Genomic DNA, 57,671 nt, shown 5'->3' on the forward strand with positions numbered 1-57,671 from the left:
GTGGTTTTGCTTCTTTTTATTATCGGCCTTGAGCTCTCACCTAAACGTTTATGGGTGATGCGCAAGGCAGTGTTCGGGGTCGGGATGGCTCAGGTGCTGCTGACCGGGCTGGTGATCGGTACTGTCGCCCTACTGATCTTTGGCCAATCCCTCAACACTGCGGTAGTGCTGGGCCTGGGTCTGGCGCTCTCTTCCACAGCGTTTGGCCTGCAAAGCCTGGCTGAGCGCAAGGAACTGAACAGCCCCCACGGGCGACTGGCTTTCGCGATTCTCTTGTTCCAGGATATTGCTGCGATTCCCTTGATCGCGATGGTGCCGTTGCTGGCGGGTGCCGATCACAATCTCAGCGCCAGCGACGGTTTGACCCATGGCCTGGAAGTGCTCGGCGTCATCGCGATTGTCGTGGTCGGTGGACGTTATCTGTTGCGCCCGGTATTTCGCATCGTTGCCAAGACAAAAATCCAGGAAGTGTCCACCGCGACGGCGTTGCTGGTGGTGATTGGCACGGCCTGGCTGATGGATCTTGTGGGCGTGTCCATGGCCCTCGGCGCCTTCCTCGCTGGCTTGCTGCTGGCCGACTCCGAATACCGTCACGAACTCGAATCCCAGATCGAGCCTTTCAAGGGCCTGCTGCTGGGCCTTTTTTTCATGAGCGTCGGCATGGGTGCCAATCTCGGTCTGCTCCTGAGTGAGCCGCTGGTCGTCCTGGCACTGACGCTGCTGCTGATTTTTATCAAGTTGCCGTTGTTGTTCATTGTCGGCCGACTGGCGGGTGGGCTGGGCAAGGAAAGTGCCCTGCGCCTGGGCATCGTGCTGGCGGCGGGCGGTGAGTTCGCCTTCGTAGTGTTCAAGATCGGCAGCCAGCAAGGGCTGTTCGATGCCCGGCTCTACGACACGCTGGTGCTGACCATCACGCTGTCCATGGCATTGACGCCGCTGTTGCTGCTGGCAATTGCCCACGTGTTCAAGCCCAAACCCGTGAACGTTGAAATACCGGACGAATATCGCGACATCAACACGGACGCGCCGCGGGTGGTCATTGCCGGTATGGGTCGCATGGGGCAGATCGTGGCGCGGATTCTGCGGGCACAAAACATTCCGTTTGTTGCCTTGGATACCGCCGTGGAGTCCATCGAATTTTCCCGCAGCTTCGGCAATGTACCGGTGTTTTACGGTGATCCACTGCGCCCGGAAATCCTGCGTGCCGCCAAGGTCGAGCAGGCTGAATTTTTCATCATTGCCACCGATGACCCGGACATCAACATCAAAACCGCCGAGCTGGTGCGCAAGCTCTACCCGAACATGAAAATCATCGCCCGCGCCCGTAACCGACAACACGTCCACCGCCTGATCGACGTCGGTGCGCAGGCGGTGCGTGAGACGTTCTATTCAAGCCTGGAAATGAGCCGCAAGACCCTGATTGGGCTGGGCTTGAGCCAGACTCAGGCAGATGCCCGCATAGAACGCTTCAAACGCCACGACGAACAGGTGCTGGCGGCCCAGCATCTGGTCTATGACGACGCGGCCAAAGTCCTGCAGACGGCGCGGGAAGCGAGGAAAGAGCTGGCGCAACTGTTCGAAGCTGACCGGATCGAGGAGGAAGCGGTCAAGGATTGAGGTGGAATGCGCTCCGATGCGGGAGCATTCGATGCGGGTCCTGCAAAGGAATGCAGTCCTGTGGGAGCAAGCTTGCTTGCGAAAGCGGCGGTTCAGCTTTAGAGATGTGGTGCCTACCCCTGCCTCTTCCCGAGCAAGCTCGCTCCCACTGAGCACCGCTGCCCTACAGAAACCGCCTTCCGGCAGACGCGCACCAAACCTCACGCATATGGCCCATCCCAATACCGGCCGTGCATCCCGAGTTTTTTCTTGAGACGGGTCGGCAAGCGGTGCTCTTGCTTACTGAGCTTGTAAGCCAGCAGTTTCGCTGCGTTGCGGATAAATGACAGGGGCCAGAGCAGCATGCGGCGGCGGCCGAGGAATTCCAGCTCGGACTTCACGTAACGCATGCCCTCCCCGGCAATCCCGCCGAACGTTGCATAAATCCAGGCCTCCCGAGACTGAAAAACACCAATATCGAAGTAGCGGCGAAATTCTTCGGCGATGGTGTAATTGTGCGAATGGCGGCAGATAGCCGAACCTTCGTAAGCCACTTTCCAGCCGTCCAGAAGCATTTTGGCCGTGACGTACATGTCCTCAGACAAAATCACATGAGGCGGGAAGCCTCCCACAGCCAGCAACGCTTCGCGGCGATAGGCCGCAAAGGAATTGGACATGAAAGGCGTCTTGATGCCCAAGGCTGGGGCATCTTCAAGGGTTTTGATCTGCGAGACCGGCGGGTAATTGAACAGCCGTGCATGCTGAGCAAGCAGGCTGGCGTTCTTGTGCGGTAATTGGCGCCCGCACACTGCACCGATCTGCGGGTCTGCGAACGGCAGCAGAATATTGGCAATGGCCTGGATGTCCTCGACATAAGCGTCCTGTGTCATGAAGACATAGACGTCATAGTCAGGGTTGAAGTCCACCATCATTTGCCGGGTGCCGCCGTGGTTGAAATCCTTGCTGTCGATACGCGTCACGTTCTCGCAGCGGGAGCGGGCAAGCTCCAGTGTGCCGTCGGTTGAACTGGAATCAACGATCAGCGTGTCAAAGGCTGCGGTCTGGGTCGCCAGGGAATCCAGCAACCGCTTTAAATCCTTGCACCCGTTGTAGGTCGGGATAACACAGGCCACTCTCAAGTCCGCCATAACAAAACTCCAGGGCCAAAACCGGATGCCCAATCTGTCAGCGCGTTTGAGGGTAGCCTATGCCTGCGCTTACTACCATGTGAGGGTCAGCCCAGCACCTCACTCAAAGGAATGAAATTCACCCACCCACCTTCCGCTACCGTGCTGTCCTCCCGAACCTCGATCAACCCATCAGCCCAGGCAGCACTGCGCAACACCCCGGAGCTCTGGTTCTTGTAAAACACCGCCCGCCCCTGCTCCAGACGCCCGCGCAAATACTCGCGGCGGCTCCCCGGTCTGGTCCAGGCAAAGCCCGCCGGGACCGGGAACTGCAGCGGTGTAACATCGCTCACGCCTTGGCGGCGGAGCAGATAAGGCCTAGCCAACAACGCAAAGGTCACCAGCGTCGAGGCCGGGTTACCCGGCAGCCCGATCACTGGAACGCCTCGAAAATGGCCAAACGTCAGCGGTTTGCCGGGCTTGATCGCCAGCTTCCACAGCGCCAGTTCACCCTCTTCGCGCAGCGCATGCCCGAGAAAATCGGCTTCCCCCACGGAAACACCGCCGGTGGACAGAATCAGGTCCACATCGTTGAGCGACCCCAGCGCAGTACGGGTTTTCTCCAGGTCGTCGGGCAGAATTCCGGCATCTACGACCGCGCATTCCAGGCGTTTGAGCCAGCTGCACAGCAGCACTCGATTGCTGTTGTAGATTTGCCCTGGGCCCAGAGGCTGGCCAGGCTCGATGAGTTCATCGCCCGTGGACAGCACGGCAACCCGCACTCGCCTGACCACTTCAAGAGAAGCCAGCCCAAGCGACGCAGCCAAGCCCAGTTCGATGGGACCTAGACGGGTGCCCGCAGCCAGCACCTTGTCACCGATCCGGGTTTCCTGGCCTTGGGGACGAATATTCTGGCCGGGCTCCAGGGCTTCGACGAAACCTACTCGTTCGTCAGCAAATACCCGGGCGTTTTCCTGCATCTCAACGCAGTCGGCGCCTTCCGGTACCGGGGCACCGGTGAAGATGCGCGCACAAGTGCCCGGCGCCAGTGGCTCTGGAGCCTGACCGGCAAAAACCCGCTGGCTGACGCGGAGCGGTTCACCGGTCCAGTCAGCCAGACGCAACGCATAACCGTCCATAGCGCTGTTGGGCCAGGGAGGCAGATCAAGGGTCGCGACCATATCCTGCGCCAGTACCCGCCCTTGAGCGTCGGCAAGCTGCACGCTCTCACACTCGTTGATGGGCGCAGCCTCGGCCATTTCCAGCAAACGTGCCAGCGCCTCTTCGACGGGCATCAAGGGCTTGTGCATGGGCGTTTTATCCACGGGTCGCGCAGGGCTCGGCCTGCTTGAGATGAGGTACGAAATTGCACGGACGGAAGCGCGAATCCAGTTGTTGAGCCAGGATGCCATCCCAGCCAGTGCGCACCGCATTGGTAGAACCCGGCAGACAGCAAACCAGGGTGCCATTGGCTAACCCGGCAAGCGCTCGGGACTGAATGGTTGAAGTGCCGATATCCGGTACTGAAATCTGCCGGAATAATTCACCGAAACCATCGACCTGCTTGTCCAGCAGGCAGGCGACGGCTTCGGGTGTGCTGTCGCGCCCAGTGAAACCAGTGCCGCCGGTGATCAGCACCACTTGCACTTCATCATCGGCAATCCAGCCAGCGACCTTCGCGCGGATTTTATACAGGTCATCCTTAAGCAGAACGCGCTCGATCAGGCTGTGGCCAGCCTCGGTCAGGCGGTCAACAAACATCTGGCCAGAAGTATCGGTTTCCCGCGTGCGGGTATCGCTGACGGTCAGAACAGCAATATTCAAGGGTACAAAGGGGGTGTCAGCCTTGGCTTTCATTGGCTCAATCCAGTTGTAGGGGAATCAGGCCGGTGTTATATCACAGCACTCCTTTTTCCTGCTTTGGTTGAGTCTCACATGCCTGCTTCTAGCCCCTTTGCTCCGTGCTCGATCCTGCTGCTGGCCGGTGGTCAGGGGCAACGTATGGGTGGCCGGGACAAGGGCCTGATCGACTGGCGAGGAGAACCGCTGATTCAGCATCTGCATCGTTTGACCCGGCCACTGACCGACGACCTGATCATCTCCTGCAATCGCAATCTGGAGCAGTACGCCGTTTTTGCGGACCAGTTGGTTCAGGACGGCAATGACGACTTTCACGGCCCCTTTGCCGGGATTCGTGCCGCGCTACCGTTGGCACGACATCCCTACTTGGTGGTTCTGCCCTGTGATGTACCATTGATCGATCTTTCACTGCTCGATGAGCTGCGCACAACCTCCCGACAATACCCTCGGCAACCCGTCATGGTCCGCAGCGGCGAACACTGGCAACCGTTGTTGTGCGTAATCCCGACCTGCCACGCAGCCGCGTTCGAGGCGGCGTGGCAGAACGGTGAGCGTAGCCCGCGAAGGATTATGCAACAACTCGGCGCGGTCGCCGTAAACTGCGCTGCTGACGATCCTCGCCTGGCCAATCTCAACACCCCGCAATTACTGACCCAGATCACCGGCTGAACGCTTGCCGGTCATAACGACTACCCTTTCATGGAACTTGCACACAGCCTGTACGTCTGAACGTCAGTTAACCAAGAATCCATCTGGAGACACAGTAATGAAACAACGGACCCTTCCCGCTGCATTTTTGCTCGCACTGGGCCTCGCCTCCCTCGCTGGCTGCGCTTCGCCAACTGTGATCACCCTGACCGATGGCCGGGAAATCCAGGCCGTAGACACGCCTAAATATGACGAAGATTCAGGTTTCTACGAGTTTGAGCAACTCGACGGCAAGCAAACTCGTGTCAATAAAGATCAGGTACGTACCGTCAAGGATCTCTGATCTTCCATGACGCAGTAGACGTAGACGTAAAAAAACCCGCTGATGGCGGGTTTTTTTTGGCTGTTTTATAACTGGAGCTACCAGTCGAGCTTGATCTCGCTGTCAAACTGCCGGGATTCTCCGGTCACAGGATCAATGAAACGCAAGCTCTGGGCCAGTAACTTCAGCGGATTGGCATAGTCATCCACTGCGTCCTTGATCACTTCGGGATAGAAAGGATCATTGCAGATGGCAGCGCCTAATGCGGCCATGTGGACACGCAACTGATGTTTTTTGCCTGTCACCGGGCTCAACCCGTAGCGCCACAGATCACCGTTACGCTCGCACACTTCAATCGCCGTTTCGGTATTGCTCATCCCCTCGCCTTCTTGCATGCGGAAAAATGGCTCGCCGTCCACCAGCCGGCTTTTGTGTACACGGGGGAAACTCACGCCCGGCAAAGCAGCAGCAATGGCTTCATAACGCTTGTCGATTTTTCGGGTCGGAAACAAGGACTGGTAAGCAGAACGCGTCTGTCGATTGGCCGAAAAAAGCACCAGACCGGCAGTGTGGCGATCAATGCGATGCAATGGCACAAGATCGGGGTTGTCCAGACGGCGAATCAAACGCCTGAGCAGCGTCTGCTCGACGTACTCACCGGCGGGCGTCACCGGCAGGAAGTGCGGCTTATCCGCGACCACCAGATGCTCGTCGGCATACAGAATGGATTCCAGTACTGGGATCGGCGTTTCGTTGGGCACTTCTCTGAAGTAGTGGATCCGCAGCCCTTCCTTGTAAGCCAGACTCGCATCGATAGGCGACCCAGCGCCATCGAGCACTCGCCCCCGCGAGATGCGATCCAACCATTGCTCGCGGCTGACTGCGCTGAAATGCGTGCATAGACAGTCCAGCACTGTCGCCCAGCTTCCGGGAGGCAAATACAAGGTGCTGGCCTGAAGGCTGGCGGCGGAGAAAACAGACTCGGACATGCGCGAACTCTTGGGTGACGAGCGCGGCATTATCACCCAGGAATTCCTCAGAGACTAATCAGCTGACTGCCCTAAATGACGCCACAAGCCATACGGTCACCGCCGCCGCCCAAAGGCTTGGGCATGTCCGAATGATTGTCGCCACCGGCGTGCACCATCAAGGCATGACCTTTGACGTCTTTGAGTGTCTTCAAACGCGGGGCCAGCACTGGGTAAGTCGCCATACCATCAGCCGTAACGTAGATCGCTGGGAGATCACCCAGATGACCCTCCGCGTACGGGCCTAAATGCTTGCCGTTTTTCTTCGGATCCCAGTGACCACCGGCTGCCTGAGCTGCAACCTTCACACCGTCTTTGGTGGCGGTTTCACAACTGGCGTTCTCGTGAACATGAAAGCCATGAACACCGGCAGGCAAAGATTTCAGACTCGGAGTAAACAATAGGCCATAGGCGGTTTCGGTAATGATTACTTCGCCAATCGGCTGAGGGGCTTCGGTCGTGCTTACAAGGTTGATAGGCACCGAAAGCGTGTCGGCAACAGCGCTGTTAAGGGAGAAAGCACCGATCAGACCAATCCAGAGATAAGATTTCATCATTCGTCCATTTGCTGAGAAATTTGCAAGACAGGCCAGATACGACCTGTCAGATGAAGGTTCGTACCTCATGTTCTACTCCTCAAGGCGGACAAAGTTCCTTCGAATAGTGCTTCCGTGTTTTGCAGATGTTATGAGCGGCGCAGTATCTGTGGGACCGGCTTTAGCCGGGAAGGCATTATTTCAGAAGACGCATTGCTGCGGTCATACCAGCCAATTCCCGGCAAAAGCCGGTCCCAGTGGTTGCATACTTCATCTCAACACCTGAGAAACGCCACCACCTGATCCTGATCAAACGGCCAATCCAGCTCCGCCCCGGTATCAGTGCGGCGCAGCACCGGGATCCGCAGGCCATATTCCTCGACCATCCCTTCGCTTTCGCCGATGTCCACAAGCTCAACCAGCAATCCATGCGCGACCAATGGCAATAATTCAGCTTCGGCAATCTCACACAGATGGCAACCCAAGGTGCCGAACAACTGGCATTCAGGCGACATAACAATAACCTCGGAAGTAAGAACAGCCTTCAGTTTAGGCGCGGCCGAACCGCGTCGTCGATTGGGATTCAATCCATTGTTTGGGGCAAGACGCGCCATTCCGGTTGCTTGAAGGCCTTGTCCGCTCCGGATATTTTCACGGAAATGCGGTCCAGAATCGATTCCGCCGTGTACTTGGTAGTAGTGGTACTGATCGCAATGAACAGCAGCCCGGCCACCACCGCCGCAGACGGAATCCTGCCTGGACGTATATTTTCCAGACCGAAAAGAAACACGCATGCCCCGAGTGACCCCAGCAAAGCACCGGCGATGGCCTCAGGCAAGGGATGAATGTAAGGCGCGACGCAATAGACACTGAATGCCCACCCCACCGCCAAACCCAGCAATGCGGCGGGCCAGCGCAGGGCTGAATGCAATTGTCGTGCAAGCAGGCTCAGCCCTACGGTCAACACCAGGCAGGTGTTCATGGCATGCCCACTGAGCACGTAAATCCCCAGGCTTTCCAAGGCAACGCCCCAGCCTTTGAACAGGATTTTGCTGGCGACCACTAGCGAATAGACCACGAACAAAGTAGCTATCCACAGCAGCGCCGAACGACGCGAACGCGTCATCCACAACCAGCCGGTAATCACCAGCGCCGCCGGTAGCATCACGGTAATTCCGCCGTAAGGCGTCAGCGTCATGGCAAGTTGAAGATCCAAGCGTTCTCCCATCAGCGACTTCATTGGCGAGCCTCAGTGCGCTCGCTCCATGCTCGTTGATTTTTTATGAAAATATCGCCGGGCAAATGCGGTTGCCCGGTCAAGTACAGGCTTTTCAAAACAGCGATAACCCACCCAGCCGTAGCACAGCACGGCGGCCATCATCAGCACGGTGAAGAAAATATTGTCCAGCAAAGTGTCATGACTGGCACCGAACCACTGCCAGACTCGGCCGATGACACCCAAAACCAGGAGATGTGAAAGATATAAGGTGTAGGACATGTCACCGGTAAGCACCAGCGCTTTGGCCATCGCCACATGTTTACGACGCTCCAGCAAAGCCAGGGCAAACACTATCACTCCGAACACCGCGCCTACTGCCAGCATTCGCGCAAGCCCATGGCCTTCGAACAGTCGCGCCATGGCGATCAGCGGGATCCCGCCCAACAATGCTACCGCCAGCAGCCCCCACACGACCGAAGTGGGAATCCGCGCACTGTGACGGGAATAGAACAGCAGGGCCAGCGCCACGCCAGCGATAAACTCCAACGCATAGGGATGGAGGATGATTTGCAAAGCTGGAGGATAGACCTGCCAATCCTGAAATGCATTGAATAGCAGCAGAATTATTGCCCACCCCATCAGCATCCAGGGCAAAAGCTGCTCTTTGAAAAACAGCAGGCCGCTGAAGACCAGATAGAACCATAGCTCGAACACCAAAGACCAGGCCACCATGACCAGTAGCACCTGGTCGCTGGGCAACAGTAAAAAAGACATCCAGAGGTTCGAGGACCCGTGCGAGCTATTGACCATCCCCGGCTGAACCAGAAACACGCCCAGAGTAATAAAAAAATACAACCAATAGGTGGGATAAATTCGCGAGACGCGGTTGAACACAAACCGCTTCGCCTCGGTAACACTCTGGAAACGCCCACGGCTGACAATCACCATCACAAAGCCACTGATGATGAAAAACAGATCAACCCCCAACTGGAAGAAATCCAGCCAGGACGGCAGCAGCAGATCGCCCGCGGAAAACTTCAGTTCAACCGACGTCATATGAAACAGCACGACGCCCAGTACTGCCACACCCCTTAGCCCTTGAAGGGAATACAGCCGCTCCATGTCAATCTCCATCCCATGACTGAACGCTATCAGACGATAGCGACAGCACTGCCATGAATAGCCAGGGCACATTAGAGCAGCCTGGATTTTGCCTACAGCATAGCCAAGTCGCCGGCTGAGGAAAGCTCATGTTCAGCTTTGAATGTCAGCCAGGAGAATTCAGGGTGAGCGATGACTCCCGGCGCGACAGCGCCGGCAAAATCATGGAAACTCCAGACGTCACCCGGCAGGCAGGCTCCTGATCGGCGCATCGCGCACAGCAGTGCACCAACAGACCGCAGAGCGCTCTACCTGCTGTCGGGGATTGAGAAGGTGCAATCCAAATGAACCTTCGGCAATCCATCAGACTCGAAAGCCACATACGCACATAATGGAGAGAAACATGGCCCGCCAAACAGCACAGAATGCCCAGGAAATATTGATGGCTGACTTCCAGGTCCTGGTTGCCGACACGGAGAAACTGCTGGCTCATACAGCATCTCTGGCAGGTGAACAGGCCGACGAATTGCGCGGCCAGATTAACGAAAGCCTTTTGCGCGCACGGGAAACCCTGAAGCTCACCGAAGAATCCCTTCGTGAACGTGGCAAGCTTGCAGTGGTTGCTACTGAAGATTATGTCCAAACCAATCCATGGCAGTCGGTTGGCATCGCCGCAGGCGTTGGCTTTCTGATTGGCTTGCTGGCTACAAGGCGCTAAAGACTATGGCTCTGGGAACGGAATCCGGTCCAGCTACGGACCAGACCTCATCACCGCGTCGTCTAGGCGCCGCGTTTCTTGGCTTGCTGCATAGCCATGTCGAGTTATTCGGCATTGAGCTGCAAGAACAGAAAGCCCGCACCTTGAGCCTGCTGTTGTTCGCGGGCCTGGCGCTGGTATTCGCCTTGCTCTTGTTGACCGGCTTGTCGGCATTGCTACTGATCGTTCTGTGGGACAGCTATCGCCTTGCCGGAATAATCGGCTTGTGCGTGTTCTATACGCTGGCTGCGCTGTTTTGCGCCATGCGATTAAAAGCCGCCATATTCGACGAATCGTCGCCTTTCAACGCGACCCTCGAAGAGTTGGCCAACGACCGTGAGCGATTGATGCCATGAGCCTGCCTGAATCCCACCAGAAGCACTCGCGCCGTGAGTTGCGCAAAGCGTTGATCCGTCTGCGAATGGAAATGCATCGCCAGGAAATCCGTCAGGAATCAGCGAATATGATGCAACCTCTGCGCCGCGTACGCGGCATGACTCAGGATTGGCAAGGAACTTTGGGCATCAAGCACGCCCCGCTCTGGGGTATGGGTGCCGTCACTCTACTGGGTTTCCTCAGTGGCAAAGGTGCCAAAGGTGCCCGTGCTGGCGGCTTCACCCGGATGGTGAAACTTGGGGTCAGCCTCTTGCCTATCATCAGGCTGGCGTTACAGGGCCCTGCCAAGAAACGCTGATGGCCTTTGGCTGCATTCTTGCAAGCCGCATCCCTACTGTAACAACGCGCCGACTGCTTCAGGTTTTCCTGTAGCAGTCGATATGCGTGTGCACGACGTTTGTGTTTGGGCATTTTTCTTACTGACGATTTTCTCTGAGGAGGCCATGTGATCGATGGGCAACCACTTGCCTGCTTTCAGCCATTCATCGATACCGCTACGGGCCGTATTGCGGGTGTTGAAGCACTGGGCCGCCTGCGTCAGGACAACGGACGTCTGCAATCGGTAGGCCCGTTGTTCGCCGACCCGAAAATGCCTGCCGCTGCGCTGCGCCGCCTGGACCGCAGTATTCGAGATGATGCTTTGAGCCGTTTGCACGAGGCCCCTGACGACTGGTTTCTAAGCCTGAACATTTCGCCGCGCTGGATCACTCGGCTACGACCGGGTCAGCCATTGCCCAGCCTCAAACAACTGCAGAAAAACGGTGTAGACCCCACCCGTATTGTTTTCGAGATTACCGAATTGGGCGGCAACAGCGAGCGCCTGGCCGAAGTAGTCGAACGCTATCGCGATGCGGGTGCGCGAATCGCCATCGATGACTTTGGTGCCGGATACTCGCAGCTGGATCGGGTTCTGGCGCTGCAGCCTGACATCCTGAAGCTGGACATGCGCTTGTTCCAGGCTGCTGCAAAAGGCGGCCCGAGCAGCGACATTGTCAGAGCCTTGGCGCAAATGGCGGAAAAAACCGGCTGCTGGATCATTGCCGAGGGAGTAGAAACCGAAGCCGAGCTGCACTTCGCCCTCGAGTGTGGCTCCCGCTACGTTCAAGGCTTTCTGTTTGCCCAGGGTGAGCGAGACTTCTTCGCAGCCGACGCCTTCGTGAACCAGTTTGCCCGACTGCGTGATCACTATGTTCAGCAAAAGCTCGCAGAGCGGGCCAGGGTAATGGATCTGCGTCAGCAATTGGCGGCCCTGATGACGATCCTCCAACCCTGGGACAAAAACCATAACTCGATCGATGAACTACCGAAACTGAACGACTACCCTTGGTTGCTGCGCTTTTACCAATGCGACCGGCACGGTACCCAGCTCACTCCCAACCTGGAGTGGCGCAACGGAGCCTGGCATTCAGACGCTACCTATCTTGGGCATAACTGGTCCTGGCGACCGTATTTCTATCATCTGCTGGCCGAAGGCTGGCATGAACGCCGTCTGATCCTGTCCAACACCTATCGCGATGCAACCAGTAACCAGTACTGCCTGACGGCAGGCCAGTTTTTCGACAATGATCAGCGCCTGCTCTTGATCGACGTGGACGCCGCAGGGCTGTAACCCTTGCGGGCTGGCGGCCGAACCGGGAAGCTAGGCGCACTTTACCGATGGAGTGACCGCCTTGGATTGGCAAACCCTGCTTAACCGCGAACGACTTGGCAAAACCCTGCACAGCCCGGAAGAACTGGGCCGCAGCCCGTTCCATAAAGATCACGACCGGATTATTTTCTCCGGCGCATTTCGCCGCCTGGGTCGCAAGACGCAGGTTCATCCGGTGTCGAGCAACGACCATATCCATACTCGCTTGACCCACTCGCTGGAAGTCAGTTGCGTGGGTCGCTCGCTCGGCATGCGCGTCGGCGAAACCCTGCGCGGCGCCCTCCCCGACTGGTGCGACCCAAGCGACCTGGGCATGGTCGTGCAGTCTGCCTGTCTCGCCCACGACATCGGTAACCCCCCCTTCGGCCACTCCGGTGAAGACGCCATCCGCAACTGGTTCAAACAGGCGGCGGGACGCGGCTGGCTGGACGCAATGAGTGAAGTCGAGCGCAATGACTTCCTCAACTTCGAGGGTAACGCCCAGGGTTTTCGGGTCCTGACTCAGCTGGAATACCACCAGTTTGACGGCGGCACACGGCTGACCTACGCCACGCTGGGCACTTACCTCAAATACCCCTGGACGGCCCGCCACGCAGATTCGCTGGGCTACAAGAAGCACAAATTCGGCTGCTACCAGAGCGAACTGCCCATTCTCGAGCAGATCGCCCACAAACTTGGCCTGCCACAACTCGAGGAGCAGCGCTGGGCGCGTCATCCGCTGGTTTATCTGATGGAGGCAGCGGATGACATCTGTTACGCACTCATCGACCTTGAGGACGGTCTGGAGATGGAGCTGCTGGAATACGCGGAGGTGGAAGCCTTGCTGCTTGGATTGGTGGGCGATGATCTGCCGGACACTTATCGGCAATTGGGACCTGATGATTCGCGCCGACGCAAACTGGCTATCTTGCGCGGCAAAGCCATCGAACACCTCACCAATGCCGCGGCACGCGCGTTTGTCGAACAGCAGGACGCTTTGCTGGCTGGCACACTGAGCGGAGATCTGGTGGAGCACATGCACGGCCCTGCCAAGCGCTGTGTGCTGAGCGCGAAAGACATGGCCCGCAAGAAGATCTTTCAGGACAAGCGCAAAACCCTCCATGAGATAGGCGCCTATACGACACTGGAGATTCTTCTCAATGCATTCTGCGGGGCAGCCCTTGAACAGTTCGGTGGCCAATCCGTGTCATTCAAGCATCGCCGGATTCTCGACCTCTTGGGCAACAGCGCGCCTGACCCTCATGCGCCGCTGCATACCTCCTTTTTGCGCATGATCGACTTCATTGCCGGAATGACCGACAGCTACGCCAGCGAAATGGCCCGGGAAATGACTGGGCGCTCAATGCCGAGTTGATGGATAGAACACAGAACCCTGTAGGAGCGCACGCGCAGCACTACTACAGGTTTCAGGTGAATCACCAGTAACTGCGGTTCCGTCCCACGTCGCCAGTACTCAAGAGGCATTCAAAACTTCAGACCTTTCCCACAGGTTTTTAGGAATGGTCCTATCGCCTCACCCTCCCTCCTGCCTAATACTCCCGCCACTTCATTTGTCGCCCTTGGCGACTCTCATCTACCGCCCATTGGGCGCCATCGACGCCGTCCGACGCCTTATGGGCTGCGCCAATCGGGGGTCGATCAGCGCCAGCCATTGCCGGACAAGCCAATGTCTAAACACAAGCTGCGCATACTTCTGGTTGAAGATCATCCGTTTCAATTGATTGCCATCCAGATCCTCCTCAATAACCAGGGCTACTTCCTGCTGACCCCTGCCCTGACTGCGGCCGAAGCACTTGCAGCCATGGAGCGCACGACGCAGCCTTACGATCTGTTGCTCTGCGACCAATGCCTGCCGGATGGAGATGGTTTAGATCTGATCGAGCGAGCCCTTACCCAGGGCCAGGTCAGGCGTGCGATCGTCCTGAGCGGGCTGGACAGAGACAGACTCGAAGAAATCGAACAAATGGCGGCTCAACGTGGCTTGCCATTACTGGGATGCCTGAGCAAACCGTTAAGTGGTCCGGACCTCTCTCGCCTACTGGCTGCCACCCCCTTGCCATAAAGCTGATCGATACTCTTCCTTCGAATGAGTAGAAGCCTGTACCGCGACGTAGGAATTATCCTCAATAAACCGAGTAATTCCAAAACGAAATAAACAAAAACCCACACTACTAATACGCCATCAAAAAGGGCGCGACCTTAAACATTTTCAACGTCAGACAAGCCTCCGTGTACTCCAATACTTTAAATATTGTAGGAAACTTCCTATATATAGCCTGCAGCACTATCTGTTCATGTGCCTACCGGAACATCTGAGATAAGGTGCGCGCTTTCTTCGCATCTTGTATGGACCCAACTATGAATTCAGTTTTCATCATTGATGACCACCCGGTTATTCGTCTCGCCGTTCGCATGCTGCTGGAGAACGAAAACTACGAAGTCGTCGGTGAGACCGACATCAGCATCCCCAAGCTGGACGGGCTCGAGGTACTGGCCCGCTTCAACCAGATGGGCCTGAGTTCGAAAATTCTCGTGCTGACTTCCCAGGCTCCCGCACTGTTCGCCATTCGGTGCATGCAGTCAGGGGCCGCAGGCTACGTTTGCAAACAGGAAGACTTGAGTGAATTACTGAGCTCGGTGAAAGCCGTATTATCCGGCTACAATTACTTTCCTAGCCAGGCATTGACTCCTCCTCCCGGAAAAGATGGTCAACCCAGCGAAGTCGAACTATTCAAACTGGTCAATGATCGCGAACTGATGGTACTGCAGTTGTTTGCGCAGGGCCGGACGAACAAAGAGATTGCCCGGGGTATGTTTCTCAGCAACAAGACAGTCAGTACTTACAAGACTCGTCTGATGCAGAAACTCAGGGTCAAGACCCTGGTGGAACTAATAGATATGGCAAAACGCAACGCGCTTGTATGAGGGACCGGATGTCCACGCGCTTTAAACACCGCTTCTTGCTAGTCGCAAGCCTCTGCGTGAGCCTTGCATGGACGGCGCTGCCTGTGCACGCCGAAACCTACACCTTGCTGGGTCGAGCCAGAGCCGCGCATATGGAACTGTCGCTGGACAAGGCCCAATGGGAGTGGTTGCGCAAAAAGGGGGAGTTGGTGCTCGGGACTTCCGCCCCCGATTACCCCCCCTTTGACCTAACGATCACCGGGAGGGACTACGAAGGATTTACGGCAGATTACGCGGGGATCATTTCCAAGGCGCTGGACCTTACCATCAAGGTGCAGCGCTTCAAGTCCAGAGAGGCGGCGATTGCTGCCCTCGTTACCGGTGAAATAGATCTGCTGGGGAGCGCCAATGGATTTGAAGCGATGGACGGAAAAATCAAACTCTCGACACCCTATGCGGTTGACCAGCCCGTGCTGGTCACCCGGATCGGAGAAACCCGGTCGCTGACGGATGGTCTGGCAGACATGCGACTGAGCATGGTCTATCACTACCTTCCACCCGAAGAGGTTCAGGCGCTCTATCCCAAGGCGTCATTGAAGACCTATCCATCGTTTCAAAGCGCTATCAACGCCGTGGCATTCAATCAGGCAGATGTTTTTCTTGGCGACGCCATCTCGACCCAGTACCTGATCAACAAGGGCTATCTGAACAACGTGCAGATGGCCAATTTCGGCAAACATGAGCCCAACGGTTTCAGCTTCGCCGTCGATGATCAGAACACCCAACTGCTGGACATTCTGAACAAGACTCTGCGAGCCATTCCGGTCGAGGAGCGTATGGCGATCTCCAAGCGCTGGGGCGCCAGCGATCTGATGCTCACTGACCAGAAATTGCAGCTCACCAACCGGGAAGAGCGCTGGATCGAACAACATCCCACCGTCAGGGTTGTCATCAATGAGGCCTATGCCCCCCTGACATTCTTTGACGCAGTCGGCAATTTTCGTGGGATCACTGCAGATCTCCTGGAGTTGGTAAGACTGCGTACCGGTTTGCAATTCGAGATCAGCAAGGCACCCAGCATGGCGGACATGATCAATCGCGTCAGCCAAGGCAACGCCGACCTGATCGGCGCACTGATTCCAAGCGAGGAAAGGGAAGACAGACTGAGTTTCACCAGGCCATACATTGACAATTCCTTCGTGCTGATCACCCGTAAATGGCCGGAAAACCCTCCACGTCTTGAGCAATTGAACGGCAAGCGCGTGGCAATTACGCTGGGCAGTCCCATGCTGCCGTTTCTGCGCAGGGAGTTTCCGGAAGTGGTGCCGATCGAAGTCGACAACCCATACCAGACTCTGGATATGCTTGCGCAGGGTCGAGTGGAGGGGGCAATTACTTCACTGCTGAGCGCCAATTATTTTTTGACCGCCGGGGCATTCGAGGACCGTTTGCAGATCACCAATACCGTGGGTGACGAACCCGCCCTGATTTCGATGGCGACCTCTCGCAAGGCGACAGAGCTGAGCGCCATCCTCGACAAGGCACTATCGAGCATCGCACCCCAGGAGCTGGCAGCCATCAATAATCGCTGGCGCTCCTACACCCCGGCCGGCGGCAACTGGCAGAACTACCAGCGCCAGATTTACCAGATCATCATCGGGGCAGGCATGCTATTGCTCGGATCCCTGGCCTGGAACGCCTACATGCGCCGTCAAATCAAGCAGCGCGAACAAGCCGAACGGGCCTTGAACGACCAATTCGAATTCATGAGCGCGCTGGTCAACGGCACGCCCCACCCTATCTATGTGCGCGACCGCGACAGCCTGCTGCGCATGTGCAATGACAGTTATCTCAGGGCGTTCTCGGCACGGCGCGAAGACATCCTGGGCAAAACCGTGACCGAGGGAGTCCTCAGTAACGTTTATGAAGCCCGAGAGTTTGCCAGCGATTACCAGCATGTAATGGCAAGCAATAGCCCGATGATCCTCGATCGCACGTTATGCATCGGTGATCGGCAATTGACGATCTACCACTGGATCCTGCCGTTTCGCGATTCTCTGGGTGAGGTTCAGGGCATCATTGGTGGCTGGATCGACATCAGCGAGCGTCGCGAGCTGATTGAAGAGCTGCAGGCTGCCAAGGAGCAGGCCGACAATGCCAATCGGGCGAAAAGCACCTTCCTGGCGACCATGAGCCACGAAATCCGAACTCCGATGAACGCGGTCATCGGCATGCTCGAACTGGCTCTCAAGCGCGCCGATCACGGCCACCTGGATCGCCCGGCAATCGAAGTGGCTTACAGTTCCGCCAAAGACCTGCTGGAGTTGATCGGCGATATTCTCGATATTGCCCGGATCGAATCCGGTCGACTGACCCTCAGCCCCGAACGCGCCAACCTGCGCCAGCTTGTGGAATCAGTGGTACGGGTATTCGATGGTCTGGCCCGGCAAAAAAGCCTCAGCCTGCTGCTGGATCTGGACAGCGGCATCAATAACGATGTGCTGATCGACCCGCTGCGTTTCAAACAGATCCTGTCCAACCTGATCAGCAATGCGATCAAGTTCACTGAACAGGGCCAGGTCAAAATCACCCTGCAAACCTTGATGGAGAACGACACTCAGCAGCTGCAATTGATGGTGGCGATTCAGGACAGCGGCGTCGGCATCAGCAAGCAGGATCAGGAACGCCTGTTCGAGCCTTTTTCCCAGGCCGATAACCAGCTCCAACAAGCCAGGACCGGAGCCGGGCTCGGGCTGGTCATCTGCCGTAGCCTCTGTGAAATGATGGGCGGCACCCTTGAGCTGAGCAGCGAGCCAGGCCAAGGCACCCGCGTGGACATGAGCTTTAATCTGACACGCCTGGAACCCGTGGCAGTTTCCGCCGCCCTACGCGAAGCTCTTCCCCAGACCGGTGAAGCACTTAACATTCTGGTTGTCGATGACCACCCCGCGAACTGCCTGCTGCTGTGTCAGCAACTGGAATTCCTCGGCCATCGTTGCGCAGTGGCCGAGCACGGAGCCCAAGGGCTTGAGCTTTGGCTGGAGGACCATTTCGATCTGGTCGTCGCCGATTGCAACATGCCGATCATGAACGGCTACGACCTGACCCGGGCGATCCGAAATCACGAGCAGGTCCATGGGCAACAGCACTGCGCGATCTGGGGCTTCACGGCTAACGCCCAGCCCGAGGAGAAACAGCGGTGCCGCGAAGCCGGCATGGATGACTGCCTGTTCAAACCCATCAGCCTGACAGCCCTGAGCGAGCGCCTGAACCGTATTTACCCGCTTGTAGTGTCTCAGGATAAAACTCCGGACCTGTCGTCAGGCACGCACAGTGAAACGTTCAACATAGGCAGCGTCCACGCCCTCACCGGGGATCGCCCGGAAATGATTCGTCGCCTGCTTGAACAGCTGCTGCGCAGCAGCCAGGAAGATCGTGATGAACTCAACCTGCTCAACCCCCAGGATGACCGCTCGGCACTAAGCCAAATGGCGCACAAGATTAAAGGCGCCGCGCGGATTATCCGGGCAGACAGAGTGATCGAGACATGTGAAGCAATGGAAACTGCGTGTATCGATGCCTCGCCATCGACGGTAATCGACGAATGCCTGAAGGCGATGAACAGCGCAATGACAGATCTTGAGAGGGCGTTACAGGAGCAACTGAGCAGTGCGGCCTGAGGGTAGATGCAGCACAGAAAAGCACATCATGGATGACAAAGCGGCAGGCGTCGCGCCTGCCGCTAGCAACATCAGGCTACCGAGTTGATCGGTGTTTCCGGATGCCAGGCGTCCATCAGCGGGCTGACTTCAACTTTGGTCAGTTCGCTACGGCCCTTGAGCCAGGCTTCAACGACTGCGCGTTGCTCTTCAGTCACCGAGCCGCGCTTGGCGAGGCATACCAGACCGAAGTCATCACCGCCAACATAGTCCAGACCATTGGCGTCCATGGCTTCTGTCAGGAAAGCATCAAGGAAAGCGTCGATCGCCTGGTCGTCAAGATCTTGTTTGAAGTCCAGGTTAAGCTCAAAACCCAGCTCCTGGAATTCATCCACGCAGAGTTTTTTGCGCAGACGGCGGGAACGGTTAGTGGCCATTGGGACAATCCTCATAAGTAATATCGGGCGGCACTTTATCAGTTTGGACAGGTAAATGCCCGCATATCAGACTATCTGACGACTAGCCCCCTGCCGGACTGCAAAAAATCCCCCGCCGGGACCTTGGCCGGGGCCCAAGTGAGCCGTGATTGGGGCATAATGCGTCGGCATTTCAGGCATATTCCATTTTTATCGCGACACTATTTGAGTTACGGCTATTTTTTATTGAGGGAATCCATCCATGCCCTCTCGTTTCCCGTCTTGCAGTAGGGTTTTATTGAATGATCAAATCATTGCGTCCCTTGTTTTTTGCCACCCTTCTTTTCCCATTGGCTTTGCCGGTTAAGGCAGAGCCGATCAACACATCACTTCCTCCCAAGGTTCAGCAAGCGCTAAAGGCCAGCAAGCTCGGCAATGACGCTCTGTCGCTGGTCATGCTGCCACTCAATGGTCCAGGTACTCCGACCGTTTTCAATGCTGATGTGTCGGTCAATCCGGCTTCAACCATGAAGCTGGTAACCACCTATGCCGCACTGGAGATGCTCGGCCCAACCCACCAATGGAAAACCGAATTCTTCACCGACGGCACGCTCAACAATGGCGTCCTGCGCGGCAACCTTTACCTCAAGGGCGGCGGCGACCCAAAACTGAATATGGAGAAACTCTGGTTGCTGATGCGTGACCTTCGCGCTAACGGCGTGCAGCAAGTCACCGGCGATCTGGTACTGGATCGCAGCCATTTCGTACAGCCGCAGCTGCCAGTATTCGATGATGATGGCAATGACAAGAACAAGCCCTTCCTGGTCAAGCCCGATTCGCTGATGGTCAACCTGAAGGCGCTACGTTTCGTCACCCGCAACGATGGCGGCAAGGTCCTGGTTTCCGTTGAGCCGCCAATCGCCAGCATTCGTGTCGACAATCAGGTCAAGGCTGTCGCGTCGAAACAATGTGCCGGTGATGTGCGTTACAACCCGGTGCCACAGGTGGATGGCAGCGTTCTAGTGACGGTAAGCGGTCAGTTGGGTGACGGCTGTAATTCGCAAACCTACTTGTCACTGCTTGACCACCCGACTTATGCGGCGGGTGCCGTTCGCGCGATCTGGCAGGAACTGGGCGGCAGTATTCTGGGCAAGGACCGCGTGGACGTCGTGCCAGGCAGCGCCAAGTTGCTGGCCAAGGCCTTCTCCCCGGATCTGGTTGAAGTCATCCGTGACATCAATAAATTCAGTAACAACACCATGGCCCAGCAGCTGTTCCTCAGCCTTGGTTCGGAGTTTCGTAACGAAGCCGACGGCGATGACGCCAAGGCAGCACAACGCGTGATCCGTCAGTGGCTGGCGAAAAAAGGCATCACCGCACCACATCTGGTCATGGAAAACGGTTCAGGATTGTCACGAGCGGAGCGCGTCAGCGCCCGGGAGATGGCGATCATCCTGCAAGCTGCATGGCGCAGCCCCTATGCTGCGGAGTTCATGAGCTCTATGCCGCTGGCGGGCATGGACGGCACTATGCGCAAACGCCTCAAACGCACCCCATTGCTGGGTGAAGCCCATATCAAGACCGGCACCTTGAACACCGTGCGCGCCATCGCGGGATTTAGCCGCGACAGCAATGGCAATACCTGGGCGGTAGTCGCCATCCTCAACGACCCTCGCCCATGGGGTGCTTCATCGGTACTGGACGAGGTATTGGTCGAGCTGTATCGCCAGCCGAAGCTGGTCAACAACACGGTATCGATTCAGGCGCCTTGATCCACACACCAGCCCGTAGGAGCTGCCGAAGACTGCGAACAGCGGCTATCAGGTAAACCGCTTTCGCGGCCGTCGTAACCTCCGACGGCTCCTACAGGTCCAGCTTTGATAGTTACTTCGCAGTAATCTTCCACGCCCGGTGAATCTTGCTGTTACGCGCAAAATCCGGATCAATGGTTTGCGCGCTGATTTCCTCTACCGCATAACGCTGAGCCAGATTTTCGTCGAGGACGAACTTGCGGAAGTTATTCGAGAAATACAGCACACCGCCCGGGGCCAGGCGAGCCATTGCCAGATCAAGCAACTGCACCTGATCCCGCTGCACATCGAAGATTCCTTCCATGCGTTTGGAGTTGGAGAACGTCGGCGGGTCGATAAAGATCAGGTCGTACTCTTCACGACAGGCTTCCAGCCAGACCATCACATCGGCCTGCTCCAGACGGTTCTTGTCAGAGAAACCGTTTAGCGACAAATTGCGACGAGCCCAATCCAGATAGGTGCGAGAGAGGTCGACACTGGTGGTGCTGCGCGCACCGCCCTTGGCGGCGTGCACACTGGCGGTCGCAGTGTACGAATACAGATTGAGGAAGCGCTTGCCCGCTGCTTCACGCTGAATTCGCATGCGCATGGCGCGGTGATCGAGGAACAGCCCGGTATCCAGGTAGTCGGTCAGATTGACCAGCAACTTGACCCCGCCTTCGTTGACCTCCAGAAACTGGCCCTGAGCGCTCTGACGCTCATATTGCTTGGTACCGCTCTGACGTTCGCGGCGCTTGATCACCACGCGATTCTTGTCGACATTCAGCGCCTGAGGGATGGCAGCCAATGCATCAAACAAACGGGCCGACGCTTTCTCCGGATCGATAGACTTAGGTGCGGCATATTCCTGTACATGCACCCAATCCTGATACAGATCAATGGCCAGCGAATACTCCGGCATATCAGCGTCATAAACGCGATAGCAGTCAATGCCGTCACGGCGGACCCACTTGCCCAACAACTTGAGATTCTTCTGCAGACGGTTGGCGAACATCTGCCCGCCTTCGCTCAGGCGTGGCTGCTCGACCACCACCGGAGCGGGTTTGATCGGGTTGCCATTCTTGTTGTACTTCTCGTACTTGCCGGGGGTGACCAGCGGGCCGGTATCTTCAACCTCGACCTGTTCACGCTCGACCTGGCGCTGCTCTGCGGTACGGCGCTCGCCCGTCACGAACTGATCCGGCACCACTTTGATCAGCAGCAGTTTGCACGGCAACGCGCCATTCCAGAACGCATATTGCTTATGGCTGCGAATGCCCATGCGCTTGCCCAGATCAGGCGCGCCGGTGAATACAGCCGCCTCCCAGTTCAGGCAGGCCTGACGCAGGCGCTCGCCAAGATTCTGATAGAGGTACAGCAGACTCGCTTCGTCGCCCAGGCGCTCACCGTAGGGAGGGTTGCAAATCACCAAGCCTTTCTGATTCTGGTCCGGGCGCGGCTCGAAAGTCGCGACCTCGCCCTGATAGACCTTGATCCACTCGCTCAACCCGGCGCGCTCGATGTTGTTACGGCCCGGCTGGATCAGGCGCGGATCGGCTTCATAGCCGCGAATCCACAGAGGTGGTTTGGCCAGACCCGCCTCAGCACGGGCAAGCGCCTCGTCATGCAGCTTGCGCCACAGTGCCGGGACGTGGCCCAGCCATGCAGAAAAGCCCCAACGCTCGCGCTTAAGGTTTGGCGCGATATCCGCAGCGATCATCGCCGCCTCAACCAGGAACGTCCCTACACCGCACATCGGGTCAGCCAGCGCACCACCTTCAGACGCAATTCGCGGCCAGCCCGCACGAATAAGGATTGCAGCGGCGAGGTTCTCTTTAAGCGGTGCAGCACCCTGCTGCAAACGATAGCCACGCTGGTGCAGGCTATGGCCAGAGAGGTCCAGTGAGAGAATGGCTTCGCCGCGATCCAGACGCAAATGAACACGCAGGTCCGGATTGAGCTTGTCCACCGAAGGGCGTGAGCCATCTGCGGTGCGAAGCTTGTCGACGATGGCGTCCTTGACTTTCAAGGCGCCGAAATGGGTGTTGTCGATGCCCGACCCGTGGCCGCTGAACTCGACGGCCAGAGATCCATCTGGCTCCAGATGATCATGCCAGTCGACATGCAGCACGCCGTGGTAAAGGTCTTCGGCATCCTTCATTGGAAAGCGTTTGAGCACCAACAGCACGCGGTTGGCCAGACGAGACCATAGGCAAAGGCGGTAGGCGGTCTCCATGTCGGCACTGCCGCGAATGGCTGAGGTATGTTCGCGGGTTTCCTCGAGGCCCAGCGCAGTGGCTTCCTCGGCAAGCAGCCCTTCCAGCCCTTTAGGGCAAGTGAGGAAAAGTTCGTAACGATCCGACATGAATATTCCAGGGCCTGAGCCATAAGCGGCGGGCAACGCATTGCCCAACCAGATTTAAAACAGACGTCTTTCTTGGAGACCGCCTGCGTGGCACACAAGTCGTGCCGAGCCAGCGTCTGAACCATCAAGGTAAAGAGCCAGCCAGTCCCGGCCACCGTGGCCAAAGGACATTAGAAAAAATTACTATTGAGCATGACAACAGCGGCAATAAAAAGTCACATCGCGACCCTTCGTCGAATTACGGCTACTTGCACCCAGCCATCATTCGCATTTACGAAAGGGCCGATACATCCTCTGCAAGCCTTGTGGATGCAGGCTTGCAGAAATAATCAGATTTGAAACACCTGTTTCTTATGTTCTGGTTAACAAAAATGTTACGTGCTTATGACAAAACGATCATTCACAGGGCCCGATCCATTGGTTAGAAATCACCTCAGGTTGTCACTGCAACGGTGATAGCACAAAGCCCGCGACGCCGGCAGCGGGCACCAACGGCAGAAAACTTTCTGCCCGACCTCGACATGAGGTCTCAGGGACATAACAGTCAACAAACGAGGGCAACACCCTATGAGAAGACTTAAGCGTGATCCGTTGGAAAGAGCATTTTTACGCGGATATCAATTTGGTGTTCATGGTAAATCCCGTGAGCTTTGCCCTTTTACTCTACCGTCGGTGCGCCAAGCCTGGATCAATGGCTGGCGAGAAGGACGTGGCGACAACTGGGACGGTATGACCGGCACTGCGGGAATCCACAGACTCAACGAACTTCACGCGGTCGGATAATCAGGTAAATCTCCGACCAGTCCATCAAAAATTGTTGAAATCGATCCAAACCAGAAGCGTCCCATCCGGGCGCCGGGCGTAAAGCCCAAGGGGTTCCTTCTGGAACCCCTTTTTTTGTCCGACGCTTGTAAATTACTGACGGCTCATCCCCTGGGCATGGCCGCGATAGCATCCACCGACTGACGAATCAGCGCCGGGCCCTTGTAGATAAAACCTGAGTAGATCTGAACCAGGCTTGCACCCGCGGCGATTTTCTCAGCCGCATGCTTGCCCTCGGTGATTCCGCCTGCTGCGATGATCGGCATCCGGCCCGCCAACTCAGCGGCGAGCACTTTGACGGTGTGCGTGCTTTTCTCACGAACCGGAGCACCGGACAACCCGCCCGCCTCGTCGGCATGAGGCAAGCCCTCGACGCCCTGACGGCTAAGGGTGGTATTAGTAGCTATCACAGCATCCATACCGGACTCGACCAGCGCAGCAGCCACCAGAACGGTTTCTTCGTCGGTCATGTCCGGCGCAATCTTGATCGCCAGCGGCACACGCTTACCGTGTAAAGCCGTCAGGGCCTCCTGGCGAACGCGCAGTGCCTCAAGCAATTGCTTGAGGGAATCACCAAATTGAAGGCTGCGCAGGCCAGGGGTGTTCGGTGAACTGACGTTGACGGTCACATAGCTGGCATGGGCGTAAACCTTATCCAGGCAAATCAGGTAGTCATCCACGGCGCGCTCGACTGGCGTATCGAAGTTCTTGCCGATATTGATCCCCAGAATGCCTTTGTAGCTGGCTGCCTGAACACGTGTGACAAGGTTATCGACGCCGAGGTTGTTGAACCCCATGCGGTTGATGATCGCCTCGGCGTGGGGCAGCCGGAAAATACGAGGTTTGGGGTTACCCGGTTGGGCTCGCGGGGTCACAGTACCAATTTCCACGAAGCCAAAGCCCAACTGCGCGAAACCATCGATAGCCGCGCCGTTCTTGTCCAGCCCAGCCGCAAGCCCTACCGGATTAGGGAAATCCAGCCCCATGACATTCACCGGAAAACGCGCAGGCGTCTTGCTGAGCAAGCCGTTGAGCCCTAACCGACCACCGGCGCCGATCAAATCCAGCGACAAGTCGTGTGATGTTTCCGGGGAGAGTTTGAACAGTAACTGGCGGGCCAGGTTATACATGGGCGGGCGCGGCTCGTGAATAGCTGAATGCAGGGACGCGATTATAGACGCCTTGGACGGATCCATGCGAGGCATGTGCGCAGTTTTAAGCCATGCCCCCCCCCTGTTGGAGCTACCTAAGGCTGCGAATGACGGGTGACAATCAAATTGCCTTCGCTGCCTTCGGCAGCTCCTTGGGATCGTAGACGTCATGTGGCAAATCGCAGGCAAAGAAAAGCCCGGCATGAGCCGGGCCTTTCTATTGAAGCGAGGGAAGCAGGCTAATTACTTAGCTTGTGCTTCAACTTCAGCTTCTACGCGACGGTTTACAGCGCGGCCAGCGTCAGTTGCGTTGTCAGCAACTGGACGGGATTCGCCATAACCAACCGAGTTTACGCGGCTAGCGCCAACACCGTACTGGTTAACCAGAACCTGTTTAACGGCGTTTGCACGACGCTCGGACAGTTTCTGGTTGTAAGCGTCAGGACCGACGGAGTCAGTGTGACCTTCAACAGTGGTGGTGGTGGATGGGTATTGTTGCATGAAGTCAGCGAGGTTCTTGATGTCGCCGTAGCTGTTAGGCTTGACTACGGATTTGTCGAAATCGAACTTCACGTCCAGCTCAACACGAACAACTTCAGCAACTGCTGGGCAGCCATCAGCGTCAACGGTAACGTTGGCTGGGGTGTCCGGGCACTTGTCAACGTTGTCGCACACGCCATCGTTGTCGCTGTCGGAGCAAACTTCAGCTACTGGAGCTGGTGCTGCTTCAACTTTCTTGGAGCCGCCACCGAAGTTTACGCCGATACCGACGCTTGGAGCCCACTCGGTGTCGCCTTGGTCGATGTTGTACTGAGCTTCAACGCCAGCACGGGCATAGAAGTTGTCAGTGAAGTACAGCTTGGCACCGCCGCCAACGTTGGCGAAGGTGGAGCCGTTACGACCGCCACGGCCATCTTGACCGAGGCTCTGGTCAGAGAAACCAGCCGAAACGTACGGACGCAGCATGTCGCCCGGGTTGTTGAAGTGGTACAGAGCGTCCAGAGCTGTGTTCGAGCCCTTGATGTTCTTACCGCTGTCGCTACGCACGTTGTGGACTTCGTCGTAACCCAGACGTACTTCAACGTCGTCAGTCAGGAAGTAACCTACGGAGCCGCCGAACAGGTTACCGTCGTTTTTAAAGTTACGGGCGCTGTCGTAGTACTCTTTCTTGGCGAAGCCTTCGATTTCGACTGCGCCTTGGCCTTGAGCCAGAGCGCCGAAAGATGCCGCGGCAACAATAGTACCAATGGCCAAGCCCAAGGTGTTTTTCAGTTTCATCCGTTAAATCCCCATCTGGTGATTGTAAAGCAGTCCCACGTATCCGGGGACAACTCATCGGCAAGTCTATCAGAACTTGCCTGCTCGTTAGAGATATTTGCACCGAGTTAAGTTTCGGTAATACCTGCAAATTTCTCACGTAATTTATCCAAAGCCCGCTTGTAGCGCATTTTCGTTGCGCTCAAGCCCATGTGCATGATGTCTGCGATCTCCTGAAACTCCAGTTCTGCAACGAATCTCAGCACCAGAATCTCTCGATCAATCGGGTTCACATGCACAAGCCAGCGATCAAGCCCGCCCCGCTCTTCAGGTTTTGGCGTCTTCTCTTCGGACGCTTCCTCAAGTGGATCCAGACTCAGCGCGTCCATCAAGCGACGCTTACGCCGTTCCTTTCTGTACTGCGTGATGCATTCGTTATAGGTAATGCTGTAGAGCCAGGTTTTGAACTTCGATTTACCCTCGAAGTTCTTCAAGCCATACAACACCTTAAGCATCACTTCCTGACAGACATCATCAGCATCGCGATCGTTCCCTAAATATCGTGCACAAACGTTAAAAAGTGTTCTCTGGTAGCGACGCATCAACTCTTCGTAAGCCCGCGTCACGTGAAAAAGCTCGACGTGCGCGTGCTCGACCAGCTCCTCATCAGAGAGCTCGCGGGGGTCATAGCGCATCGATAGCGGTTGGGCGTTATTCAAAACAAGTCGTGCCGACAGTCAGTTCAATGTCCGCCACTGTCCGGATCCCGGCAATTCGTGGCGGCATAGAGTAGCAGGTTAGCCGCTTAACGGCTGCTCACTCGCTGCTCCAGAAGGATGCGGTTGGACAGCGAAACCAGATCCCCCTCATCCGTCAGCAGAGTAGTTTTCACCGTACCAATTTCTTCGATCTGGCCTTCGACATCGCCAACACGCACTTGTTGCCCAACCTGATACAACTCCCGCACATAAATTCCCGCCAGGATCTGCCCGGCCAATTCACGACTTCCAAGACCCATGGCTAGCGCAATTGCCAGACCAACGGTAATCAAAACAATCACAATCACATGGTTCAGCAGGTCAGTCTTGACCTCAAGCTGGCTGATCGCGACCGAAATGCTGATGATGATCACCAAGCCTTGAGCAATGCGCCCTAAGCCGGCCGAATAATCCAGGCCTACGCCTTCCGCCGCACCGCGCACCAGGCCATTGACCAGTTGAGCCAGCAAAACCCCGACCAGCAGCACCAGCGCTGCGCCAAATACTTTAGGCAGGTACAACGCCAACATGTCAAGCGTGGCCGAAACCCGCTCCAGCCCTAGCGACTCGGCGGCAGAGACGAGAAAAATCAACAACACGAACCAGTAGACGATCTTGCCGATCAACGTCGAAATCGGAACCTGGATACCCGCCCGACTGATCAGTTTGGTCAGCCCGGTGCCGCCCATCAGACGATCAAGACCCAGCTTGGCGAGCAGCTTGGAAAGCAGCGTGTCGAGCAGCTTGGCGACGACGAAACCCAACAACACTACGACCAGCGCACCGAACAGGTTCGGGATGAAATTTGCAACTTTGGTCCACAATGCGGTCATTGCGGCAACCAGACTCTGAGTCCAGAGATCCAATTCCATGTTCAATCAGCCTTATCGACAGGACGAGCGGTAGAATTCTTGAGGCGTGAAACCGGTGCAACATGGGCCGAGCCGTTGTTCAAGGCAATCATCATGGCCTCGGACCAACGCCCCAGCAGACTGAACAACACACCCGCGCCGACCTGGCGATTGGCGGTTTTCAGGACTCGCCCTAGACACGCATCGTCATCCCGGCTGGAGGAAGACGATTTGAGCATGTCGCGTAAAGATTCTTCGAACGGGTCATGCATAAGCACCTCGCATAGCCACCTCGCTTAATGTCAGTAAAAGACGTGACCAGAATTCCACGAGTCACACCCGACTCTGCGCAGAGCGAAAAAAAACCACCTTCAAACCCAACGCAAGCGTCTAAACAGCCACCATTGGCCCAATGCCACAGCGAGAATCAACACACACGCCACCAGAAATCCATATGGGCTGGCAGAGCCGGGAATACCGCCGACATTAATACCCAGCAAGCCGGTCAAGAAACTCATTGGCAAGAAGATGCCGGTGATGATGCCGAAGCGGTACATCGTGCGATTCATACGCTCGCGCAGACGGCGATCTTCGGACTCAAGCACCAGCCCCACTCGCTCTCGGGTCAGTTCAAGCTCTTCCAGATAACGAGTCAGGCTGTTGTTCAGCTCGTTCCAGTAGTCAGCGTCATCATCGACGAACCAGGGCAACTTGCTGCGACTCAGCTGGCCATAGATATCCCGTTGAGGGCCGAGAAAACGTCGCAATCCGGCTGCCCGCCGACGGATATGCAGCATCTTGCCATGGTCCGGCGTATACCGTTCGTCGGCATCTATCTTTTCTTCCTCTTCATCCACTGATTCGGTGAGGTCGCCGACCAATGCCTGGACCTTGTCGGTCAGGTACTGAGCCAGATAAAGAATCAGTTCGGAGGCGGTTTTCGGACCTTTGCCTTCATTTAATTGCTCGATGAGTTCATCAGTGGCGCGCAGCGGACGCAGCCGCAGGGAAATGACCTGTTGGGTAGCCGCGAAGATCCTCACCGAGACCATATCTTCCGGCTCCGCCCCTGGGTTGAGGTTGACCCCGCGCAAGAACAGCAACAGTTTTTCATCAGGCAAGGGCAGCAAACGGGGCCGGGTCTTTTCCTCAAGCAGCAGATCGCAGGCAAACTCACTCAAGCCGCTGGCGGTGCGCAGCCAGCTGTGAGTCTGCGGGTGACCGCGATCCCAATGCAGCCACACGCTCTCGTGAGACTGCAGTTGCAGACAATCCAGCTCTGTGCGGGCGATGAAACGCGCCCCGCCCTTCCCATCCAATACGAGGGCATGAACCAGCCCCCACTGCGCATTTGTTTCATCGAACATCAGAGCTTCACTTATTCCGGCATTTCCAGGGGTGATGGAGACACGATGATGCCGTTGTTGTCGGCATACACATACTCACCGGGACGGAACGTGACGCCAGCAAAGGTTACCGCTAGATCCAGATCGCCAGCGCCGCGCCGGTTGGAGCGCAATGGATGACTGGCCAGAGCCTGCACACCCAGGTCGGTCTGCGCCAGCATGTCCACGTCACGAACGCAGCCGTAGATCACCACGCCCTGCCAGCCGTTATGCGCTGCCCGTTCTGCAATCATGTCGCCGAGCAAGGCGCAACGCAGGGATCCACCGCCGTCAACGACCATCACTTTGCCTGAGCCATCCAGCTCGGCCAGCTCCTTGACCCGAGAGTTATCCTCGAAGCATTTGACGGTCACGATCTCGCCGCCGAACGAATCACGGCCGCCGAAATTGCTGAACATGGGCTCCACGACCTGGACCAGCTCGGGATAGGCATCGCATAAATCTGGAGTGATGTAGTGCATGACGTAACTCCTGTAGGCGAACGATCAATTGCTTGGCTAACTCAGACACCCAGCTTAGCTGGGCGTTGTCGAAGCTGGGTCGTAGCTTAGTAGCAAGCCGGGCTCTTTGAAATGCCTGAGGTCATTCAACTGCGGCGATCTGCTCCGACGACAGCTCTGGTACAGCCAGATAACCTTTTCTCAGCCAGTCTGCCACCAGTGGCCATACCTCGCGCTGCGCACTTTTACTGACCAGCATGTGCACATGATTGAAATCTTCGCTGAAACCCTGCTCGCGCCCCAGACAAAGGAACTGGCGCTGGGCCGAGCCGATCTGATCGAACAGCTTGCGACAGGCCCAGACCGGGTCCTGAAAGTCGCCCGCGGCAGCCACCGCAAGCACCGGCACCTCAACCTTACTCAGGCCCGCCCACCAATCGGTTTCGCGATCACCAAAGCGACCGAACAAACCGTGCCAGCTCAAGCTTTCCAGTACCAGCCCAATCGGCTCGTCCTCCGGACCACGCTTGAAACGCGGGCCGGATATGTGGTCGAAGGGCTTGAGCAGCAAACGACCGGCCCATTGCACTGGAGGGATTTTCAACGGCCAGTAGTTGCGACTGACCTGGCTGCCGAACATGGCCACGGAGGCTGCGCCAGCAGGGCCGAGATACGCACCGCCCAATGCGGCCGCCAGGGTGGTACCGCCCAGTGAATGGCCGATCCAGTGCGGAATCTGCCCGCTCTGCTCACGAACAAAGGCCGCAATGGCTGGCACATCGTAACGGGCGTAATCGGCAACGCGGTTGTAGCGATAAGCCTGATTGCGCGCCGACAGACCATGCCCACGCATCTCCGGGATCCAGACATCAAAACCGGCACGCGCCAGGTACGCGCCCAGCCCGATGCCCTTCGGGGAATACCAGAAGCGGCGGTTGGAAAAACTGCCATGCAGCAGAATGACCGGCACGCCGCGCACGTCCGGTTGCGCCACCAGACCCAGGCGGGTGACGGCGATTTCGACGCTGTAGTCAGGGCTGTTGGCGGGCTTGAGGCGGTATACGTCTTCAATCAGATCGCCACAACGCTCGGCGCTGATCAAAGCCACGGGAAAGAGATTGCTGCTGCTTTGCATATAGCTCAAACGATAAAAGGACGGCTATGGACAAACCGTTCCGGGTAAACGTGAAAAAGCCCCGATCTGCCTGATAGGCAGATGGGGCTTCACTCAATCAGATCTGTTCAGATCACATCAATTCAAACAGGCGCCTGAGCTTCAGCCAGGAAGAACCAGGTTTCCAGCACGGAATCCGGGTTCAACGAAACGCTTTCGATGCCTTGATCCATCAACCAGCGCGCCAGATCCGGGTGATCCGAAGGGCCCTGACCGCAAATGCCGATGTATTTGCCAGCCTTGTTGCACGCCTGAATGGCATTGGACAGCAGCTTCTTCACCGCCGGATTACGCTCATCGAACAGATGCGCGATCACCCCGGAGTCACGGTCCAGGCCCAGCGTCAGCTGGGTCAGGTCGTTGGAGCCGATGGAGAAGCCGTCGAAGTACTCGAGGAACTCTTCAGCCAGAATCGCGTTGGACGGCAACTCGCACATCATGATGATGCGCAGACCATTTTCGCCGCGTTTCAGGCCATTTTCCGCCAACAGGTCGATCACCTGGCTCGCTTCGCCCAAGGTACGAACGAACGGCACCATGATCTCGACATTGGTCAGGCCCATTTCCTCACGCACACGCTTGAGGGCACGGCATTCCAGCTCGAAGCAGTCGCGGAAGTTTTCGCTGATGTAACGCGAAGCGCCACGGAAACCCAGCATCGGGTTTTCTTCTTCCGGCTCGTACATCTTGCCGCCGATCAGGTTGGCGTACTCGTTGGACTTGAAGTCCGACAGGCGCACGATGACCTTTTTCGGGGTAAACGCAGCAGCCAGGGTGCTGATGCCTTCCACCAGCTTCTCGACATAGAAGCCGACCGGATCGTCATAGCCGGCAATGCGTTTATCGACGCTGTCCTTGATGTCCTGCGGCAGGCTGTCGTAATTGAGCAGCGCCTTGGGATGCACACCGATCATGCGGTTGATGATGAACTCCAGACGCGCCAGGCCAACACCGGCGTTGGGCAGCTGGGCAAAATCAAAAGCCCGGTCCGGGTTGCCGACGTTCATCATGATCTTGAACGGCAGATCAGGCATGGCGTCGACCGAATTGGTCTTGATGTCAAAGCCCAGCTCGCCTTCGAAGATATAACCGGTATCGCCTTCGGCACAGGAAACGGTTACGCCTTGGCCGTCCTGCAACAGCTGAGTGGCGTTGCCACAGCCAACCACTGCCGGAATGCCCAACTCGCGGGCGATGATCGCAGCGTGGCAGGTACGGCCGCCGCGGTTGGTAACGATAGCGCTGGCGCGCTTCATGACCGGCTCCCAGTCCGGGTCGGTCATGTCGGAAACCAGAACGTCGCCGGGCTGGACCTTGTCCATTTCCGACACGTCTTTGATGATCCGCACCTTGCCCGCGCCAATGCGCTGACCGATAGCACGGCCTTCCACCAGCACGGTGCCGGTTTCCTTGAGCAGGTAACGTTCCATGACGTTGGCCTGAGCGCGGCTTTTCACGGTTTCGGGACGCGCCTGAACGATGTACAGCTTGCCGTCGTCACCGTCCTTGGCCCACTCGATGTCCATCGGCGCCTTGTAATGCTTCTCGATGATCATCGCCTGTTTAGCCAGTTCGGAGACTTCCTCGTCACTCAGGCAGAAACGGGCACGCTCGGCAGGCTCGACGTCCACGGTTTTCACCGAACGTCCGGCCTTCGCCTCGTCACCGTAGATCATCTTGATTGCCTTGCTGCCCAGGTTACGGCGCAGGATGGCGGGACGACCGGCGGCAAGGGTGTTTTTGTGTACGTAGAATTCGTCAGGATTGACCGCGCCCTGCACCACGGTTTCACCCAGACCGTAGGCGCCGGTGATGAATACGACGTCACGGAAGCCAGACTCTGTGTCCAGGGTGAACATCACGCCAGCGGTACCGGTCTCGGAACGAACCATGCGCTGTACGCCGGCCGATAGGGCTACCAGCTTGTGATCGAAGCCCTGGTGAACGCGATAGGAGATGGCCCGGTCGTTGAACAGTGAGGCAAACACTTCCTTGGCCGCACGGATGACGTTCTCGACGCCGCGAATATTAAGGAAGGTTTCCTGCTGACCGGCGAAGGAAGCGTCCGGAAGGTCTTCAGCTGTGGCGGAAGAACGCACGGCAACGGCCAGATTCGGGTTGCCTGCCGACAGCTCGGCAAAAGCAGTGCGAATCTCGGCGTTGAGCTTCTCGGGGAACTCGGCTTCCATGATCCACTGACGAATCTGCGCGCCGGTCCTGGCCAGTGCGTTGACATCGTCGACATCAAGAGCGTCCAGAGCTGCGTGGATCTGATCATTCAGACCACTCAGTTCAAGAAAATCACGGTAGGCCTGAGCCGTAGTGGCGAAGCCACCGGGCACCGAAACGCCAGCACCTGCGAGGTTGCTGATCATTTCGCCGAGGGATGCGTTCTTGCCTCCCACATGCTCCACATCATGGACGCCGAGCTTATCGAGGGAAACTACGTACTCTACCAAGGTGATCTCTCCACTAACTGTGTTTGTTGTTGGGAAAAGCTCAGTTGCAGGGTGCGGGATGAACCGGCCCCTGAAAAAATTTGCGAATGCCAGTCACTCAGGCCCGCAAGCGCGCCTATGATATCCAACAATCGTCACTAGCTTAAGGCCAAGGCGCAAATGAAACGATCCGCTTTCTTCATCTCCGACGGCACCGGAATTACTGCCGAGACTCTTGGCCAAAGCCTATTGGCACAATTTGAGAACATCACGTTCAACAAGTTCACCAGGCCCTATATCGACAGCGTCGAGAAAGCGCGGGCGATGGTACAACAAATCAACAATGCCGCCGACAGGGACGACGTCAGGCCGATCATCTTCGATACCATCGTCAACCAGGAAATCCGCGAGATCCTGGCCACGTCCAACGGCTTCATGATCGACATCTTCTCGACCTTTCTGGCCCCGCTGGAGCAAGAGCTTAGTTCACACTCCTCCTACTCGGTGGGCAAATCGCATTCAATCGGTCACAACTCCAATTACATGGAGCGCATCGAGGCGGTGAACTTCGCCCTGGACAACGATGATGGTGCCCGTACCCATTATTACGACAAGGCCGACATCATTCTGGTCGGCGTCTCCCGCTGCGGCAAAACCCCGACCTGCCTGTACATGGCCATGCAATTCGGCATCCGCGCTGCCAATTATCCGCTGACCGAAGACGACATGGAGCGCCTGCAACTGCCTAATGCGCTCAAGGAGCACCGTAGCAAGTTATTCGGCCTGACCATTGATCCAGATCGACTGACTGCCATTCGCCACGAACGCAAACCCAACAGCCGATACTCCAGCTACGCCCAGTGCGAGTTCGAGGTTCGCGAGGTAGAAAGCCTGTTCCGCCGGGAAAACATCCCGAACATCAACTCCACGCATTTCTCGGTGGAAGAAATCTCCGCCAAGGTGCTGGTGGAGAAAGGGGTTGAGCGTAGGTTCAAGTAGGCTCGCGCCGTCGCCCTGTAGGAGCGCGCTTGCCCGCGATGCGGTGTGTCAGCGAAAAATCAATTGACTGACCTGACGCCATCGCGGGCAAGCGCGCTCCTACAGCATTTCACTCGCCTGACCCGGCACCCTCACTACTCCCTCCATCAACACCCGCGCACTACGACTCATAATCGCCTTGGTGACATGCCATTCCCCATCCTTCTGCAACGCCTGAGCGCCGACGCGCAAGGTGCCAGAGGGGTGGCCGAAGCGTACGGCTTCCCGCTCGATGCCGCCCGCAGCAAGATTGACCAGCGTGCCAGGGATCGCCGCCGCGGTGCCGATGGCAACCGCCGCGGTGCCCATCATCGCGTGATGCAACTTGCCCATGGACATAGCGCGTACCAGCAGGTCAATGCTGTCCGCCGCCACCGGTTTGCCACTGGAGGCGATGTAATCAGTGGGACCTGCAACAAACGCCACCTTCGGCGTGTGTTGTCGGGTGTTAGCTTCGTCCAGCGTCTTGATCAGCCCCATGCGCATCGCACCATGGGCGCGGATGGCTTCGAACATTGCCAGCGCCTTGGGATCGCCATTGATGTCGCCCTGCAATTCACTGCCGGTGTAACCAATGTCCCGGGCGTTGACGAAAATGGTCGGGATGCCTGCGTTGATCAGGGTCGCCATGAAGCTCCCGACGCCGGGCACCTTAAGCTCATCCACCAGATTGCCGGTGGGGAACATCGAACCGCCGCCGCCCTCTTCGTCGGCAGCAGGATCAAGGAATTCCAACTGCACTTCGGCTGCCGGAAACGTAACGCCATCCAGCTCGAAATCACCGGTTTCCTGCACCGCGCCAGCAGTGATCGGCACATGGGCGATGATCGTCTTGCCAATATTGGCCTGCCAGATACGCACCACTGCGACGCCGTTGTGGGGGATGCGTGAGACGTCAATCAGGCCACTGCCGATGGCAAACGGACCCACTGCCGCCGACAGGTTGCCGCAGTTACCGCTCCAGTCCACGAAAGGTTTGTCGATGGACACCTGACCGAACAGGTAATCCACATCGTGATCGGCCCGATTGCTGCGAGACAGGATCACCGTCTTGCTGGTACTGGACGTCGCCCCGCCCATGCCGTCGATCTGCTTTTCATAAGGATCCGGGCTGCCGATGACCCGCAGCAGCAAGGCGTCACGCGCCGGACCTGGGACCTGAGCGGCTTCGGGCAAATCGGCAAGGTTGAAGAACACGCCCTTGCTGGTGCCGCCGCGCATGTAGGTGGCGGGGATTTTTATTTGTGGTGTGTGGGTCATGAATATTTGTCCTTTTTAGCGAATAGGGCCCTGATGCGATCCGTGGGAGCGAGCTTGCTCGCGAAGGCTATGCACCAGTCGATAGAAATATTTCGAATGTACTGGCCTCTTCGCGAGCAAGCTCGCTGCCACAAGGTCGATCACGCCGTAGCACCCTCCAGAAAATCCTGCGCAAACCTCTGCAACACGCCACCCGCCTCATAAATCGACACTTCTTCAGCCGTGTCCAACCGGCAAGTCACTGGCACGTCCAGTCGCTCGCCATTCTTGCGATGGATCACCAGGGTCAAGGTACTGCGCGGAATGCGCTCGCCAACCACGTCAAAGGTTTCGCTGCCATCGATGCCGAGGGTATGCCGGTCCACACCGGGTTTGAACTCCAGCGGCAGCACGCCCATGCCCACCAGATTGGTGCGGTGGATGCGCTCGAAACCTTCGGCAGCAATCGCCTCAACACCCGCCAGACGTACGCCCTTGGCCGCCCAGTCCCGGGACGACCCCTGGCCGTAGTCGGCACCAGCAATAATGATCAGCGGCTGTTTGCGCTCCATGTAGGTTTCAATGGCTTCCCACATCCGGGTGACCTGGCCTTCCGGCTCGATGCGGGCCAGGGAGCCCTGTTTCACCTTGCCGTTTTCCTGAACCATCTCATTGAGCAGCTTGGGGTTGGCAAAGGTTGCGCGCTGCGCCGTCAAATGGTCCCCCCTATGAGTCGCGTAGGAGTTGAAGTCCTCCTCGGGCAAGCCCATTTTCGCCAGATATTCCCCGGCCGCGCTGTCGAGCATGATGGCGTTGGACGGCGACAAGTGATCGGTGGTGATGTTGTCGCCCAGCACCGCCAGCGGACGCATGCCTTTGAGCGGTCGTGCGCCAGCCAGAGCGCCTTCCCAGTAAGGCGGGCGGCGAATGTATGTGCTCTGCGCACGCCAGTCGTAAAGCGGTTTGACCTGCTCGCCGTTGTCCGCCTTGATCTCGAACATCGGGATGTAGACCTGACGGAACTGATCTGGCTTGACGCTGGCCTTGACCACGGCGTCGATCTCTTCATCGCTGGGCCAGAGGTCTTTCAGGGTGACGGGATTACCCGCCTTGTCGACACCCAGCACGTCCTTCTCGATATCGAAACGAATGGTGCCAGCAATGGCATAAGCCACCACCAATGGCGGCGACGCCAGGAAGGCCTGCTTGGCGTAAGGGTGAATCCGTCCGTCGAAGTTACGGTTGCCGGACAGCACAGCCGTGGCGTACAGATCCCGGTCGATGACTTCCTGCTGGATTTTCGGGTCCAGCGCGCCGCTCATGCCGTTGCAGGTGGTGCAGGCAAAACCGACGATGCCGAAGCCCAGGGCTTCCAGTTCGGGTAACAGGTTGGCTTCTTCGAGATACAGCTGAACCGCCTTGGAACCCGGCGCCAGTGAGGTCTTGACCCAGGGTTTGCGTTTCAGTCCGGCGGCATTGGCATTGCGCGCCAGCAAGGCCGCGGCGATCACGTTGCGTGGGTTGCTGGTATTGGTGCAGCTGGTGATGGCGGCGATGATCACCGCGCCATCCGGCATCAATCCCGGCTCGTTTTCCACTACACCGGAAATCCCTTGGGCTGCCAGTTCGGAAGTCGGCACCCGGCGATGAGGATTGGACGGACCGGCAATATTGCGCACCACACTGGAAAGATCGAACGTCAGGACCCGCTCATAGACGGCAGTTTTCAGGCTGTCAGCCCACAAGCCGGACTGTTTCGCATAGGTTTCCACCAGCCTGACCTGCTCCGGCTCGCGACCGGTCAAGGTCAGGTAATCCAGGGTCTGCTGATCGATGTAAAACATCGCCGCCGTTGCGCCGAATTCCGGGGTCATGTTGGAGATCGTGGCCCGATCACCCAACGTCAGTGCGTTGGCACCGTCGCCGAAAAACTCCAGATACGCCGACACCACTTTCTCGGCCCGCAGAAACTCGGTCACTGCCAGCACAATGTCAGTGGCGGTAATCCCCGGCTGGCGCTGGCCGGTCAGCTCGACGCCGATGATGTCCGGCAGACGCATCCACGACGCCCGCCCCAGCATCACGCTCTCGGCCTCAAGCCCGCCGACACCAATGGCGATTACGCCCAGAGCATCCACGTGAGGCGTGTGGCTGTCGGTGCCAACCAAAGTATCCGGGAACGCCACGCCATCCAGCGCATGCACCACCGGCGACATTCGCTCCAGATTGATCTGGTGCATGATGCCGTTGCCGGGCGGGATCACATCGACGTTCTTGAAGGCTTTTTTGGTCCAGTTAATGAAGTGGAAACGATCTTCGTTGCGCCGGTCCTCAATCGCCCGATTGAGCTGGAATGCATTCGCTTCGAAACCGCCATGCTCCACCGCCAGAGAGTGATCGACGATCAACTGGGTCGGCACCACAGGATTGACCAGCGCCGGGTCACCGCCTTGCAAGGCGATCGCATCGCGCAGGCCTGCGAGGTCAACCAGTGCGGTCTGGCCGAGGATGTCATGGCACACCACTCGGGCCGGGAACCACGGAAAATCCAGATCCTGTTTACGCTCGATGAGCTGCTCGAGGGACGCGGTCAAGGTCGCGGGATCGCAGCGCCGCACCAGGTTTTCCGCCAGCACTCGCGAGGTGTACGGCAGGCCGTCGTATGCGCCAGGCTTGATTGCATCCACCGCCTCGCGGGCGTCGAAGTAATCCAGTGCAGTGCCTGGCAAGGGTTTACGGTGTACAGAATTCATGGCGCAGGGCCTCGATCACGGTAGTTCAGGAAAAAACACATCCCCTGTAGGAGCTCACGAGCACCGCGAGGCAGCGATAGCGATTTGCCTGTCACACCGTCATCGCTGCCTCGCGGTGCTCGTGAGCTCCTACAGAAACTCTGTTGATTTTTAGTTATGTTCAGCGTTTATCAATGCTTACGAAACTACGCTGCTCAACGCCCACATATTCGGCGCTGGGTCGGATGATGCGGTTGTTGGCACGCTGTTCAAAAACATGCGCCGCCCAGCCGGTCAGGCGCGAGCAGACGAAAATAGGCGTGAACAGCTTGGTGGGAATACCCATGAAGTGATACGCCGAGGCATGGTAGAAATCGGCATTGGGAAACAGTTTTTTCTGCTCCCACATGGTCTTGTCGATGGCTTCGGACACCGGATACAGAACCGTATCACCGACTTCATCGGCTAGCTGTCTGGCCCAGCCTTTGATGACTTCGTTGCGCGGGTCCGACTCTTTATAGATGGCATGCCCAAAACCCATGATCTTGTCTTTGCGCTCCAGCATGCCCAGCGTGCCTTTGATGGCCTCCTCGGCAGAGCTGAATTTCTGGATCATCTCCATCGCGGCTTCATTGGCGCCGCCGTGCAGCGGACCGCGCAAAGTGCCGATGGCCGCCGTGATGCAGGAGAACAGGTCGGACAGGGTCGACGCGCAAACCCGCGCCGTGAAGGTCGAAGCGTTGAATTCGTGCTCGGCATAGAGGATCAGCGACACGTCCATGACCTTGCGATGCAATTCGCTGGGCTTCTTATCCAGCAACAAATGCAGGAAATGCCCGCCGATGGAGTCTTCGTCGGTCACACACTCGATACGCTTGCCGTCGTGGCTGAAGCGATACCAGTAGCACATGATCGCCGGGAACGCCCCAAGCAGCCGGTCGGTGGCGTCACGCTGCTGGTCGAAGCTGGTTTCCGGTTCCAGGGTGCCGAGCATCGATGCACCGGTGCGCATCACATCCATAGGGTGGGTGTCGGCCGGAATGCGCTCGAGCACTTCTTTCAAGGCCTGCGGCAGATCGCGGAGTTTTTTCAGCTTCGCCAGATAGCTATCGAGCTCGGTCTGGGTGGGTAACTCACCGTAGAGCAGCAGATAAGCCACCTCTTCGAAGCGCGCCTGGGCGGCCAATTCTCTCACATCGTAGCCGCGATAAGTCAAACCGGCACCGGTCTGGCCCACCGTCGACAAGGCAGTCTGCCCGGCAACCTGCCCTCGCAGGCCAGCGCCGCTCAATACTTTTGCTTCAGCCATTGCTCTCTCCAATGTTGGATTTTTTAGGGATTTGGCAATTCGTTTTCAAATTTGACGGTGTTCCCTATGGGAGATTCTATGTTTGCACGCAAGCGGATGCGATGACGTGGGACCGGCTTCAGCCGGGAAAGGGTCAGTACATCCAATGCATGTCTATCGTCTGAAATGCCGCCTTCCCGGCTGAAGCCGGTCCCACGTCGCCAGCCCAAGCTCGGCGCTGCTTCAGGATTTCTTCTGCGCAAACAACGCATCCAGCTTCTGCTCGAAGGTGTGGTAATCAATCGCGTCATACAGCTCCATGCGGGTCTGCATGGTGTCCACCACATTCTTCTGGCTGCCGTCGCGGCGGATCGCGCCGTAGACGTTTTCCGCGGCCTTGTTCATGGCGCGGAATGCCGATAAAGGATAGAGCACAAGCGACACATCGGCGCTGCGCAGCTCATCCACGGTAAACAGCGGCGTGGCGCCAAACTCGGTGATATTGGCCAGAATCGGCGCTTTCACCCGTGCCGCGAACAGCTTGTACATCTCCAACTCGGTGATGGCCTCAGGGAAGACCATGTCGGCACCGGCTTCGATACAGGCAGCGGCGCGCTCCAGCGCAGACTCCAGACCTTCCACCGCCAGCGCATCGGTGCGAGCCATGATCACAAAGCTGTCATCAAGACGCGCGTCCACGGCAGCCTTGATTCGATCGACCATTTCCTGCTGGGACACAATTTCTTTATTAGGGCGATGACCGCAACGCTTGGCGCCCACCTGATCCTCGATATGGATGGCCGCCGCGCCGAACTTGCTCATGGAGCGCACGGTGCGGGCGACGTTGAATGCCGACGAACCAAAACCGGTATCCACATCCACCAGCAGCGGCAAGTCGCAGACGTCAGTGATGCGTCGTACGTCGGTCAATACGTCGTCCAGGCCGGTGATGCCCAGATCCGGTATGCCCAACGATCCCGCAGCCACGCCGCCGCCAGACAGATAAATCGCCTTGAAACCAGCGCGCTTGGCCAGCAATGCATGGTTAGCATTGATCGCGCCCACCACCTGCAACGGGTGTTCGCTGGCCACGGCATCACGGAAGCGTTGGCCGGGAGTGTTTTTATTGGAATTCATTATTCATCTCCAGAAGAGTGGGTTTGGGGGGCGAGCTGCTGTTCCAGGTAGTGCCGCTCAATATTGCGTTTCGAAGCGCCGATATGCCGACGCATCAACAATTCTGCCAGTTCGCCGTCACGATCAGCGATGGCGTCGAGAATCCGGTGGTGTTCGGCAAAAGCCTGGCGCGGCCGGTTGGGCGTCGCGGAAAACTGGATGCGATACATGCGCACCAGTTGATACAGGTCACCGCAAAGCATTTGCGTGAGGGTTTTGTTGCCGCTGCCCTGGATGATCCGATAATGAAAATCGAAATCGCCTTCCTGCTGGTAATAACCGACTCCGGCCTGGAATGCGGCATCGCGCTCATGGGTGTCCAGCACCCGGCGCAGATCATCAATTTCCGCGGCTGTCATCCGCTCCGCTGCCAGCCGACAGGCCATGCCTTCCAGAGATTCGCGAATTTCATAAAGCTCAATCAGCTCGGCATGGCTCAGCGACACCACCCGCGCGCCCACATGGGGCACGCGCACTAGCAAGCGTTGACCTTCAAGACGATGAATCGCCTCCCGCAAAGGCCCACGGCTGATGCCGTAAGTGCGCGCCAGCTCCGGCTCGGAAATCTTGCTACCGGGGGCGATCTCACCTTTGATAATGGCGGATTGAATGCGGCGGAAGACGTTTTCGGAGAGGGTTTCCGAGTCGTCCAAGGGTGGGGCGATGTTTTGCGCATGAGCCAACATTGTCGACACCAATAAAATAATATGGGCGAAATTTAGACCCGTTACGGCTTTCAGTCAAAGTAATCCATCGGATTGTCGACAATAGTCTTATAACTGCCATTCCCCGTAGGCGCGCGCTTGCCCGCGATGAACGATGACGGGGTAGTCTGACGTAGCGAGGCTGCATCGCGGGCAAGCGCGCTCCTACAAAACCACCCAACCGGCCCCTTCCCCACCTTCATGCTAGAATCCGGCTCCAGTTGATGAGCAGTAATAGCACTGCGCCAGCCAAACAAAGATCAAAGGGTGACGCTCTGGATGTTCGCCCTAACCGTGCCAGGATTTATGACACTCAAAGCCTTTCCCACCCTGCTCTGCCTTCTTTTTCTCCCTTCGATTGGCATGGCTGCCGAGAAGACCGTTTATGGCCTCAACGAATACGCCCAACTCAACGACATTGACCTGCAAGTCGCCGCCAAGCTCGACACCGGGGCCAAGACTGCTTCACTGAGTGCTCGGGATATCAAGCATTTCAAACGCAATGGCGAAAGCTGGGTGCGGTTCTATCTGGCGATCGATGACGCCCACGCACACCCTATCGAACGGCCGCTGGCCAGGGTCAGCAAGATCAAGCGCCGGGCCGATGATCGAGACCCGGACGATGAAAAAAAGTACACCGCACGCCCGGTGATCAGCCTGGATGTGTGCATGGGTGCATCTTTACGCACCATCGAAGTGAACTTGACCGACCGAAGTGCTTTCCAATACCCGCTTTTGATCGGCTCCGAGGCGTTGAAACGCTTTGATGCGCTGGTTGATCCAAGCCTTAAATACGCAGCGGGCAAGCCTGGCTGTGCAATTACCGCTCAAAGAACCGAGTAACTCCATGCGCTCTCTTACGTTGCACCTGAAAATCCTGATTGGTGTCCTGGTGACACTGGGGATCGCAATCACGGCCTATCAGATTCTGGCGCTCGGCATCCCGGTGACCGAGGATGAAACCGACGACTTGTGGAATATCGACGCTAAAGTCGAATTCGTCGCCAATAACAACAAGGACTCGGTCAAGCTGCAGATGTTCGTGCCGCCACTGGCGCGGGACTACATCAGCCTCAATGAGAGCTTTATCTCCAACAACTATGGGGTCAGCGTCAACCGGGTCGATGGCAATCGCAAAGTGACCTGGTCGGCACGCCGTGCCACCGGCAATCAAACGCTGTATTACCGGCTGGTGCTGACCAAGCGCTACAGCGGTGAAAAACTCAAGGCCAAGGGGCCGATTTTCCGTGACAGCATCGCGGTGGAAGGCCCGGAAAAAATCGCCGCAGAAGCCCTGCTCGCGCCGATTCGCCAGCATTCGGCGGACGTGGAAACCTTCGTCACCGAAGCCATCAAGCGGGTCAACAACCTCTCTGACAACAACGTCAAACTACTGCTGGCCGGTGACACTTCCAGCGCCAACAAGGCGCGGATCACCGAGCTGCTGCTCTCGATCGCCCACGTGCCTATGGAAAAGGTCCACACCATTCGACTGGTAGCCGACCAGCCGCAGAGCCCGGAACTCTGGCTGCGCAGCTTCAATGGCAAGGATTGGCTGTATTTCAACCCGGACACCGGCGAACAAGGGCTCCCTCAAGACCGCCTGCTGTGGTGGACCGGCGACGAAAACCTGATCACTCTCGACGGCGGTAAAAAAGCCGTGGTGACCTTCAGCCTGAACAACAGCGAGATGAACGCCATCCGTCTGGCCAAGCTCACCGACGCCAGCACCGACGCGGACTTCCTGGAATATTCGCTGTACGGCCTGCCCCTGCAAACTCAGCAGACCTTCATGATCATGGTCATGATCCCGATTGGCGTACTGGTGATCCTGATCCTGCGCAACCTCATCGGCCTGCAAACCCTGGGCACCTTCACCCCCGTACTGATTGCCCTGGCCTTCCGGGAAACCCAACTGGGCTTTGGCATCATCCTGTTTACGGTGATCACCGCACTGGGTCTGTCGTTACGCTCCTATCTGGAACACCTGAAACTGCAAATGCTCCCGCGCCTGTCGGTGGTGCTGACCTTCGTGGTGGTGCTGATCGCCGCCATCAGCCTGTTCAGCCACAAGCTTGGGCTTGAGCGCGGGCTGTCCGTGGCACTGTTCCCGATGGTGATTCTGACCATGACCATCGAACGCCTGTCCATCACATGGGAAGAGCGCGGCGGCGGCCATGCCATGAAAGTCGCCATTGGCACGCTGTTTGCAGCCTCTCTGGCGCACATCATCATGAGCGTGCCGCAGCTGATCTACTTTGTTTTCACCTTCCCTTCCGTGCTGCTGATTCTGGTGGGCTTCATGTTGGCGATGGGTCGCTATCGCGGCTATCGCCTGACTGAGCTGGTGCGCTTCAAGGCCTTCCTCAAGGAAGAGTCCAAGCAAGAGCAAATCAAATGATCGGCTGGTGGAAAACCTGGAAGGCCCTGGAAGCCAGGGGCATCATGGGCATCAACCGGCGTAACGCGGACTATGTGCTCAAGTACAACAAGCGCAGCCTGTACCCGATTGTCGATGACAAGATCATCACCAAGGAACGGGCCATTGCCGCGGGTATCAACGTCCCCGAAATGTACGGAGTGATTTCCACCGAGAAGCAGATCGACAAGCTCGACGAGATCATTGGCGGGCGCAGCGACTTCGTGATAAAGCCCGCACAGGGCGCGGGCGGCGACGGGATTCTGGTGATTGCTGATCGTTTCGAGGATCGTTATCGGACCGTTTCCGGACGCATCATCAGCCATTCGGAAATCGAGCATCAGGTCTCCAGCATTCTCACCGGACTCTATTCTCTGGGCGGGCACCGGGACCGGGCGCTGATCGAATACCGGGTCACGCCCGATCAGATCTTTAAAAGCATCAGCTACGAAGGCGTGCCGGACATCCGGGTGATCGTGCTGATGGGTTATCCGGTGATGGCCATGTTGCGCTTGCCGACCCGGCAGTCCGGCGGCAAGGCCAACCTGCACCAGGGCGCGATCGGCGTCGGCGTCGATCTTGCCACCGGCATAACCCTGCGCGGCACCTGGCTGAACAACATCATCACCAAACACCCGGACACTACCAATGCGGTGGATGGCGTGCAGCTACCCAACTGGGACGGCTTCATGAAACTCGCCGCCGAATGCTACGAGCTCTGCGGCCTGGGCTACATCGGCGTGGACATGGTGCTGGACCAGGAACAGGGCCCGCTGATCCTCGAACTAAACGCCCGACCCGGGCTGAATATCCAGATTGCCAACGACTGCGGCCTGACCCATCGCACCCAGGCAGTGGAAGCGCGACTGGAGCAGTTGGCGCTCAATGGCGAGGTGGAGACGCCGGAACAGCGGGTGAGGTTTGTGCAGGACGTGTTTGGGCATGTGCAGAGCTGAGGTCACCGCTTGCCATAGAGAGCCTGGCTAGCCCCCCGAATCTGTGTGGAGCGAATTGATACGCGAAGGCCATATTCAGACTGATAAAAATCCGTCGAGCGTACCGGCCTCTTCGCGAATGAATTCGCTCCCACGGGGTACGCGGTTTATCTGACAGACGGCCATACCTGTGGGAGCCGAGCTTGCTCGCGAAGAACGATAACGCGGTTTATCTGACAGACCGCAGCGTCTATATCGCGGGCAAGCACCGCACACCCGGGTATCTGAACCCGTGGGACTGGCCGTGGTGAGCGGCAAGCCAGGCTCACGGCGCCATCGAAACTTTGTTGTATCGGGGAAAGTTCGGCAGGCCCTCTGGCGGCCAGGTCACGCCCTCATCGAAGCTGACGTAGACCAGCATGCTGAAGGGGGTGTTGTGCATGAGCCTGCTCATGAAATCCCGACTCGCAGTGATATTGCCGGTTGAGCCGATACCGGCGGTCAACTCATCGGCAGTCACTGGATGGCTGGTCACTGCGACATGCTCAATCTCATCGCCGGCATTGTCCACACCCGTCACCACAATCTTGACCCGCTGACTGGTCGCAATTAATGGCCACCTTGCCATCTTGAGCTTTGCGCCACCGAGGGGAATATCCTGAAGCCGAAGAATCCCCGCCATAACGCCCTCACAGCTCAGAGATGGCAGCGTGTCTTTATCCAGCGGACCGATCTGAAGCTGACGCACCTGCGATGGATGAGGGTTACTGGACGCTTCCACGACGTCGTACCTGACCGTGATCTGTCTGTCGATGTGCGGCGCAACATAATCCCTAGGGATCAGGTACCGGCGGCTACCTGTCGGCGTAGGCGTCGCGGTGCGGTAGGCGCCGAACTGGCCCAGCTCAGCCCACTGCACCCAGATGACTTCACCGGGGTTCAATGGAAAATCCGGAACAATCACTGTTCCTCCCGAATCTGCCACCTCAGGCACCAAAGTGACGCGCTCTCCTGAACCCGACGCCCGCTCAATATCGGGCCACTCGTAATCTCTGGATATCGGCGCGACGCTCACATCCAGGATGACTGGCGAAGCGTGATGGCTGGGGTTACCTGCACGGTCGCGAATCTGGTAATACGCGTATCGATCGCCATCACCACGACGGACGATCATGTCGCCATCGAACGTAGCGGTTAAAGGTTTGCCCATATCAAGCAGTTTCAGCGTGTATGAGCCGGCCTCCTCGCGGCTACCTGCAGCTCGATCCCAGAACCAGGTCAATACATCGCCGGGTTTGATAGGGGCGTAATTCGGGATAACCGCTTCGACCTTGTTTCCATGGTTTTGCAGATATTGAGCCGTCACCCCGTTAGAGATAATTTCGGCTGGGAAAATTAGCCGTTCGTTACTCGTATTCAGAACAGGCTCCATCGTGTCGATGGTAATCGAATAAGGACTGGAGTCGACTTCGGCGGCGTTATAGGAAATAAAATGGTAATAGATCTCATGCTCCCCCTGCCTCAGCAGATTCTGCGGGACCACCACGAACAAGGTGTCAGGTGCCACAGCGCCGTGCCATGACCTCTCGGCAGCGAGGGATCCATCCCAATACAAGGTCAATTTTTCTTCGGCTGTGCCCGGGTTGACTATTGGAAACATAGGAAACCACACTTCCAGATCGGCCTGAGCGGCGCTGACAGGAAGCAGGTTGGCTTCTCCGCCCTCAATGTCGGGAAGCACTTGTTTGACATAAGGTGGCGGCAGTAATCGATGATCATTAGTCGACATGGAGATACCTCCTGTAAAAAACAAAGGGCCGCAGCGGCCCTTTGTTCTTCCTTCTTACCAGCTGTAGCGCAGACCTACATTCGCGCCCCAAGGCTGTTCGATATTGTTGCCATTGCTGTAATCCAGATCGACATGCGCTTGCAGCTTGTCGGTCAACTGGATGGCAACACCCGCGCCCAACTCACCCCGTGAGCCGGACAAATCGTTGTTGAACACATTGTTATTGACTTGCACTTTATTGTTATTGGCAAACTCGTGGGCAAAGGAAATTCCTTGCTGAGTCTGGGTGTAACCCACACCCGAGGACGCCGAGACGTCGTACTTATTGCCGTAAGTGCGCATCCAGCCACCGGCCTTGCCACCATCCATACGCAGTTCGCCCATGCGGCTACGCAAGGTGCTCAAAGGTATGCTTCCCGCCCTGGCCTATTACATATTCCAGGGGGCTGATGTCAAACACATCCATTTGCGGTGCAAGCTGCCCAAACAGTGCCAAGTCACCCGGAAAATCTTGACGAGTAAAACGAACTATATTGTCGCCTCTAAATACCAAAGTATTAAGCCGAAACGCATCGATCCTCTCCACGACTGCGGCGAATTTATCCATACAGGCGTTCAACTCACTCGCCAACCTGGGTTCGAGATCATCGGCAATTTCTTTGAACGGCCGCCCGGCACTGGGGTGATCTGCAAAGGTGCCAGGGGCGATTTTTACTTGTTCTAATTTGCTGTCCGCGAGCGGGGTCAGTTTCAATTCCCCATCTTCGCCTAACAGGTCAAAACGGAACTTTATTGAAAATTTCCAGGAGGCGACCAATCGACCCATGATGTCGCTGCCACCTGGTGGAGCGACCGTACATTCCTGCTCCGCACTGCCACTCCAATCAACCTGAAGCATTTCATCGTCAATAATGCTCAGCTGAAAATTATTCTTGTTTTCTATCTTTATTAGTGGCAGTACAAATCCGCTCAAAGCAATCTTTGCAAAGCTAGGCGAGCTGGATCTGATTGGCGGCCCTTTATACTGCCCCTGAGTAACTTCAATATCACTAACAAATTCATCCAACTCACCGTGAAGCTTATAAGAAAAGGCTGAACCTGCGGCCATGTCTTTAAGTCCTTCGGCGATAATCTTGTCCATTAAAAAACGCTGCCCCAACACAGTCGTGGAGGAATAGCCGCCTTGAGGAATCAGAAACTTTAAATCTTCGTCACTTGCAGGGTAGGTGCCGTTAGCCCCCCCTTCCATGGTGACAAATAGTAACACCTCACCTTCGCCGTAATTTTCGGCATAGGCCAGGGTCGAGCCAGGCTCCTGATGAGTTTTTATATCGAAGTATTTAACCTTGAGGAACTGGCCTTCCTGGCTTTGCATTTCATTAAGGATATAGGTGGTGATCACAGGGTCCATTGATTTGAATTTATTCAACATAAACTTCCCCCCTTCTTCGCGCTGCTTGCGAGTGGGCCCTAAATACAACAGCGGACGGTAACCCGCATGGAGGTCCAACACCACTCTTCCCCCCTCTTCAATTGAGCCGGTGGCGATCATCAGGTCAATATCTATCGTGTAGGGGATTGCCTGCAATGCGTCATACTCAGACACTTTGGTAACCGCCGCACTACCGCCTAGTTCCGTCCCAATGGTGAATTGTGAGCCACCGAGTACTCTCATTGTCAGTAATGCTTTTGAGGACGTAATAGGCGAATTTATGAATGACAGCCGTGGCGCATCCATCAGGTAGTCGTATACATATTCGAGCTCACTGTCCGTCATCGGTACTGCACCCGTGAGTTTTGGCATGTACCCATCGGTTTGGGAAAACCGCTCAATGTACTCCTGAGCCAGGATCTTATTCGCTTTAGGCCTGTCGTAGGCCACAATGGCGTTCCAACCTAGTACCGACGGTCCTAAACGCATATGAGTTAGAAGTTGCTCTACTGTGTATCTCATTTCCAGACTCCCTGACCATCTAACCCCTACTCAACAAGTGACACGCTGCTATTACTGTAAAAGTAGGAGGGGGTTTGACCGCCATCAAAACTTACGTGAACTTTCAGTGTGATGGACCTGTTCAACTTCAGTGTTCTCAGAAAAGCAAGTGACAGCCTGCTGGATACTTCCTCGGCCGCTGCCTCACCTAGTATGAATGCGCAGCGCGAAGGACGACTGGGGCAATGATATTCAGGTGATCGTTGACGAACGCGTAGATGCAGGCGACTACGAGGGAAACCGTATTGACTGTCCCGAGAATCATGTATTGGTTCATGGCGGCCATAACGACGATCCCGAGAATGGCAACGTTTACTACAGGTTCGCCACGCCATGGTATACGTGAGCATTCACTTGAACTTTAAACTGGAGTTACAAACCCGACGCTATAAACCCGGAGCCATGACAAATGAAAAAGCATAAAGAAAAATCAGACCCTGCCAGCACTCTACTCGCGTCCGGCTCTCTGACTATAAGGGACAAGGACAAAAACGCCGGTCAACTTTTTTCCCGCTCGCCGGGCACTGGCGAGTCAGTCACCTATGAATTTAGCTCGGCAAATTCCCCCTTCCCGAATGATGCCGCGCGTAGTTTACAGTTCGACGAATTCGCTTCTGCGACTTTGTTCCATTTTGCGGCCGATTCGGGCGCGACAGACAACAAGGATCAGGAGTTCTACTTTAAAGTTATTACTACCCGCAAGCGAACCTCCACAACTATCCGCCAACTGATTAATATTCTTTCTCATGCTGAAGGCACCATCATTGAACCCGGCTTGAGAATGCTGGAGTGGCACAAAAGCAGCCCTGATGCGCAAGTAATAGATCGACTATCGTCAGTGCGTATTATAGCGCCTACCTCTCCACCTACTACACTCAGCACATCTGCAATTCGAGAGCCGGGCCGACGCCTCAGGCAAGGCACGAGAAACCCACTACGCTTGCTCTCGGCAGGGGCGCCAGCGCGCCAGCAAAGTCAGCAATGGGTTCACCACTACTTACGATTACGACGACTGTGGCCGCGTGAAGAATGTCATCCAAGGCAATTTGCAAGTTGATTTCGAGTACAACGAGTTCGGCCAGTTGCAGCAAAGTACGGCCCGCCATGGAACGAAATCCTTGGTCACCGCGTTCGAATACGATTCGTTGAGCCGGGAAACCAAACGCACGACTACCCTGACCGGTAAGCCGGTCAGGACACTGAGTCAGGTCTGGTATGACGACGACCACTTGCACAGCCGCGAACAGCACGTCGGCGGACAAAGCAGCTATAAGGAAACCTTCATCTACGACCAGCGGGGTCGTCTGGAGGAATACACCTGTACCGGTAACGAATTGCCCAAAGACGCTTACGGAAACCGGATCACGTCCCAGGCATTTCGCTTCGATGCGCTGGACAACATCAAACGCTGTATCACCGAGTTTGCCGATGACCCCGACCCGGATGTCGCCGACTTCAACTATGCAGACGACGACAGTTGCCAACTGATCAAGATGACCCACAGCCATGCCAGCTATCCACAGGAGACCGAATTCAGCTACGACGCTGACGGCCATATGCTCAACGACCAGGAAGGCAGGAAGCTCAGCTACAACAGTCAAGGCCGCTTGCTTGAAGTCAAGAGCGCGACCGATCAGCCGATCATTGCCTACCGCTATAACGGCCACGACGATCTGGTCGCCGTGCAAAAAGCGACGGGCAGCGAAACCCAGCGGTTTTATCAGGGTTACAGCCTGAGCCATACGGTGCAGGAAAATACCCTGATCCAGTGCCTCTTTGATCAGGACTGCCCGGTTGGCCAGCAGCAGTACGGCGACGACAGCAAAACCTTGCTGCTGCTCACCAATGCTGCCAACAGCGTGGTGGGTGAAAGCCCCTCAGACGATGAGCTTCGCACTCGGAGCTACAGCGCTTATGGCGAACAACCGGACGACGATTTGCAAAGTCTGCTGGCATTTAACGGCGAAATGCACGAAGAAATAGGCGGTTGGTATCTGTTGGGACGTGGTTATCGGGCTTATAACCCCAGCCTGATGCGCTTCCACAGCCCGGACTCCCTCAGCCCGTTCGGCGGGGGCGGCATCAACCCTTACATGTATTGCGCAGGCAACCCCATCAGCTTCCGCGACCCGACCGGTCATATGTTTGGGAAGCCAGATCCGGAGTATGTGGACCCGCCGGAGCAGCCTGAAGGGCCGAGTGGATTCATGAAGTGGCTCGGCGTTATCGGTGGCGGTGTCGCTATCGCAGTTTCGCTATATTTCATTCCCTGGACTGTCGGCTCGGCGCTGGTAATTGGCATTGGCCTGATTGGGATTGGGGTAATGGCCGTAGGCATGGGGTACGAGGTTGCAGGCGTTATCAACAACGACGAGGAAAAGAAGGCTTTCGGAGGGATACTTCTCGGGATCGGCGGAGCAATAGCACTCATTGGGCCGGCTGTGGTCGTTAGGTTGCAGAAAGCAGCAAGCATAGCGATGACCGGAGTTGGTCCTGTAGCGGGTATGGGAGGAGCGGCTGGCAGCGCGAGAGGTTCAGTGGCGAGCTTTGGTGCTGGCAGTGCGAGAAATTCGCTAGCTGGAGGTGGAGGTGGAGGTGGAGGTGGGAGCAGGGCTAATTCGATTCAGGCAGGCGATGCAGGGGGCGGTACTGGCACTGTCGTTCGTGAGACGGCACAGATTGTTAGACGTCGTTCGAGCGCAGGCCCTTCACAACTGACTCAATCGGTGCAGGATGCGCTTGCAAACTTGAAACACGTGAATCTGCGTAGAGACATTACAAGCCCTAATTGGTCGGATAGATTAGTCATCGATGGCCCAAATTTTCACGCTAATGCTCAAGCACCTCTCCCACCGTCAACCGGCGTATACGAGACGCCGTACGGCCCCATGCATCTCGTCCAGTTCACCAGGTGGAAGGCTGCAGGTAACGTCTGACACCGCCTGTTCAATCTCAAAGATCAGCTATAGGCCTCCAACCCCGCGGGCGGTTACAATCGCCGCCCGCGCCGTTGATCAGAGCCTGGCATGCCCACCTGCTCCATCGTTCCTCTGCCCTATTGCCCCAACCCTGCCGATTACTTCAGCAGGCTCCGCCATGCGCCCGGTGCCGTGCTGCTGGACAGCGGCCGGCCGATTGCCGAGCGCGGCCGGTTCGATGTGCTCAGCGCTTGGACTTTGGAGCAATTACAGCCTGAACCTCAGGAATCTGGTGCTGCGTTTTTGACCCGCTGCCGCGCCAGCCTGGCTCGCCTGGGCAATGCGCAATTACCTGCCGGCTGTGAGCTGCCATTCGCCGGCGGGCTACTGGGCTATCTCGGCTATGACTTCGGTCGTCGTCTGGAGCCGCTTCCCAGTGGCGCTATCGATGATTTGCAGTTACCCGATGCTCGTCTTGGACTGTATGCCTGGGCGGTGATTACCGATCATCTGCTGGGCACTACGCAGTTGATGTGCCATCCCTCGGTGGACGAGATTGAACAGCAACGTTTGTTGGCATTGTTCACAGCTGAACCTGCGACCGAGCAGCCCGCCTTTCGACTGACATCCTCATTCAAAGCCGATCTCACCCCTGAAGATTACCGCGCTGCCTTCGCCCGTATTCAGTCCTATATTCAGGCAGGCGACTGTTATCAGGTGAACTTCGCCCAGCGTTTTCAGGCGGGTTTTCAAGGCGATCCATGGGCGGCCTATTGCGCGTTGCGGGAGGCCTGCCCTACTCCGTTTTCCGGCTATATGGCGCTGCCAGATGGCGCTGCGATTTTGAGTTTGTCGCCGGAACGCTTCGTCAAGGTCAGCCAGCGTCAGGTGGAAACCCGCCCCATCAAAGGCACCCGGCCCCGTGGTCGCGATAGTGCTGAAGACGCCGCCTTCGCCGCTGAACTTCTGGCCAGTCCAAAGGATCGGGCCGAGAACCTGATGATCGTTGACCTGTTGCGCAACGATCTGGGCCGCAGTTGCCGAATTGGCTCGGTGAAAGTCCCGGAGTTGTTCAGCCTGGAAAGCTACCCCAACGTGCACCATCTGGTGAGCAGCGTGACCGGCGAACTGGCGGCCGATCACGACGCTCTGGACCTGATCGCCGGCAGCTTCCCGGGTGGTTCGATCACCGGCGCACCAAAAATCCGCGCCATGCAGATCATCGACGAACTAGAACCCACCCGGCGCGCCCTGTATTGCGGCTCGCTGCTGTATCTGGATGTCCGCGGCGAAATGGACAGCTCCATCGCCATCCGTAGTCTCCTGATCAAGGACGGCACCGTTTCCTGCTGGGGCGGCGGCGGCATTGTCGCGGACTCCGAGTGCGAGGCGGAGTATCAGGAGACGTTTACCAAGGTGCGGGTTTTGCTCAACACTCTGGAACAGGTTTGAAACTCTTCCGTAGAATCTGCCGAAGGCTGCGAAAGAGGTTTGCCTGACACACCGCAATTCGCAGCCTGCGGTAGTTCAATCAATAGATGTGGCAATTGACTTGTGCTATCACACTTTTATCGCCTTGAGTCCGCCTGAGCCCGAAGTTAGTCCAATGCAGACGTGGTAGGTTTAGATCTCTGTGGTCAACTTTTCACCGGAAACCCGAAACAAATAACTCTCCTCCAGGGAATAACGCTCGACAGACTTCGGGTCAAAAAACCTGTTGACTTGGAGTCTGCCATAGGAGCATTCGCATCCAATAAAAAAAAGACGCCTGGCTCAGGCGTGCTAGAAGTTGCTACTGAATACCTCATTGACTAACCCGCTAAAAGTTTTTTACTTGACTACCCAAGGACAAGGTACCAACGTATCTCGTCCCTGCCGATATAGAAGCGGCTTGATTCAGGCTCATGGATTCAGCGCTGTGCAGATAAGTGGTGAACGTACTGAATATTGAAAAGCGTTGAAGCTCTACACCTCAAACGTGCAGATGTATACCTAGTAAAACTACTAGGTTGCCAATACTGGTGATTGAGCTAGCGTTATCAGGAACGGCTGAAATCCAAGAGTCGCCTTGCAATAGCCCCTGCTGGGCAACTAATCAGACTTAACAGTGCCCTATTGATATCCCTTGGAAAGTAAGTTATCGCCCAACTGAATAATGAGCAAGCCAATGAAACCTTTCAATGAAGACTGGATAACAAATAAAACGCTTCCGTGGCTGTTTGTCGTCACGCTGTTGAGCATGCTATGCCTGGGCCTGACGATGGCAAACGCCGAGGATAATTCAAGACCGGTGGATAAGCCCCGCGCGGCCGCAGAGATTTATCCCGCGCCTTGGCAGAATGATAAGCCAGAAGATGATCATAGCTTTGAATGTTACGGCAGCGTGCTGATTGGGAGTCGGCATTTTGGTGACGAAAAGGGTAGAACTGACTACCGCTGCGGATGGGTGAATCAGTTTGATCGCCTCGAAGTTGTTGATAAGGTGTGGTCCGGGAATCTAAAAGAATCAGAACATTTTTACGATTGCCCCCCGAACACCGTGATGACTGGGCGGCGCCATCGAGATGACGAACATGGTTCGACCGCTTATCAGTGTGCAAAAGTTATCGACTCATGGGGCAATGCTATACAGGTCGTTCCCGGCCCTCAAGTTGATGTTGGCGACTATGAGAACAGCGTTTTTGAATGTCCCGAAAATCAAGCTATTACGTATAGAGGTCACGACGGTGATACCGAGAGCGGCAATGTATTTTTCAAGTGTGGCACCTTGTGGTAATCCCTTTCATAGTGTCCATGGACAGCTCAATCGACACCCGTAGCCTGGGGGTCGAGAGTGGCGGCGGGATTGTCGCGGACTCCGAGTGCGAGGCGGAGTATCAGGAGACGTTTACCAAGGTGCGGGTGTTGCTGAGCACATTGGAAGCGCGGTAGACGAACAACCTGTGGGAACGGTGCTTGGCGGCGATAAGGGCGACACAGATATTCAGGCCCACCGAGTCCGCCTTATCGCGGGCAAGCACCGCTCCCACAGGTCCACCACCGCCTGAGGCCATACCACCAGCCAATTCCCTGAAAGATTTTGTTAACATCCGCCTCATTACGAGCGCCTAAGCGCCAACTTTAGGAAACCGCCTGATGAGCACACCTTTCGACGTCGTCGAACTTGCCGCGACCTACGCCAACAAGTCGGCACAAGACATTCTCAAACTGGCCTTCGAGCATTTCGGTGATGAGCTGTGGATTTCATTCAGTGGTGCCGAAGACGTGGTGCTGGTGGACATGGCCTGGAAACTGAACAAGAACGTCAAAGTGTTCAGCCTCGACACCGGGCGTCTGCACCCGGAGACCTATCGCTTTATCGAGCAGGTGCGTGAGCACTACAAGATCGATATCGAAATCATGAGCCCGGATCAGCAGAAGCTCGAACCTTTCGTCAAGGAAAAGGGCCTGTTCAGTTTTTACCGGGACGGCCATGGCGAATGCTGCGGCGTGCGCAAGATCGAGCCGCTACGCCGCAAGCTTTCTACAGTCAAAGCCTGGGCCACCGGCCAGCGCCGCGATCAGAGCCCCGGCACCCGCAGCCACGTAGCCGCGCTGGAAATCGATACCGCGTTTTCAACCCCCGAGCGCACGCTGTACAAATTCAACCCACTGGCGCAGATGACCAGCGAAGAAATCTGGGGCTATATCCGCATGCTGGAGCTGCCGTACAACAGCCTGCATGAGCGCGGCTTCATCAGCATCGGCTGCGAACCCTGCACCCGCCCGGTACTCCCAAACCAGCACGAACGCGAAGGCCGCTGGTGGTGGGAAGAAGCCACCCAGAAGGAATGCGGGCTGCATTCGGGGAATTTGATCGCGAAGGTTTGACAGAGGCTTCGACCGGGGACCACTGACCTGTGGGAGCGGTGCTTGCCCGCGATAAGGCTGGACGCGATTCTCCTGAAATCCGCGTCAACCTTATCGCGGGCAAGCAGCGCTCCCACAAATGACCGCCGAACCTGCTGGTGAATCAATGCACCGGCAGTTCAATGCCGTCGAACAGCTCTTCCAGTTCCTGTTTGTTATGGCACTGGATCGCCTTGGCCATGACTTCACGCGTCAGGTGCGGGGCGAATTTCTCGATGAAGTCGCACATGAACCCGCGCAGGAAGGTGCCACGACGGAAGCCGATCTTGGTGATGCTGGCTTCGAACAGATCGCTGGCATCAAGCATGACCAGATCGCTGTCGAGCTTGGGATCCACCGCCATTTTCGCCACGATGCCAACTCCCAGGCCCAGACGCACGTAAGTCTTGATCACGTCGGCGTCGGCGGCGGTAAACACCACTTTGGGTTCCAGGCCGCGATGACTGAAAGCTTCGTCCAGTTTGGAACGACCGGTGAAACCGAACACGTAAGTCACGATCGGGTATTCGGCCAGGAGCTCCAGCGTCAGCTTGGGCGCTTTGGTCAGAGGGTGACCATGAGGCACCACCACGCAGCGGTTCCAGCGGTAGCACGGCATCATGATCAGGTCGCTGAACGACTCCAGCGCTTCGGTGGCAATGGCAAAATCCACGGTGCCATCGGCGGCCATTTCTGCAATCTGCATCGGCGAGCCCTGATGCATATGCAACGACACATCCGGGTATTGCTTGATGAAATTGCTGATCACCGGCGGCAAGGCATAGCGAGCCTGAGTGTGGGTAGTGGCAATCGACAGGGTGCCTTTTTTCTCGTTGGAGAATTCCTGGGCAATCTGCTTGATGCTTTCGACCTTGCGCAGGATTTCCCCGGCGGTGGTAATGATCCGCTCACCCGCTGGCGTAACACGAGTCAGGTGCTTGCCACTACGGGCGAAAACCTCCACCCCCAATTCGTCTTCGAGCAAACGGATCTGTTTGCTGATGCCTGGCTGAGAGGTGTAAAGGCTCTGAGCCGTCGCGGAAACGTTGAGGTCGTGGTGCGCCACTTCCCAGATGTAGCGCAGTTGTTGAAGCTTCATATGTATCCCTCAAAGCAGGAAGACGCCAAGGGCATCAGCGACGGTATATAACTGGATTAATGGTTAAGACGACAAATCTAGAACTTTTTATCATCTTTAAACGATAAAGGCACGCCCGATTTCAATCCAGTTATCCGCTGGTTCGGCGCCCGCTGCGGCTGTAGCCCGGCACCATGTACACCGGCACCTGTGCCAATTGCAGTACCCGCGCCGCCGTGCGACCAATCGGAGTAGTGCTTTCGGCGTCACGGCTATGGCTGCCAACAATCAACAAGTCCACTTCCAGTTCTTCGGCCTGTTCCAGAATGACGTTGCAAGGATCACCCTGCACGACACGCACGGTACGAATCAGTGCCAGATCCTGATGACCATCACCCAGCTCCTCACGGAAACCCTCGAGGACTTTCTGCTCGATACCTTCAATGAGCGAATTCAACCCCCGACTGCGCAGATCCTTCAACGCGTCCTCACCCAGATAACTTTGCAATACCGATTCGGCAAACAACCCCATTGGCTCCACCACATGCACCACGTACAGCTCTGCCTTGAAAGTTCGAGCCAGTGCCAGCGCATGCTGCATTACATAAGGCGCGTACAGACCAAGGTCTGTGGCATAGAGCATCGAACGAATCATAAGCGACCTCCCGGACAGCCAGAATGGCGGAGATGGATTGAGCTTAGCAGCGTGCTAACGACTGCGACGGCAATTACCACCTCGCCCGCCGAGGGGGAGAATAATCAGGGTTTCAATTCGTTACTGATGCCGTGTGGCACGTGTCCCGTG

At 56.8% G+C, this 57,671-nt stretch carries 52 protein-coding genes and 2 pseudogenes (2 of these 54 only partly in view); 23 read left to right on the forward strand and 31 right to left on the reverse strand.

Annotation, left to right across the window (positions count from 1 at the left end; translation table 11 throughout):
* Nucleotides 1-1,617: the 3' portion of a monovalent cation:proton antiporter-2 (CPA2) family protein gene (locus IV01_RS02040; protein WP_032631465.1), read on the forward strand. It extends 192 nt beyond the left edge of the window; only the last 1,617 of its 1,809 coding nucleotides appear in the window; its start codon lies beyond the left edge, outside the window; it ends in the stop codon at nucleotides 1,615-1,617.
* A 200-nt stretch (nucleotides 1,618-1,817) separates the two neighbouring features.
* Here IV01_RS02040 and IV01_RS02035 read toward each other — a convergent pair whose 3' ends face one another.
* The 3 genes from IV01_RS02035 to moaB form a co-directional block, all read right to left on the reverse strand.
* The gene (locus IV01_RS02035) at nucleotides 1,818-2,744 is read right to left on the reverse strand and encodes a glycosyltransferase (protein WP_032631467.1); all 927 of its coding nucleotides are present in this window, start codon (nucleotides 2,742-2,744) and stop codon (nucleotides 1,818-1,820) included.
* Between the two features lie 86 nt (nucleotides 2,745-2,830).
* A complete protein-coding gene (glp, locus tag IV01_RS02030; protein WP_080290407.1) occupies nucleotides 2,831-4,033 on the reverse strand; it encodes a gephyrin-like molybdotransferase Glp in 1,203 nt (400 codons plus the stop codon).
* Nucleotides 4,034-4,040: 7 nt separating this feature from the next.
* Nucleotides 4,041-4,580, reverse strand: a complete 540-nt coding sequence (gene moaB, locus IV01_RS02025; RefSeq protein ID WP_032631469.1) for a molybdenum cofactor biosynthesis protein B — start codon at nucleotides 4,578-4,580, stop codon at nucleotides 4,041-4,043.
* A 78-nt stretch (nucleotides 4,581-4,658) separates the two neighbouring features.
* Between moaB and mobA the strand changes: the two genes are divergently transcribed.
* Together mobA and IV01_RS02015 are read left to right on the forward strand one after the other, a co-directional pair.
* Nucleotides 4,659-5,252 (forward strand): molybdenum cofactor guanylyltransferase MobA, encoded by a 594-nt coding sequence (gene mobA, locus IV01_RS02020; RefSeq protein ID WP_032631470.1) that lies wholly within the window; start codon nucleotides 4,659-4,661, stop codon nucleotides 5,250-5,252.
* 97 nt (nucleotides 5,253-5,349) lie between these two features.
* A complete protein-coding gene (locus IV01_RS02015) occupies nucleotides 5,350-5,574 on the forward strand; it encodes a YgdI/YgdR family lipoprotein (RefSeq protein ID WP_032631472.1) in 225 nt (74 codons plus the stop codon).
* Between the two features lie 77 nt (nucleotides 5,575-5,651).
* Here IV01_RS02015 and IV01_RS02010 read toward each other — a convergent pair whose 3' ends face one another.
* The 5 genes from IV01_RS02010 to IV01_RS01990 all read right to left on the reverse strand — a co-directional run bounded on the left by IV01_RS02010 (nucleotide 5,652) and on the right by IV01_RS01990 (nucleotide 9,458).
* Nucleotides 5,652-6,542: a pseudouridine synthase gene (locus tag IV01_RS02010; RefSeq protein ID WP_032631474.1), complete on the reverse strand. Its 891-nt coding sequence runs from the start codon at nucleotides 6,540-6,542 to the stop codon at nucleotides 5,652-5,654.
* 71 nt (nucleotides 6,543-6,613) lie between these two features.
* A complete protein-coding gene (sodC, locus tag IV01_RS02005; protein ID WP_032631599.1) occupies nucleotides 6,614-7,135 on the reverse strand; it encodes a superoxide dismutase family protein in 522 nt (173 codons plus the stop codon).
* A 257-nt stretch (nucleotides 7,136-7,392) separates the two neighbouring features.
* Nucleotides 7,393-7,632 (reverse strand): glutaredoxin family protein, encoded by a 240-nt coding sequence (locus tag IV01_RS02000; protein WP_032631475.1) that lies wholly within the window; start codon nucleotides 7,630-7,632, stop codon nucleotides 7,393-7,395.
* Between the two features lie 68 nt (nucleotides 7,633-7,700).
* Nucleotides 7,701-8,333: a hypothetical protein gene (locus IV01_RS01995; RefSeq protein WP_324294265.1), complete on the reverse strand. Its 633-nt coding sequence runs from the start codon at nucleotides 8,331-8,333 to the stop codon at nucleotides 7,701-7,703.
* A 33-nt stretch (nucleotides 8,334-8,366) separates the two neighbouring features.
* Nucleotides 8,367-9,458 carry an acyltransferase family protein gene (locus IV01_RS01990; RefSeq protein ID WP_032631476.1) on the reverse strand — a complete coding sequence of 364 codons (1,092 nt, stop codon included), beginning with the start codon at nucleotides 9,456-9,458 and terminating at the stop codon, nucleotides 8,367-8,369.
* Between the two features lie 382 nt (nucleotides 9,459-9,840).
* Between IV01_RS01990 and IV01_RS01985 the strand changes: the two genes are divergently transcribed.
* From IV01_RS01985 to IV01_RS01950, 8 genes are all read left to right on the forward strand, one after another.
* Entirely contained in the window at nucleotides 9,841-10,155 is a 315-nt protein-coding gene (locus IV01_RS01985) for a DUF883 family protein (protein ID WP_032631477.1), read from the forward strand.
* A 5-nt stretch (nucleotides 10,156-10,160) separates the two neighbouring features.
* Nucleotides 10,161-10,550: a phage holin family protein gene (locus IV01_RS01980; protein ID WP_032631479.1), complete on the forward strand. Its 390-nt coding sequence runs from the start codon at nucleotides 10,161-10,163 to the stop codon at nucleotides 10,548-10,550.
* Nucleotides 10,547-10,888 (forward strand): hypothetical protein, encoded by a 342-nt coding sequence (locus IV01_RS01975; RefSeq protein ID WP_032631480.1) that lies wholly within the window; start codon nucleotides 10,547-10,549, stop codon nucleotides 10,886-10,888. Before IV01_RS01980 ends, IV01_RS01975 begins: the two co-directional genes overlap by 4 nt.
* Before the next feature lie 147 nt (nucleotides 10,889-11,035).
* Nucleotides 11,036-12,199: an EAL domain-containing protein gene (locus tag IV01_RS01970; protein ID WP_032631481.1), complete on the forward strand. Its 1,164-nt coding sequence runs from the start codon at nucleotides 11,036-11,038 to the stop codon at nucleotides 12,197-12,199.
* Nucleotides 12,200-12,260: 61 nt separating this feature from the next.
* Nucleotides 12,261-13,592 (forward strand): deoxyguanosinetriphosphate triphosphohydrolase, encoded by a 1,332-nt coding sequence (locus IV01_RS01965; protein WP_032631482.1) that lies wholly within the window; start codon nucleotides 12,261-12,263, stop codon nucleotides 13,590-13,592.
* A gap of 312 nt (nucleotides 13,593-13,904) precedes the next feature.
* A complete protein-coding gene (locus tag IV01_RS01960; protein ID WP_032631483.1) occupies nucleotides 13,905-14,300 on the forward strand; it encodes a response regulator in 396 nt (131 codons plus the stop codon).
* A 296-nt stretch (nucleotides 14,301-14,596) separates the two neighbouring features.
* Nucleotides 14,597-15,163: a response regulator transcription factor gene (locus tag IV01_RS01955; protein ID WP_032631484.1), complete on the forward strand. Its 567-nt coding sequence runs from the start codon at nucleotides 14,597-14,599 to the stop codon at nucleotides 15,161-15,163.
* A gap of 8 nt (nucleotides 15,164-15,171) precedes the next feature.
* Nucleotides 15,172-18,822, forward strand: coding sequence for a transporter substrate-binding domain-containing protein (locus IV01_RS01950; RefSeq protein WP_050508000.1), 3,651 nt, complete (start codon nucleotides 15,172-15,174; stop codon nucleotides 18,820-18,822).
* Nucleotides 18,823-18,893: 71 nt separating this feature from the next.
* Here IV01_RS01950 and IV01_RS01945 read toward each other — a convergent pair whose 3' ends face one another.
* The gene (locus IV01_RS01945; protein ID WP_032631487.1) at nucleotides 18,894-19,238 is read right to left on the reverse strand and encodes a YggL family protein; all 345 of its coding nucleotides are present in this window, start codon (nucleotides 19,236-19,238) and stop codon (nucleotides 18,894-18,896) included.
* A gap of 281 nt (nucleotides 19,239-19,519) precedes the next feature.
* Between IV01_RS01945 and dacB the strand changes: the two genes are divergently transcribed.
* Nucleotides 19,520-20,989: a D-alanyl-D-alanine carboxypeptidase/D-alanyl-D-alanine-endopeptidase gene (dacB, locus tag IV01_RS01940; protein WP_032631488.1), complete on the forward strand. Its 1,470-nt coding sequence runs from the start codon at nucleotides 19,520-19,522 to the stop codon at nucleotides 20,987-20,989.
* 112 nt (nucleotides 20,990-21,101) lie between these two features.
* Here dacB and rlmKL read toward each other — a convergent pair whose 3' ends face one another.
* Complete coding sequence (rlmKL, locus tag IV01_RS01935) at nucleotides 21,102-23,372, reverse strand: bifunctional 23S rRNA (guanine(2069)-N(7))-methyltransferase RlmK/23S rRNA (guanine(2445)-N(2))-methyltransferase RlmL (RefSeq protein ID WP_032631489.1); 2,271 nt, start codon at nucleotides 23,370-23,372, stop codon at nucleotides 21,102-21,104.
* Nucleotides 23,373-23,939: 567 nt separating this feature from the next.
* On the opposite strand from rlmKL, the gene rmf reads away from it, so the two are divergent.
* Nucleotides 23,940-24,155, forward strand: coding sequence for a ribosome modulation factor (rmf, locus tag IV01_RS26525; RefSeq protein ID WP_080290409.1), 216 nt, complete (start codon nucleotides 23,940-23,942; stop codon nucleotides 24,153-24,155).
* A 143-nt stretch (nucleotides 24,156-24,298) separates the two neighbouring features.
* On the opposite strand, the gene IV01_RS01930 is transcribed toward rmf, so the two are convergent.
* The 9 genes from IV01_RS01930 to ppsA form a co-directional block, all read right to left on the reverse strand.
* Nucleotides 24,299-25,324, reverse strand: coding sequence for a quinone-dependent dihydroorotate dehydrogenase (locus IV01_RS01930; RefSeq protein ID WP_032631490.1), 1,026 nt, complete (start codon nucleotides 25,322-25,324; stop codon nucleotides 24,299-24,301).
* Between the two features lie 264 nt (nucleotides 25,325-25,588).
* Nucleotides 25,589-26,623: an OmpA family protein gene (locus IV01_RS01925; protein ID WP_032631491.1), complete on the reverse strand. Its 1,035-nt coding sequence runs from the start codon at nucleotides 26,621-26,623 to the stop codon at nucleotides 25,589-25,591.
* A 107-nt stretch (nucleotides 26,624-26,730) separates the two neighbouring features.
* On the reverse strand, nucleotides 26,731-27,321 hold the full coding sequence (gene sigX / locus IV01_RS01920; RefSeq protein WP_154232281.1) for an RNA polymerase sigma factor SigX: 591 nt from the start codon (nucleotides 27,319-27,321) through the stop codon (nucleotides 26,731-26,733).
* Between the two features lie 86 nt (nucleotides 27,322-27,407).
* Nucleotides 27,408-28,232, reverse strand: coding sequence for a mechanosensitive ion channel family protein (locus tag IV01_RS01915; protein WP_032631494.1), 825 nt, complete (start codon nucleotides 28,230-28,232; stop codon nucleotides 27,408-27,410).
* Between the two features lie 2 nt (nucleotides 28,233-28,234).
* A complete protein-coding gene (locus IV01_RS01910) occupies nucleotides 28,235-28,483 on the reverse strand; it encodes a hypothetical protein (protein WP_032631495.1) in 249 nt (82 codons plus the stop codon).
* Between the two features lie 99 nt (nucleotides 28,484-28,582).
* A complete protein-coding gene (locus IV01_RS01905) occupies nucleotides 28,583-29,578 on the reverse strand; it encodes a zinc transporter ZntB (protein ID WP_032631496.1) in 996 nt (331 codons plus the stop codon).
* A gap of 11 nt (nucleotides 29,579-29,589) precedes the next feature.
* Nucleotides 29,590-30,078: a ribonuclease E activity regulator RraA gene (rraA, locus tag IV01_RS01900; protein WP_032631497.1), complete on the reverse strand. Its 489-nt coding sequence runs from the start codon at nucleotides 30,076-30,078 to the stop codon at nucleotides 29,590-29,592.
* A gap of 121 nt (nucleotides 30,079-30,199) precedes the next feature.
* Nucleotides 30,200-31,192: an alpha/beta fold hydrolase gene (locus tag IV01_RS01895; protein WP_032631498.1), complete on the reverse strand. Its 993-nt coding sequence runs from the start codon at nucleotides 31,190-31,192 to the stop codon at nucleotides 30,200-30,202.
* Nucleotides 31,193-31,314: 122 nt separating this feature from the next.
* Nucleotides 31,315-33,690, reverse strand: a complete 2,376-nt coding sequence (ppsA, locus tag IV01_RS01890) for a phosphoenolpyruvate synthase (RefSeq protein ID WP_032631499.1) — start codon at nucleotides 33,688-33,690, stop codon at nucleotides 31,315-31,317.
* A gap of 159 nt (nucleotides 33,691-33,849) precedes the next feature.
* On the opposite strand from ppsA, the gene IV01_RS01885 reads away from it, so the two are divergent.
* A complete protein-coding gene (locus IV01_RS01885) occupies nucleotides 33,850-34,668 on the forward strand; it encodes a pyruvate, water dikinase regulatory protein (RefSeq protein ID WP_032631500.1) in 819 nt (272 codons plus the stop codon).
* Between the two features lie 99 nt (nucleotides 34,669-34,767).
* On the opposite strand, the gene prpF is transcribed toward IV01_RS01885, so the two are convergent.
* From prpF to IV01_RS01860, 5 genes are all read right to left on the reverse strand, one after another.
* Complete coding sequence (gene prpF, locus IV01_RS01880) at nucleotides 34,768-35,967, reverse strand: 2-methylaconitate cis-trans isomerase PrpF (protein WP_032631502.1); 1,200 nt, start codon at nucleotides 35,965-35,967, stop codon at nucleotides 34,768-34,770.
* 140 nt (nucleotides 35,968-36,107) lie between these two features.
* Nucleotides 36,108-38,699, reverse strand: a complete 2,592-nt coding sequence (gene acnD, locus IV01_RS01875) for a Fe/S-dependent 2-methylisocitrate dehydratase AcnD (RefSeq protein ID WP_032631503.1) — start codon at nucleotides 38,697-38,699, stop codon at nucleotides 36,108-36,110.
* 160 nt (nucleotides 38,700-38,859) lie between these two features.
* Complete coding sequence (prpC, locus tag IV01_RS01870; RefSeq protein ID WP_032631505.1) at nucleotides 38,860-39,987, reverse strand: bifunctional 2-methylcitrate synthase/citrate synthase; 1,128 nt, start codon at nucleotides 39,985-39,987, stop codon at nucleotides 38,860-38,862.
* Nucleotides 39,988-40,209: 222 nt separating this feature from the next.
* Entirely contained in the window at nucleotides 40,210-41,103 is an 894-nt protein-coding gene (gene prpB, locus IV01_RS01865) for a methylisocitrate lyase (protein ID WP_032631506.1), read from the reverse strand.
* Nucleotides 41,103-41,828 carry a GntR family transcriptional regulator gene (locus IV01_RS01860; RefSeq protein WP_032631507.1) on the reverse strand — a complete coding sequence of 242 codons (726 nt, stop codon included), beginning with the start codon at nucleotides 41,826-41,828 and terminating at the stop codon, nucleotides 41,103-41,105. The genes prpB and IV01_RS01860 overlap by 1 nt, the downstream gene beginning before the upstream one ends.
* A 324-nt stretch (nucleotides 41,829-42,152) precedes the next feature.
* Between IV01_RS01860 and IV01_RS01855 the strand changes: the two genes are divergently transcribed.
* The 3 genes from IV01_RS01855 to IV01_RS01845 are packed head-to-tail and all read left to right on the forward strand — an operon-like array spanning nucleotide 42,153 to nucleotide 45,221.
* The gene (locus IV01_RS01855; RefSeq protein WP_032631508.1) at nucleotides 42,153-42,689 is read left to right on the forward strand and encodes an ATP-dependent zinc protease; all 537 of its coding nucleotides are present in this window, start codon (nucleotides 42,153-42,155) and stop codon (nucleotides 42,687-42,689) included.
* A 4-nt stretch (nucleotides 42,690-42,693) separates the two neighbouring features.
* Nucleotides 42,694-44,247 carry an inactive transglutaminase family protein gene (locus IV01_RS01850; RefSeq protein ID WP_032631510.1) on the forward strand — a complete coding sequence of 518 codons (1,554 nt, stop codon included), beginning with the start codon at nucleotides 42,694-42,696 and terminating at the stop codon, nucleotides 44,245-44,247.
* On the forward strand, nucleotides 44,247-45,221 hold the full coding sequence (locus tag IV01_RS01845) for an alpha-L-glutamate ligase-like protein (RefSeq protein ID WP_195758825.1): 975 nt from the start codon (nucleotides 44,247-44,249) through the stop codon (nucleotides 45,219-45,221). The genes IV01_RS01850 and IV01_RS01845 overlap by 1 nt, the downstream gene beginning before the upstream one ends.
* Before the next feature lie 304 nt (nucleotides 45,222-45,525).
* Here IV01_RS01845 and IV01_RS01840 read toward each other — a convergent pair whose 3' ends face one another.
* The 3 genes and pseudogenes from IV01_RS01840 to IV01_RS01830 all read right to left on the reverse strand — a co-directional run bounded on the left by IV01_RS01840 (nucleotide 45,526) and on the right by IV01_RS01830 (nucleotide 48,943).
* A complete protein-coding gene (locus IV01_RS01840) occupies nucleotides 45,526-46,989 on the reverse strand; it encodes a hypothetical protein (RefSeq protein ID WP_032631513.1) in 1,464 nt (487 codons plus the stop codon).
* Nucleotides 46,990-47,043: 54 nt separating this feature from the next.
* A pseudogene (locus IV01_RS01835) lies at nucleotides 47,044-47,349 on the reverse strand (autotransporter outer membrane beta-barrel domain-containing protein); the annotation flags it as partial.
* A gap of 28 nt (nucleotides 47,350-47,377) precedes the next feature.
* Nucleotides 47,378-48,943, reverse strand: coding sequence for a hypothetical protein (locus IV01_RS01830; RefSeq protein ID WP_032631515.1), 1,566 nt, complete (start codon nucleotides 48,941-48,943; stop codon nucleotides 47,378-47,380).
* Nucleotides 48,944-49,391: 448 nt separating this feature from the next.
* Here IV01_RS01830 and IV01_RS26785 point away from each other — a divergent pair, with 448 nt between their 5' ends.
* The 5 genes and pseudogenes from IV01_RS26785 to IV01_RS26530 form a co-directional block, all read left to right on the forward strand.
* Nucleotides 49,392-50,039, forward strand: a complete 648-nt coding sequence (locus IV01_RS26785; RefSeq protein ID WP_154232282.1) for a hypothetical protein — start codon at nucleotides 49,392-49,394, stop codon at nucleotides 50,037-50,039.
* Nucleotides 50,005-51,918 (forward strand): RHS repeat-associated core domain-containing protein, encoded by a 1,914-nt coding sequence (locus tag IV01_RS01815; protein WP_154232283.1) that lies wholly within the window; start codon nucleotides 50,005-50,007, stop codon nucleotides 51,916-51,918. The genes IV01_RS26785 and IV01_RS01815 overlap by 35 nt, the downstream gene beginning before the upstream one ends.
* Before the next feature lie 90 nt (nucleotides 51,919-52,008).
* Complete coding sequence (gene pabB / locus IV01_RS01810; protein WP_032631520.1) at nucleotides 52,009-53,352, forward strand: aminodeoxychorismate synthase component I; 1,344 nt, start codon at nucleotides 52,009-52,011, stop codon at nucleotides 53,350-53,352.
* Between the two features lie 715 nt (nucleotides 53,353-54,067).
* Nucleotides 54,068-54,676 (forward strand): hypothetical protein, encoded by a 609-nt coding sequence (locus tag IV01_RS01805; protein WP_032631521.1) that lies wholly within the window; start codon nucleotides 54,068-54,070, stop codon nucleotides 54,674-54,676.
* 17 nt (nucleotides 54,677-54,693) lie between these two features.
* Nucleotides 54,694-54,831 (forward strand): annotated as a pseudogene (locus tag IV01_RS26530) (chorismate-binding protein); the annotation flags it as partial.
* Here IV01_RS26530 and IV01_RS27600 read toward each other — a convergent pair.
* Nucleotides 54,777-54,989 (reverse strand): hypothetical protein, encoded by a 213-nt coding sequence (locus tag IV01_RS27600; RefSeq protein WP_195758826.1) that lies wholly within the window; start codon nucleotides 54,987-54,989, stop codon nucleotides 54,777-54,779. The pseudogene IV01_RS26530 and the gene IV01_RS27600 sit on opposite strands and share 55 nt — an antisense overlap.
* A 46-nt stretch (nucleotides 54,990-55,035) precedes the next feature.
* On the opposite strand from IV01_RS27600, the gene IV01_RS01800 reads away from it, so the two are divergent.
* Nucleotides 55,036-55,770 (forward strand): phosphoadenylyl-sulfate reductase, encoded by a 735-nt coding sequence (locus IV01_RS01800; RefSeq protein ID WP_032631525.1) that lies wholly within the window; start codon nucleotides 55,036-55,038, stop codon nucleotides 55,768-55,770.
* A gap of 142 nt (nucleotides 55,771-55,912) precedes the next feature.
* On the opposite strand, the gene cysB is transcribed toward IV01_RS01800, so the two are convergent.
* From cysB to IV01_RS01785, 3 genes are all read right to left on the reverse strand, one after another.
* Complete coding sequence (cysB, locus tag IV01_RS01795) at nucleotides 55,913-56,887, reverse strand: HTH-type transcriptional regulator CysB (protein ID WP_032631526.1); 975 nt, start codon at nucleotides 56,885-56,887, stop codon at nucleotides 55,913-55,915.
* A 130-nt stretch (nucleotides 56,888-57,017) separates the two neighbouring features.
* Nucleotides 57,018-57,521, reverse strand: a complete 504-nt coding sequence (locus tag IV01_RS01790) for a universal stress protein (RefSeq protein WP_032631527.1) — start codon at nucleotides 57,519-57,521, stop codon at nucleotides 57,018-57,020.
* A gap of 104 nt (nucleotides 57,522-57,625) precedes the next feature.
* A protein-coding gene (locus tag IV01_RS01785) for a 5'-nucleotidase (protein WP_032631529.1) crosses the window boundary here: on the reverse strand, nucleotides 57,626-57,671 show its 3' end. The gene runs 860 nt beyond the window's last position; the window shows 46 of its 906 coding nt (coding positions 861-906); its start codon lies off the right edge, out of view — the gene reads right to left on this strand; the stop codon is at nucleotides 57,626-57,628.

The sequence above is a fragment of the Pseudomonas syringae genome (assembly GCF_000737245.1).
Taxonomy (GTDB): Bacteria; Pseudomonadota; Gammaproteobacteria; order Pseudomonadales; family Pseudomonadaceae; genus Aquipseudomonas; species Aquipseudomonas syringae_J.

Bases quoted from the DNA above. Each gene is read 5' to 3' on its own strand.
- IV01_RS01855 (WP_032631508.1), top strand. From the start codon at position 42,153: ATGACACTCAAAGCCTTTCCCACCCTGCTCTGCCTTCTTTTTCTCCCT.
- IV01_RS01805 (WP_032631521.1), top strand. From the start codon at position 54,068: ATGAAACCTTTCAATGAAGACTGGATAACAAATAAAACGCTTCCGTGG.
- glp (WP_080290407.1), bottom strand. From the start codon at position 4,033: ATGCACAAGCCCTTGATGCCCGTCGAAGAGGCGCTGGCACGTTTGCTG.
- cysB (WP_032631526.1), bottom strand. From the start codon at position 56,887: ATGAAGCTTCAACAACTGCGCTACATCTGGGAAGTGGCGCACCACGAC.
- rraA (WP_032631497.1), bottom strand. From the start codon at position 30,078: ATGCACTACATCACTCCAGATTTATGCGATGCCTATCCCGAGCTGGTC.
- prpF (WP_032631502.1), bottom strand. From the start codon at position 35,967: ATGACCCACACACCACAAATAAAAATCCCCGCCACCTACATGCGCGGC.
- rlmKL (WP_032631489.1), bottom strand. From the start codon at position 23,372: ATGTCGGATCGTTACGAACTTTTCCTCACTTGCCCTAAAGGGCTGGAA.
- IV01_RS01955 (WP_032631484.1), top strand. From the start codon at position 14,597: ATGAATTCAGTTTTCATCATTGATGACCACCCGGTTATTCGTCTCGCC.
- IV01_RS01790 (WP_032631527.1), bottom strand. From the start codon at position 57,521: ATGATTCGTTCGATGCTCTATGCCACAGACCTTGGTCTGTACGCGCCT.
- IV01_RS02000 (WP_032631475.1), bottom strand. From the start codon at position 7,632: ATGTCGCCTGAATGCCAGTTGTTCGGCACCTTGGGTTGCCATCTGTGT.
- IV01_RS02035 (WP_032631467.1), bottom strand. From the start codon at position 2,744: ATGGCGGACTTGAGAGTGGCCTGTGTTATCCCGACCTACAACGGGTGC.
- IV01_RS01840 (WP_032631513.1), bottom strand. From the start codon at position 46,989: ATGTCGACTAATGATCATCGATTACTGCCGCCACCTTATGTCAAACAA.
- IV01_RS02010 (WP_032631474.1), bottom strand. From the start codon at position 6,542: ATGTCCGAGTCTGTTTTCTCCGCCGCCAGCCTTCAGGCCAGCACCTTG.
- IV01_RS01980 (WP_032631479.1), top strand. From the start codon at position 10,161: ATGGCTCTGGGAACGGAATCCGGTCCAGCTACGGACCAGACCTCATCA.
- IV01_RS01990 (WP_032631476.1), bottom strand. From the start codon at position 9,458: ATGGAGCGGCTGTATTCCCTTCAAGGGCTAAGGGGTGTGGCAGTACTG.
- IV01_RS01910 (WP_032631495.1), bottom strand. From the start codon at position 28,483: ATGCATGACCCGTTCGAAGAATCTTTACGCGACATGCTCAAATCGTCT.
- IV01_RS01950 (WP_050508000.1), top strand. From the start codon at position 15,172: ATGTCCACGCGCTTTAAACACCGCTTCTTGCTAGTCGCAAGCCTCTGC.
- IV01_RS01860 (WP_032631507.1), bottom strand. From the start codon at position 41,828: ATGTTGGCTCATGCGCAAAACATCGCCCCACCCTTGGACGACTCGGAA.
- IV01_RS26785 (WP_154232282.1), top strand. From the start codon at position 49,392: ATGAAAAAGCATAAAGAAAAATCAGACCCTGCCAGCACTCTACTCGCG.
- sodC (WP_032631599.1), bottom strand. From the start codon at position 7,135: ATGAAATCTTATCTCTGGATTGGTCTGATCGGTGCTTTCTCCCTTAAC.
- IV01_RS01925 (WP_032631491.1), bottom strand. From the start codon at position 26,623: ATGAAACTGAAAAACACCTTGGGCTTGGCCATTGGTACTATTGTTGCC.
- IV01_RS02015 (WP_032631472.1), top strand. From the start codon at position 5,350: ATGAAACAACGGACCCTTCCCGCTGCATTTTTGCTCGCACTGGGCCTC.
- prpC (WP_032631505.1), bottom strand. From the start codon at position 39,987: ATGGCTGAAGCAAAAGTATTGAGCGGCGCTGGCCTGCGAGGGCAGGTT.
- IV01_RS01975 (WP_032631480.1), top strand. From the start codon at position 10,547: ATGAGCCTGCCTGAATCCCACCAGAAGCACTCGCGCCGTGAGTTGCGC.
- IV01_RS01850 (WP_032631510.1), top strand. From the start codon at position 42,694: ATGCGCTCTCTTACGTTGCACCTGAAAATCCTGATTGGTGTCCTGGTG.
- IV01_RS01830 (WP_032631515.1), bottom strand. From the start codon at position 48,943: ATGAGATACACAGTAGAGCAACTTCTAACTCATATGCGTTTAGGACCG.
- rmf (WP_080290409.1), top strand. From the start codon at position 23,940: ATGAGAAGACTTAAGCGTGATCCGTTGGAAAGAGCATTTTTACGCGGA.
- mobA (WP_032631470.1), top strand. From the start codon at position 4,659: ATGCCTGCTTCTAGCCCCTTTGCTCCGTGCTCGATCCTGCTGCTGGCC.
- IV01_RS01905 (WP_032631496.1), bottom strand. From the start codon at position 29,578: ATGTTCGATGAAACAAATGCGCAGTGGGGGCTGGTTCATGCCCTCGTA.
- acnD (WP_032631503.1), bottom strand. From the start codon at position 38,699: ATGAATTCTGTACACCGTAAACCCTTGCCAGGCACTGCACTGGATTAC.
- IV01_RS27600 (WP_195758826.1), bottom strand. From the start codon at position 54,989: ATGTTAACAAAATCTTTCAGGGAATTGGCTGGTGGTATGGCCTCAGGC.
- IV01_RS01895 (WP_032631498.1), bottom strand. From the start codon at position 31,192: ATGCAAAGCAGCAGCAATCTCTTTCCCGTGGCTTTGATCAGCGCCGAG.
- IV01_RS01960 (WP_032631483.1), top strand. From the start codon at position 13,905: ATGTCTAAACACAAGCTGCGCATACTTCTGGTTGAAGATCATCCGTTT.
- IV01_RS01800 (WP_032631525.1), top strand. From the start codon at position 55,036: ATGAGCACACCTTTCGACGTCGTCGAACTTGCCGCGACCTACGCCAAC.
- prpB (WP_032631506.1), bottom strand. From the start codon at position 41,103: ATGAATTCCAATAAAAACACTCCCGGCCAACGCTTCCGTGATGCCGTG.
- IV01_RS01930 (WP_032631490.1), bottom strand. From the start codon at position 25,324: ATGTATAACCTGGCCCGCCAGTTACTGTTCAAACTCTCCCCGGAAACA.
- dacB (WP_032631488.1), top strand. From the start codon at position 19,520: ATGATCAAATCATTGCGTCCCTTGTTTTTTGCCACCCTTCTTTTCCCA.
- moaB (WP_032631469.1), bottom strand. From the start codon at position 4,580: ATGAAAGCCAAGGCTGACACCCCCTTTGTACCCTTGAATATTGCTGTT.
- IV01_RS01915 (WP_032631494.1), bottom strand. From the start codon at position 28,232: ATGGAATTGGATCTCTGGACTCAGAGTCTGGTTGCCGCAATGACCGCA.
- IV01_RS01985 (WP_032631477.1), top strand. From the start codon at position 9,841: ATGGCCCGCCAAACAGCACAGAATGCCCAGGAAATATTGATGGCTGAC.
- pabB (WP_032631520.1), top strand. From the start codon at position 52,009: ATGCCCACCTGCTCCATCGTTCCTCTGCCCTATTGCCCCAACCCTGCC.
- IV01_RS01885 (WP_032631500.1), top strand. From the start codon at position 33,850: ATGAAACGATCCGCTTTCTTCATCTCCGACGGCACCGGAATTACTGCC.
- IV01_RS01945 (WP_032631487.1), bottom strand. From the start codon at position 19,238: ATGGCCACTAACCGTTCCCGCCGTCTGCGCAAAAAACTCTGCGTGGAT.